A 57,671-nucleotide genomic window follows, 5' to 3' on the forward strand; every position below is an offset into this window, starting at 1 on the left:
GCAAAAAAGCCCAATGTCCCATTATATGCTGCCGTTTCACCATGCCCACGGTGATCGTGCATCGTCACAACATAGCCTGCTGCGTTGAGTGTTTTCGCAAATGTTAAATAGCGACCGCTGTGCTCTGCCATGCCATGCAAAATGTGAATATGTCCAATACATGGCGTTGAAGGCTCCAATGTTCGCGTGAAGACAAATTGTTCATCCGACATTTGAATATAACACTCCATCCCTTACTCCCCTTCTTTCACAAAATTTGTTGCATCGTTAATGGCTTGCTCTAATTCAGCAATATATCTATTTTTTTGCTCCTCTGTATAATTTAAGCGTTGTTGCATCACCTGAATCACTTGCTGTTTATAAAGCTTTACTGCTTCAATATCGAAGTATAATAAACCAGTCCGACGGATAAAGAAGTCGCTTGGTGTATAGACCATTTCGGCTTCAATGCCATACAGTAGCATCGCATGTAAGGCAAGAGGCATTGTACTACCATGTTCATGTAAAAATTTCACCCGATCAAATAAGGCATCTACATTCGTGCCATACTTTTGTACGAGATGCTTGGCTTCATCATAATTTAAGCCATATTGTACGCCTTCACGAGCTTTATAGGCAATATAGTCAGGGAAATTAATAGCGTTAATTCCCTTTGCACCAGAAAGTGCTAGCTCACGTGTTAAACAGGCACTTGCATGCTTGTAGCGACGGGACTTCACAATTTTATCCACAATCGTTTCAGCCATTTGGCGATAGCCCGTAAGCTTACCACCCGCAATCGTCATTAAACCACTTGGCGCTGTCCAAATTTCATCTTTCCTTGAAATTTCTGATGGATCCTTACCTTTTTCATAAATCAGAGGTCGGACGCCAGCCCAAGAGGATTCAATTGTGTCTCTTGTGATAGTAGCAGTTGGAAAGACCTTTTTAGCAGCCTCAATTAGATAATCCACATCTTGCTGTGTTGCCACTGGATGTACAGGATTACCTTCATAGACAGTATCCGTAGTCCCTACATAGGTTTTGCCATCTCGTGGAATGGCAAAGGCCATACGACCATCAGCAATATCAAAATAAACAGCTTGCTTTAGCGGGAAATCCTTTTGTTTGAGGACAATATGAACGCCCTTTGTTAGACGTAATTGCTTGTTATCCGCTACTTTATCTTTTTGTCGTACGTCATCAACCCAAGGACCCGTTGCATTCACAATTTGGGCGGCATGGACATTGAGCATTTTCCCCGTCACATGATCCCTCACTTTAATGCCAACAAGCTTTTTCTTTTCATAAATAAATTCCGTCATTTCAGCATAGTTGAGGCAAAGCGCTCCATATTCTACAGCCTTTTTTAATACTTCAATTGTTAGACGGGCATCATCTGTACGGTATTCTACATAATAGCCACCGCCGACTAAGCCATCTTGATTGAGTAAAGGCTCTAATGCCAGGGTTTCCTGAGCATTTAACATCGTTCTACGTTCATGTTTTTTGACGCCTGCCAAGCGGTCATAGACCTTTAATGCCATAGATGTTGTGAAGGGACCGAGTGAACCCTTTTTATATAAAGGTAATAGCATTTTTTCAGGCGTTGTGACATGTACCGCATTATCATAAACAATTTCACGCTCTCTCCCTACTTCTGCTACAACTCCCACATCAAATTGCTTTAAATAACGTAGACCGCCGTGAATCAGTTTGGTTGAACGACTCGACGTACCAGCTGAAAAATCCTGCATATCAATTAATGCGACAGAAAGGCCTCTTGATGCGGCATCTAATGCAATTCCTGCACCTGTAATACCACCACCAATGACTAATACGTCAAAGCTATAGTGCTCTAGATAATATATAATTTTTGGTCGCTGCTCAAATGAAAACATACCTTTCTCCCCCAATAGCTATGATTTAAAAATTCGTGTTGCCTCAACAGCCTTCTGCCAGCCTGTATACAGAGCCATGGCTTGCACTTCATCCATGTGAGGTTGGTAGGTTTGCCCACTCACCCATAATGAGGATAAAGCCTCTTGGTTTGGCCAAAAGCTTGTCGCCAGTCCTGCTAAATAGGCTGCACCGAGGGCTGTCGACTCATTCAATTTTGCTAGTTCTACTTGTAGCTGTAAAACATCACTTTGGAACTGCATTAAAAATTGATTTTTGACAGCTCCACCATCTACACGGAGTACTTCAATCGGAGTACCTGCTGCTTCTTCCATTGCATCTAGTACATCTTTCGTTTGATAGGCTAATGATTCTAGTGTTGCTCGAATAAAATGTTCTTTTGACGTTCCTCGTGTTAACCCAAAAATGGCGCCACGTGCATCTGTATCCCAGTAAGGTGTACCGAGTCCAACAAAGGCAGGGACAACATAGACGCCATCCGTATTGGCTACTTTTCTAGCATAGGTTTCTGAATCCTCTGCTGTACGAATCATCCGTAGTCCATCGCGTAGCCATTGGATAGCTGATCCTGCTACAAACACACTACCCTCCAATGCATAGGTCACTGTCCCATCTATTCCCCACGCAATGGTCGTTAGTAAACCATTTTCAGATGTCACTGCCTGCTGTCCTGTATTTAAAAGCATAAAGCAGCCAGTGCCATACGTGTTTTTCGCCATTCCTTTGGTAAAACAAGTTTGTCCAAAAAGTGCGGCTTGCTGATCACCCGCAATACCAGCTATCGGAATTTTTTCTCCAAAAAATATACTTGGAGCCGTTTCTGTGTATATTTCTGATGAATTTCTCACTTCTGGAAGCATGGACATCGGAATAGCTAAAAGCTCGCAAAGTTCCTCATCCCACTGCAATTCATGAATATTGTAGAGCATTGTTCGAGCTGCATTTGAGTAATCGGTCACATGGGCCTTTCCCTTTGATAATCGCCAAACAATCCAGGAGTCAATCGTCCCAAATAATAAATCGCCATTGTCTGCCTTTTCACGCGCACCTTCAACATTATCTAAGATCCATTTAATTTTAGTCGCTGAAAAATAGGCATCTAAGCGTAGCCCTGTCTTTTGCTGAAAACGTTCCTCATGTCCTTGTTCTTTTAATGCATTCACAATGTCCTGTGTTTGACGTGATTGCCAGACAATCGCATTGTAAATCGGCTGACCTGTGTGTTTATCCCACACCACTGTTGTTTCGCGCTGATTGGTAATGCCGATCGCATGAACCTCACTTGCTTCATGGCCACTTTCGGTTAATACAGCCGCAATTACGGACAAGATAGATCCCCATATTTCATTTGCATTATGCTCTACCCAGCCAGCCTTTGGAAAAATTTGTTGAAATTCCTTTTGTGCTACATGAACAATTTGACCTTTTTTATTAAATAAAATGGCTCTTGAACTTGTCGTTCCTTGATCAATCGCTAAAATAAATTCGCCCATCCATTTTCCCCCTCTCCCTTACATAACCCGTTTAAACATTTTTTCCACTTCATACGAAGTAAAGTGAATAAGCACTGGACGTCCGTGCGGGCATGTAAATGGATTATCTGCATTGCGTAAATCTCGTAGCAATGTTTCCATTTGCTCTTTTGTTAAATAATGATTGGCTTTAATCGATTTTTTACAGCTCATCATAATCGCTGCTGCCTCACGTAGCTTTTTGATATCAGCCTTTTTAGTTGTCAGCACCTGTTCAATTAAATCCTCAATGATTTCCTGTTCCTCCCCTTGTGGGAACCAACTCGGGTGTTCACGCACAACAAAAGATGACTGTCCAAATTCCTCTAAAAATACGCCTACAGCTTCTAATTCATGCCTATGTTCTCGTAAGATCAATGCCTCATCGGCTGCATAATGGAATGTTAGTGGTAACAATAATGCCTGACGTTCATGAGGATTGACTTGACCGACTTTTTCACGGAAAAATTCGTATTTAATACGTTCCTGTGCAGCATGCTGATCAATTAAATAAAAACCATCCTCCATCTGTGCGACAATGTATGTGCCATGGATTTGCCCTACTACTTCGAGTTCAGGAAAGGGTTCCTTTGTAGGCGCGTCTTCCAATATTTCGGAATGTGCCACTATAGTTACTTCATCTTTTATTTCAGCCTCCATTTGAGGTGTAGGCTGCCAACTTTCCTCTCGAACAGTAGAAATAGGCTTAGGCTCAACTATCTGCTCACAATTATTTTCTTGAATGGTTTGGACATCATATAATTTTTCTACGATGGCATTCATTTTCTCCACATCCATCTTGGGAGCAGGCTTCCAAATGTTTAATTGCTCAGTAGCTGGTTTAACGATTTTTTCTTTCTTTTCCATTTGCGGGACTCGAATAATGTTGCGTATTGTTTCACGAATGGTTTCTTCTATTAGCTTCAAAAGCTCAGGCTCTTTACTTAAACGAATTTGATGTTTTGCAGGATGCACATTCACGTCTGTTAAGTAAGGATCACCTTTTATAAATAGAACAACTATCGGGTAGCGCTCAATAGGTAAATACGTATGGAAGGCATCCACAATAGCCTTTTGTACTAAATAATGCTTGACCCAACGACCATTTACAAATAGGGACATATAATTTTTAGAAGCACGTGTTACCTCTGGCAAGGTTACAAAGCCAGAAATTTGATAATCATGTGACTCGCCTTGGAAAGACACCATTTTCTTGGCATTATGTACACCATAAATAGCAGCAAGTACTTGTTGTACATCTCCACGGCCATTTGTTTGTAGTAATTGTTGACCATTATGCAGTAATCTGAAAGCAATTTGTGGGTTACCAAGTGCGAGGCGATTCATCAGGTCTATTGTATGCCCAAGTTCAGTTTGAATGGTTTTCATATATTTTAAGCGCGCGGGTGTATTAAAGAATAGCTGTGATACAGTTAAATCAGTCCCTTTACGCAACGGACCAGGCTTATGAGTGAGGATATGTCCACCTTCAAGCTCTAAATGTGTGCCAGATTCACCATTTGATGTAATCAATGTCATTTTAGAAACAGAAGCAATGGATGCTAAAGCCTCACCACGGAAGCCAAGTGTCCGGATACGGAATAAATCATGTTCCTGATGAATTTTACTAGTAGCATGACGAGAGAATGACATGAGTGCATCCTCTTCATCCATACCGCTACCATTATCTATTACTTGAATGGAAGTGAGACCCGCTTCTAGTAAAAAAACATCAATGGACGTACTTCCAGCATCAATAGCATTTTCCACAAGCTCTTTGACAACAGAAGCTGGCCTTTCTACTACCTCTCCTGCTGCGATTTTATTGGATAGCCATTCGTCCATAATTTGTATGTTTCCCACTAACGTATCACTCCTTTATTTTTTAGCGTTCACTAGCTCTTGCTGTAGCTCATATAAAATATTCATCGCCTGCATCGGTGAAGTACCTAGAATATTGACCTTTTCTAATTTCTTTAGCACCTTTGCCTCGGATGGAGAAATCGACTCTTCCTCTGCAAATAAAGACATCTGCACTGGTTGTTCAGCTATCACCTGTGTTTCGGCAACTACCTCTTTCCCTGACTCAAAGTTCTCAAGTAATACACGGGCTCTAGCTAAAATTTCCTCAGGTAATTGAGCAAGCTGTGCCACATGAATACCGTAGGATTTATCAGCCGCTCCTTTTTTTACCTTATGCAGGAATACGACCGTACCATTTTTTTCGGTTGCCGAAACATGCACATTTTGTAAGCGTGGCAAATCCTTTTCAAGTGCTGTCAATTCATGATAGTGCGTAGAAAATAACGTATTTGCCCCAATTTTGTCATGAATATATTCAATCATTGATTGTGCCAAACTCATACCATCATATGTCGATGTTCCACGTCCAATTTCATCAAATAGCATCAAGCTATTTTTTGTTGCATGCATAATTGCATGTTGCGATTCAAGCATCTCCACCATAAATGTAGATTGCCCTGCCGCTAAATCATCAGCCGCTCCAATCCGAGTAAAAATTTGGTCGGTAATAGGCAATCTCGCTTTTTCAGCGGGTACATAGCAGCCCATCTGTGCCATAACAACTATTAATGCAACTTGACGCATATAAGTACTTTTACCTGACATATTCGGTCCTGTAATAAGCATCATATTGTTCTGCTCTTCTAGGACACAATCGTTTGGTACATACATTTGCTTATTCAGCATTTTTTCAACTACAGGATGACGTCCTTCTATAATTTCTAGGGCACGTCCACCATGAAATTGCGGTTTCGTAAATCGATATTTTTCTGAGACACTTGCAAAGCTTAGTAAAACATCTAATTCACTAATGCTTGCTGCCAGTGCTTGGACACGTGGAATATAAGCTTTTAATACATCACGAATTTCTACAAATAGGTTGTACTCTAATGTTAAGCTTTCTTCTTCAGCATTTAAAATCAATGCTTCTTTTTCTTTTAGTTCCTGTGTAATATAGCGCTCCGCATTCGCCAGTGTTTGTTTGCGCTCATAGCGTGTTAAATCTGCTAAATGAATATTTGATTTTGTAATTTCAATATAGTAACCAAAAATGCGATTATAGCCTATTTTTAAATTTTTAATACCTGTTTTCATACGCTCTTCTTGTTCAAGTTGGGCAATCCAATCCTTACCATTACGAGCAGCATAGCGAAGTTCATCTAAGCGTTCATTATAGCCATCACGGATAACATCCCCTTCTTTAATGGTAATAGGGGGATTATCGGTAATCGCTTTTGCTAATAATGCCTCGACATCTGAACATGTATCAAGGTCTGCACTTAAATGCTGTAACGTTTCTTTATTTGAACCCATTAACTGTTGCTGGATAGTTGGCACTTGGCGTAAAGAATCACGCAATTGGGCTAAATCTCGTCCACCCACATTACCAAAAGCAACACGACCAGCCAAACGCTCTAAATCATATACCTGTTTTAAGGATGCTTGAAGCTCTGTTCGTACAAAATATTCTTCCAATAAATCCGTCACAATCGCTAGTCTAGCCTCTATTGCTGAACGTGTGGCAAGCGGCTGGTGTAGCCATTGCTTTAATTTTCGCCCACCCATCGCTGTCACAGTGTCATCTAATAGCCATAAGAGTGTCCCTTTTTGATCGCCACCACGAATCGATTGAATCAGCTCTAAATTGCGCTTTGAGCTAGAATCAATGCGCAAATAATTTTTCATTTCATTAAATGTGAATGCCTGAATATGTGATAAAGATCTCATTTGCGTTTGATCAATATATGCTAACAATCGAAGACATGCTATTTGTAACGGTTGTGGTACAGCTTCTAAATAGCCTGCTGCTTTGTGCATAGGCATTTCATTCACTTCAATTGAAAGCACGATACCAGCATTGACGGCATGCTCTGCTAATAATAGCTGCAAACTATCCGTTACAATCAGTTCTCGAATGCCATAAGCCTGCATTTGCATTAATAAAGCTTTCCCATCGCCTTCAATAGAAGACGCTACTGCCTCACCTGTTGATAAATCTAAATAAGCATAGCCAAATGTTGTGTCATCTAATTGCTCTGCCGCGCCAATAAAATGATTAGATTTACCATCAAGGGCCTTCCCTTCCATAATTGTTCCTGGTGTGATAAGCTGAACCACTTCACGTTTGACCACACCTTTTGCTTGCTTTGGATCTTCTGTTTGTTCACAAATAGCCACTTTATAGCCCTTTTGCACAAGTGTTTCAATATAATTTTTAGCCGAATGATGCGGCACACCGCACATTGGTATTCGCTCTTTTGCGCCTGCATCTCGGCTTGTTAATGTAATTTCTAAAATTTGTGAGGCATTGATTGCATCCTCAAAAAACATTTCATAAAAGTCACCTAATCTAAAAAATAAAAAGGCATCTTTGTAATCTTCCTTTACCTGTAGATACTGTTGCATCATTGGTGTATATGTTGTCATATCACTATTTACCTCGCTCTTGCCTTATAGATATATTTATTATAACAAAAGATACATGCGAAACGCTTCAATCACCTTTTTTAAGATGCTAGCATTTCGCATGTATCAAAAAATGATGTTTAGTAGACTTATCTTGGACGTTCATCAGGAAACGATGAAGACTCTAACACATACCTGCCTTCTCCTTCAGAACTAGAAGATGAGCTAGAACTAGAGCTTGATGAGGATGAAGATGAGGATGAACTTTCATCACTAAGGTTCCAATCTTCTTCATAGTCTAGTGGATGCACACTAATACAAATTGTTGTTTCACCCATTACTTCTACAATTACTTCACGTTCTACTACAATTTCAAATTTCGTACCACATGGAGAGATTATCGCTTCAATACAATTTGGTTCTTGTATCACACGTACACGAACATCATCACCAACACTAATTTCACCTTCTCGATAGTGAAGCTTCACTTTGTCTTTATAGTGAACCGTTTCAGAAAACACAGCTGTTTTCGAATGATTACTATAGGCATACCATACATTGACATCAAATTTCCCTGTTACTTCTACAAATTTCCCAACTTTTTTTGCAGAGCAAGTATGATTGATTACCCAGCATCCTAAAATACTTGTCGGTTTATTTGTTGGTGATAATGTCACACGTTCTTCCGTTCTCTTCTTCCCTTTGGCAACTACTGCTTTCGTCACGATTTGTCGTAAACGTTTCAGCGCAATTCCTCCTTCGACTCTTTTCACTCCATCATATGCAGGTAGCGCCCATTGGGTGAACATATATTTTTAGAGAATGAAATGGATCATTTAAAACTTTTCTGTGAGAGGCCTAAGATAGCCGCTGTAAGCTTCAATAGAAGAAGACGTAAAAAAAGCTCGAATGACAGCATTCGAGCTTTGATTTCTATCATCTTTTAAGAGCAGCTACCTGGCTGAGTGTTTTCTACATACGAGCCGGTTTCACCACGAAGTACATCGCCACCAGTGGAACGAATAATTTCATTTGTTACATTATTTGCGATTGTATTCGAAACAAGTTGCAATAAATCATTTACATCGCCTTGTGATTCTTTAAATTGTTGTACGACTGGGATGGCATTAATTTCTTCTTCGATTTTGGCAATTTTATCTTCAATCATTTTTAATGCTTTTTCTTTCCCTAAGTGTTGGAAATTAACAGCTTGTTTTTGTAAGCTTTTTAAACTTGCAATACGTTCACGTACATGTTGATTTTCATTAATTTGCGCTTCTGCTTTTTTGAAAAATTCAACCTCTGGCGTATTCGCAATCATATGTGCAATTTCGTGTGATTTTTTAATTAAATCTTCTTTTGTATATAAGACTTGTGTCATTTACGCTTCCACCTTTTCATTTTTTACGACTTCTACAAATTCACCAGTAAGTGAATAAGATGTAGTCTCTGTTATTTTTACTTTTACTAATTGACCAATTACTTCTGCTGGTGCTTTAAAGTTAACTAAACGATTTTTCCGCGTATAGCCCGCTAGCACATCGTCGCGCCGTTTACTTGTTCCTTCAACTAATACTTCGACAACCTCGCCATTTAAACGCTCTAATGCTTTGCGTGAGTATTCGCCCACCACTTCATTTAAACGTTGAAGACGCTCTTTTTTCACCTCTTCAGGTACATTGTCGATCATTTTCGCAGCTGGTGTGCCTTCACGTGGAGAATAAATATACGTAAACGCTGCCTCAAAGCCGACTTCACGGTACAAGGACAATGTTTCCTCAAACTGCTCCTCTGTTTCATTCGGATAGCCAACGATAATATCTGTTGTTAATGTTACTTCAGGAATTGCCGCTTTAATTCTATCCACTAAACCGAGGAAATGTTCGCGTGTGTATTTACGCGCCATAATTTTTAGCACGTCATTCGAGCCAGATTGTACTGGTAAATGGATGTGCTCCACTAAATTGCCACGTTTTGCAAGAACTTCGATTAAATGATCGTCAAAGTCACGTGGATGACTCGTTGTAAAACGGATCCGTGGAATATCAATCTTTCTTAATTCATCCATTAAATCTCCAAGACGATAATTTATATCCTCAAAATCTTTGCCATATGCGTTGACATTTTGTCCCAGCAACATAATTTCTTTGTAGCCCGCTGCCGCTAGCTCACGAACTTCAGCAATAATCTCCTCTGGTCGGCGACTACGCTCTTTACCACGTGTATACGGAACAATACAGTACGTACAGAACTTATCGCACCCATACATAATATTAACCCAAGCCTTAATGGAACCAAGACGTTTTTTCGGCAGATTTTCAATGACATCGCCTTCTTTAGACCAAACCTCTATGACCATTTCTTTCGACATGTAGGCTTCTTTTAAAATGTTTGGCAGACGGTGAATATTGTGTGTACCAAATACCATATCGACATGTGGATAGCTTCTTAAAATTTTATTAACCACAGATTCCTCTTGCGACATACAGCCACATACCCCTATTAGCATCTCAGGGTTTTTTCGTTTATATTTCAGCAGGAAACCAAGTTCTCCAAATACTTTGTTTTCTGCATTTTCACGAATAGCACATGTATTTAGCAAGACAACGTCAGCCTCTTCAATCACCTCTGTTGGTGTGTAGCCTAGCTGCATAAAAATCCCTGCCATTACTTCTGTGTCATGCTCATTCATTTGGCAGCCATAAGTTCGAATATAGAAAGTGCGATCTTTGCCCATTCCTGTGAACTCTTCTGCAATGCTAAAATCCTTATGATACTTGACATCTTCTTTCCCACGTTTTTTAGCATCTTTTAAGGAAGGAGCTGTAAAGACCCTCTCAAAATATTTACTATAATCCTTTTCAGGCTTGTCTTCTTTTTTGGGTTGATTGACTTGTTGATTTGCTAAGCGTTGTTCCTCATTCATCGCAATCAGGTAACTCCTTTCAAACGAAATCCATGCACTTGAATTCCCATTTTATTATTATACTGAATAGTTGATACTTCCTACAAGGTTTGCGCCTCAAATGTCGTGGTTTCGACTTAATTATATGAAGATAGGCGTAATTATCCATCAGCTCTGGCGTTCTATCCTGAAAGTTTTAAAGCCCTATCCTTCATTTCACCTATGCTAACCATTGCTTTTGTTAAAATACTTGCTGTATTTTATCTGTAAATATGAATGATACAATTTCAGCTTTATCCAACGCTTTATATTCATATCTTCTTTATATAGTAATGCATCCGTGTATTGCCCATCTTTCTTTAATTGCTTTGCTTCTATTTTTAATTTTTCATTCTTCATGTATTTAAATAACGTTTTTGGAGGAAGGAGTGACCATACATGCTTCGTCTGGACATATGTTCGTTCATGATGAACTTGGAATAAATAATCATCCACCACATATTGCATTAAATTATACCCGCTTGCGGTCACATAGTAGCTTGAAGCCCCTGGGCGCAAATTCATTTCAAATAGCTTGTATTTCCCATCCCTGATATCATATTTCATATCAAAATTAGCAAAGCCTGTATAGCCGATGTCCTCTAAAAAATACCGAATGGATTCCATTAGCTGTTCATCATAATCGGTCATGACCGCTAAAGAAATGCCTTTGTTTTGTGGAGAGGGATCTTCAAGTAGCTTGTTGCTTACACACATTAACTTTACTTTTCGATCCCTTCCTACATATACGTCTAGAACACGTATATAGGAATCATCGCCTGGAATAAATTCTTGAACGATTAAGGTGTCTTGATAGCTAGAACGATAAATACAGCGAATGATGTGCTCCATCTCGTCGGCATCATGCACTAGATATATTTTTTTCTTTTCAGGAAAGGAACAGTTCGTATAGGTCACGGCATTGGAAGGTTTAATAATAATGGGATACTGGATAGGGAGGTCTCTATTTGGATGATGTTCCTTTGTTATGATGATGGTTTTGGGGTATTTTAACTGATATTTATCACAAAGCTGGTAAAACTTTTCCTTAGTTTGGACCATTTTTAGTAAAGCCTGATCTATATAAGGTAAAATAAAGTACTTTTCAAGCTTCTTTTTATTTTCAATGATAAGCTCAGCATAGTAGCAGTCACACACTAATAGAATCAATTTCTTTTGCTGGCACTGCATGGCTACTCTGACTAGCGCTTGTACAAATAGGGCTGGGTCATCTAAATGTTCAACATATTGAAAATCCAGAATACCGCTATTTTGCGTTGCAATTCCCTGAGTGCCCCCCAAAAAGATTGAGCGCATCGATCTTCCTTTTTTAGCTGGCTCAATGACAAGACTTTTCACGCGATAGGCTGCATAAAAAGAGCGGGCTACCCCGTAGGCATGTTGACCCGATTGTATAATAATTGGCAAAAAGGGTTGTTCTTTTATGGATGTCAATTGGACTCTCCTCACATTAAAAAAATGAATTTAATCATGTGTATGCGAGCTAAATTGTAGTTATGTAATACGAGTAAAAGGCACTATATCGAAGCTGTAGTGCCCTATACTCAACCTATAATGTAATCATTTTTTTAACTCGCTGTTCAAAGGAGACAACGGCTTGAACGCCATGACTCTTTAGTAGCTCTGTATTAGCAGATGTAAATTTACCTAAATCGTCTGGGAAATGTGCATCAGAGGATACAGTAAAAGCAACTCCATGTTCAAGTAAGGTTTGTAAAAAACGAGGGCTCGGGCACATTTCCTGTACAGGGTAACGATAATACAGCCCGGCATTGATTTCAGTGGCGGTTTGAGTAGATGTTAGTGCCTTTGCAATACGTTTATACCAAGCTTCAAGAAAAGCACGATCCTCCACCTGATAATTAAATACTTTAAAATTATCTAAATGGGCAACAAAATCAAACATATTGGAAAGAATCATTTTCTCAACTACTTTAAAAAATCGCTCATAATTTTGTTGTAAAGAAAGTTGATCCATTTGCTCAAAAAGATATTGTGTTTGCGGATTATCAAAGCCCCACCCATCGACAAAATGGACAGAACCAATTACATAATCCCAAGGATAACCAGCTAGTAAAGCCGTTAATTTCTCCTCTCCACCAACAAAATAATCTGCCTCTATACCAAGTCTCAGCGTAATCCCATGTTGACGCCATTTTTCCTTTGCCTGCTGAATGGACGCCACAAAAGCATCTATGTTTTCTGTCATCACACGATCCAGCCAATAGCGCTGTACCTGCCCAATTTCACTACCATCCAGTCTCATATAGCGCTCAAAATAGGCACGCGTTTCTTGAAAACGATATAAGTGATCGACAATACCAACCTCACGTAAGCCAAGCAGCTTTGCCTGTTCGAGATATAAATCCAACCATTCCTCACTATAACAGCCATTTTTCACGCGCTGTGCTAGCCGCTGTAAATGACAGGTCATTTGTTGCTTAGAGCCTTTTTCCGTTTCATCATCCGAATGAAAAAACTCCAGTGCCTGCGATGTACGCTCTAGCCAGCGAAATGAATAAGGCCCCTCTTCTAAATGTACGTGATAATCAATTGTCATCAGTTCTTCCCTCCATTACATATCGTCCATTTTTCCTCATAAGCCTGCCATTCTAATGGACAAGTGCTTTCGCAAAGAATTTCTGTACATTCATCAAGATGACAGATTTGAAAAAATGATTTGCCATTAATTTTGGATCCATCGGCTAATAAATAACTCACTTTGCTATGCTTGAGCATTTTCTTAGAAATAAGAGATTCATCCAAATCGTAATCATAAACAATGCCCTCACTCATACCACCACACGATAGAAAAGCCTTATCAAAATTCATATTATCTAGCATTTCTAACGTCATAGCACCTGCAACGGAAGATTGTTTTGGATTCGCCGTGCCCCCTAGTAATATGACCTTGCCTGTCATGCGTCGTTCTTCTATGGCTAAATTAAATTGAATAGCTGCTGCAATTGAATTCGTTACAACCGTTATATCTTCAACAGCTAGTAAAAAATCGGCTATATGTACTGTTGTAGTACCTGTGTCTACTGCAATAGTATCGCCGTCGCAAATGCGTTTTGCTGCCATCTGAGCAATTTGTCTCTTTGCGTCCTTGTGCATTTGTAGCTTGCGTAAAAATACCGGTTCATTGCGTACATTCGTATATTTAATAGCCCCACCATGAACCCTTGATAATAAATGCTGTTGCTCTAATTCATCAAAGTCTCGGCGAATTGTTTCTGGTGCCACCTGAAGGGCATCGGCAATATTAGCAACAATAATTTTTCCTTCTGTATCTAATTGTTTTAAAATAAATTCAAATCTTTCCAGTTTAGCGTAAGTCATGATAGCGCAATCACATCTTCTTGTGCGACATAACACTTATAGGATTTTCCCATTTCAATCGAGTACCCTTGTTGATGCAGTTGTTCCATTGTAAACGGCATTTCTCCTTCAAACGTAGTACGAATAATATTGCCGCTCATTAATGATTGTTTGGCAATTCCAGAGAGACACAAGTCTCCATCTCGTTGATCGAGATGCAGTGCTTCAGGTCGTATGGCAAATTTAGTGGATTGACCTATTAAAGATTTGCCAAGCATTTTTTCTAAAGATTGGCGTGGAAAAACATTATAATGACCGATGAAGTTAGCAATAAATTCATTATTTGGTCTCGTATAGATTTCCGTTGGCGTACCTGTTTGGGCAATGTTGCCATTATTCATAACGAATATTCTATCCGAAACAGCCATTGCCTCCTCCTGATCATGTGTAACTAGAATCATAGTCATATTTAATTTTCTTTGAATTGATCGTAAATCTGCTTGAAGTTTTTTACGAATTTGAGCATCGAGCGCGCTAAGTGGTTCATCTAATAGCAATACTTTAGGACGGACAATTAATGCACGAGCCAGAGCAACACGCTGCTGTTGACCTCCAGATAATTCTTTTGGGTAAGCATTAGCTTTCTCACTTAGATGAACAAGCGCAAGCATTTCATGAACACGCTGCTCCATATCTGTCTTATTGACTTTTTGCATACGCAAACCAAAAGCAACATTTTCGTGCACAGTCATATTTGGAAAAAGTGCATAGGATTGAAAGACCATACCTACTTGACGATCCTTCGGTTGTACGCCACTCATATCTTTTCCTTCAATCGAAATCTTACCTGCCGATGCATCTGTTAAGCCCGCAACAATCCGCAAAATGGTACTCTTTCCACAGCCACTAGGACCTAATAGTGTGATAAATTCCCCCTTTTGTATTTCCATATGAATATTGGTTAAAACAGATACTTGTCCATATTTTTTATGAAGCCCTTCAATAATAAGATAACTCATAGATTTGTAGCACCTTTCGATCGTTTCGTTACGATTGCAATGACGAATGTTAAAAGACCCATTAGCACGAGATAGATGAATACAACTGCACTAGCTATATGTCCACTTGTGCTAAGCTTTTTCATTAAATAAATTTGAACGGTTTCAAAGCGAGAACCGACAACAAGATTAATTAAGACAAACTCACCGAATAAGACTGAGAAGGATAACAATGCTCCTGCAAATAAGCCCGGATAAACGGTAGGCAGTAAAATTTTTGTGAATGCCTGCCTTTTCGAGGCACCTAGCAATTGTGCCGCATCAAGTAGCTGTCTCGCATCTATATTTCTTAAACTATTTCGTGTACCTTGATAGATATAAGGAAGAATCCCCACAACATAGGCACCTAAAACAACGAATATCATCGGTATACCTATTTTGCTATAAACGCGTATAAGCCCAACAGCTAAAATAATGCCTGGAAAAGAATACACCATCACCACTGCCATCTGTATCCACTTTTCATATTTAGGAAAGTACAAGACAATGACAAAGATGGCTGGCACAATGACAAGGAGTGCGATACTAACTGCACCACCTGCTAAAAGTACTGAACGACCAAATGCCTGAATAAAATCGGTATCCCGAAACAATGTAGCAAGCCATTTTAGCGTAAGTCCCTCTGGCAATATCGATTTATTCCATTTTGTTGCAAACGCATAGAGCATTGTTGCTAACACAGGTAATAGTAAATACCCCACTAGCAGAAGGAAAAAGAAATCAGCCAAACCACGCTTTTTCATTTTACTTTCCTCCTTGTTTTAGAGATGCTCCATTCACTGATAAGCATGGCAGTCACCATTGTCACTGCTAATATTACTGCAATGGCGCTGGCTAGCTCTGGCTGAGCAAAAATATCACCTTTTATTAAGGAGCCAATACGAATCGCCACTAAATTATAATTACTGCTTGTTAATGCATAAGCAGAGGCATACGCACCCATGGCATTGGCAAACAATACACTAAAGGTTCCCACAATTCCTGGCAGCATAACAGGGATACCAATTTTCATCCAAAATTGCCAGCTGGATGCCCCTAGAAGGGCTGCTGCCTCCTTCCACTGTTGCTGAATCCCATCATAAATGGGGTAGAGCAGCATAAGCGATAATGGCAGCTGAAAATAAATATAAATAAGTAACAATCCGCTCCAACTGTAAAGTGAAAAGGACGTCAACACATCAATATCCCATTTGTCAAATAACAATGTAAATAAACCACTATTGCCAAGTAAAACGATAAAAGCAAATGCTAGCGGAATACCTGAAAAATTGGAGGTTAAGTTCGTAAGTATTAAAATCTTCTCCCGTACTGGCTCTGAAAACTTCATCATGGCATAAACCGCGAACAATGTGATAAGTAACGCAATCATAGCCGAGATAACAGATAATGTAATACTATTTTTAAAACCTTGGAGAATGTAGTCGTTCGTAAAAATCGATTCATACTGCTTCAATGTAAAGCCCTCACTATTTTGAAAGCTTGTAATGAGCATATATAGTAGCGGTACTAAGAAAAACAGTAATAGTAATACAAGAAAAGGCGAAAGCCAAGCAATGGATTGCCGCTTCGATATCAACACACTCACTTCTTTCTATAAATGACTTGCAGCTTTATGGGGATAATAGCCGCTCCTTACAATAAGAGCGACTACTACTATTTAAACCTCTTTTGCTGTAAACACACCGTCTAATAGCAGTGGCACCATATCATCAGCAGGCTTGATATTTAATAAATGACAGCACAGTGGTGCAACTTGTAATTGCGAAATAATGCCTTCTTTTATACCAGCCTTTACAGCATCTGAAATGACAAATAGCGGAACATGACGATCCTCATGCGTTGTGCCGCCATGATTCCCATCTCTTGTCATGCCATGATCAGCCGTAACGATCACCTCATAGCCCTGTGCCATACACTTTGGAATAAATAATGATAATAAGGCATCCATCGCTAAAACACGATTGCGATATTGGGCAGAATCCGCCGTAAATTTGTGACCATCATCATCGACATTCATTGGATGAATATAAAGGAAATCAGGCTGCTTTTGATCCATTAACCATATTGCATCGGCAAACACATGACTATCTGGATAATGATCCTCAAAATAAAATATACCGTTGTCAATTGGTAATTGTGTATCGAGTTGTATTCTGTCCTCCATATGATTGAATGGTGCTCTATTATAAAGCTCACTCACCCAATAATAGGCGGAGGCTGCTGTAGATAAACCGTGCTCCTTTGCGACATGAAAGACACTTTGCCCGTTCGATAAACGCACTGTCATATTGCTGGTAACGCCATGGACAATAGGGGGAGTACCCGTTAAAATCGTCTCATACAATGGTCTCGATAAAGATGGCACCTCTGAGCAAATCTTATAGCGAGCAGCCACCTGACGCTCGACTAGATGGTGTAAGAATCCCATATGTGTACAGGCTGTATCAAAGCGTAATGCATCGATGACAATGAGAACCACTTTGTTATTTTGCATGGATTAACACCTGCTCTTGATAAAGTTGAGGGATTTGCTTTGTTGTTTCTTCCCATTTCTTTTGATCTTTTACTGGCTGTGCATTCGTATACATATCAGCTGGTAATAATAAATCCTTTACATCTTGTGGAAGTTCTACGTTGTCTCGAATCGGACGAGCATAGCCTTTTGCTAAATTTTCTTGACCAGCGTCAGATAAAATGTATTCACGTGCTAGCATGGCAGCATGTGGGTTTTTAGCATATTTATTAATAACTGTTGCATAACCAGAAGTAACAGATCCTTCCTTTGGTATCACTACATCAAAGCGCTCCTCGTCGATTTGGTGACGATAGCCTAATGCATTAAAATCCCATAAAATCGCAACATCGATTTCACCTTTTTCTAGGTTCGCTACTGATGGATCCCCCTGTAAACGACCTTGCTTCGCTAATTCAGCAAAGAAATCTATACCTGGCTGTATGTTCGACTCATCTCCACCAAATGCCATAGCAGCTGCTAATATGGCAAACTGTGCTTGGTTAGCTGTTAATGCATCCCCAATACTGACTGTGTAATCTCCATTTTTCAGATCTTCCCATGATGTTGGAGCATTCTTCACATTATTTTTATCTGTCAAGAAAGAAATGGTGCCTGTATAGCCAACAATCCAGTGTCCTTCATCGTCTTTAGCCCAATCAGGTATTTCATCCCAATATGATGTTTTGTATGGTAATGTTAAGCCCTTGTCCTTAGCGATTGGTCCAAAAGCAATCCCGACATCTCCAATATCTGCTGTAGCATCTTCCTTCTCTGCTTCAAACTTCGCTAACTCCTCGGCACTCGACATATCCGTATCCTTGTGTTTGATGCTATATTCAGTCCCGAGTTCCTCCCAGGTTTCTACCCAATTCGCCCATGTATCTGGCATACCAACAGAATTAACAGTGCCCTCTTCCTTTGCTTTTTCTGTAATGTCCTCAAGCGATAAATCCTTGTTTACCTCATTTGCACTAGATGAACTGTCAGAACAAGCTGCCAACATGGAAATGGCTAATGCTCCAATTAGACTTTTTTTCCACAGTTTATGAATTGCCATGTGTTGGACCCTCCATTTGTTTTGCTTTATTTTTATTTGCTTACAAACGTTATGTTATAAAACAAACATTAAGCAAGTATGGAGATGTTAAGAATGTTTAGTAAAAATTATTGAGGAATTATAAATATCTATGAATTTAATGAATAAATGAAGTAGACTTGTAAAGCTGAAGGGGGAAGATAAGGAAAAACCTAAGTATGTGTACGTTTGCTTTACAGACGTACACATACTTAGGTTATTTGGAGAGACCTAAAAAATCAGCATATGTATGCGGTTCATTTTCCTTGAGAATTGTTAAAAATGTAAATGCCAGTTGCACAACTGACCACCATCTCATATTGTAGGTCATTTCAAAACGAGAGGGCTCTAATGAAAAGACATCTTGAAAAATATCTAGCGGTTCTATTTGCTCATCCTTTAAAATGGATAGAAAACCAAGAAATAACGTATGATCTTTGACTTCAATTAGTTTGTCTTCTACAAGAGCATCAATATTTTCAGGCTGCTGAAAATTACACTGAGTTGCAACATAACGTTCTAAATCCTGCGCACGCTTTCGGTCTTCACGTTCCTTTTTTTTTGCAATAAAATCAATGACGTTATTCACGTCCATCGCCTCTTTTTTTCTTTTATTGTAGCATTTTTTATAGAAACATTGCCTGAAAGAGCCCTTTATCCAATCCACTTAAATGGTTTGTTTTTTATTAAATTCCTCTAAAAAAGTAGCCAATTTGTGAAATTCCACAGAAAAGCTTTCTTCTCCAATTGCGCCTTTATTTCTATAGAAAAAGTCCTTTATAAGGATAATTAGTTGTAAAACCTTACCTCCAATAAAAAGGACTAACTTTATTCTAGGGTAAACATAAAGGCCTTCAATAGAGCAATGACTTTAACCTATACCTGAAGTGAATTGAAAAAATAGGCTATCATTCCATGCTCATAACAGGAATAGTAACTGTCACTTTCCCTCCTCCCGTTATCGAATCATTAGTGAGTGTCAATACCCCATCATGCTTTTTAATAATTGACTCTGCAATATAAAGGCCCATACCATGATGATTTGTTGTGTTTCTACTTTGGTCTCCACGATAAAATTGTTTGGTAGCCTCTATTAAATCTTTTGATGAAAAACCAGTACCACTATCTTTCACAGTAAAATGAATAACATCTTCCTTTCCTTGAACAAATAAAGTAACTTTGCCGTTATTTGGTGTGTGCTCAACTGCATTGACAATCACATTTAATAGAGCCCGATAAAAAAGCTCTTCCTCTATCATAATGGAAGTAGGTAGCCTGACCTTTTCTACACTAACTTCAAGATTTTTTTCTAAAGCAAGAGCTTTCATTTGTTGTTCGACCTGTTGAATAAAAGAATGCATGGCTACATTTGATTTTGATGTGACAATACCTTGCTCCATATTCGAAAGATCCATTAATTGCTTTGTGAACTTTTCAATTTCAACCGTATTTTTTAATATATATTGGTTATATTCTTTTTGTATTTCGTCTAGTGCAGTGTCCGATAAAAGCTCGGCATTTCCCTTAATAATTGTCAATGGTGTTTTCAGGTCATGTGCCAGTGCTGATATTTGTTCTCTGCGCAATCTTTCTGCCCGCCATTGCTGTGTCAAAGAAGTATTTAATGCTTCCTTCATTTGTTCGAAGGAAAGAGCAATATCATCAATTTCTTGAATTCCAGATGGTTGTAAATGAAATGCCAAATTCTGATGTTGTATTTTTTCAATAGCTTCTTGCAAGCCCATCATTTTTTGTTTTAGTCTTCTGCCAAAATGAACAGCAAGTACCGCTGCTTGTACAACAACTCCAATAATAAAAACTAATAAAACCGTTAATTGCGGGTTAGGTAAATAATTTCTTATGATCGCAGATCGATACTCAGGGACTAAACTATAGCGTAAAATACATACTTCCTGTTCGCGCTCAATAAATGCATAAAATCGAGAACTTCCTTGCTTCTCTCCCTTTTGTTTTAAATGCCATGCATAGGAAGCCTCTTCTTTTGTTAAATTGCCTGAAATAAATTCTCCCTGCATAGAAACCACTGCATAATCTACAAGATCAGGGATCATCTCGTCCGTTACCGAGCTGCTTGTCGCAATTCGGTCTTTTGCTAAAGTGATTTGTGTCTCTGCATAATTTGCAGGTAAAATAATATTAGCTGAAAAGGCAAACATAAATAGACCTATTAATAGAGCTACTAAAAGAATGATGCCAATGCAAAGAAAAAATAAATATCTCAGGAAAAATGTATGCAGATGTGTTCCTTTCCTCGGTTTTATGGTTTCCACTTATAGCCAATCCCCCAAACCGTATCAATAAGTTCTATATCAAATGCATGTAACTTTGAACGAATATTTTTAATATGCTCTGTTATCGCTGTACTGTCACTTTTGCCATCAAATCCAAAAATCGTTTCGTATATTTGTTCTTTAGAGAATACTTGCCCGCGATGACGTGCTAAAAATTCACATATTTCATACTCACTTTTGGTTAACAGAACACGCTCATTTTGAACAAATAGTTCTTTACCGGAAAGATTAAAATGAACTTTACCATTAAAAAGGATATTCCGTTTCTCTCTATTTTCACGTCGAATATGAGCATTGACCCTTGCCCTTAGTTCTCCAATACTAAAGGGTTTGATTAAATAGTCATCTGCACCCAAACCAAGACCAAACATAATATCTTCCTCTAAGGATTTAGCGGTAAGAAAAAGAATTGGACAATCTACAGCATGGCGAATTTGCCTACATAACGTAAATCCATCAATAGCAGGCATCATAACATCAAGCAAAATCAAATCATAGGAACCTAGCTCCATCTTCTCTACTTCTGTCGAATTAGACACAATGCTTACTAAATGTTCATCTTCCTGTAGTGCATTTTTAATCAGCATTAAAATATCAACTTCATCATCAACTACTAATATATTTGCCATAATCAACCATCCATTCCCACTATTCAGATGCTCTACCTTCCCATCTCCAAAACCATAAGCAAGACAATGCAAATGCTAATATGATTCCGCCTAAACACCAAACTATGCTAGTCTGGATACTTGCCTCGAGCCATGTTAAATTTGTACCCGCCGATGCTAAAATCCATAAAGTAACAAAGTGACCGCTCCATCCATACGGTAAAAACGGCCAAATAGTATCCCCTAAACCAGTAAGCAACAAAGCAACCAGCAGAGCTTCTACAATACCTAAACCAATCGAAGCACCTTTCCCAAATTGTAAGCTCACAAATAAATGTAAGATATAAAAGATAATATGGCTGCCGAATATAATACAGGCAGCAATACTATAAAATAAATAGTCAAAATCTAGTTCATGTAATAGTTCTCTAAAACCAATACTAAAAATAGCTACAGACATAAAGATGGCTCCAAAGCTATACATCAATAATAATACAAGCTTACTCAGATATGCCTTTATTTTTAATTTTGTTGTGACTAGCATGCTTTGATAATGACCTGCATTTGCCTCCTGCTCGGATGCCATTGCACATACTAATCCTATAATCATAGGTAGTCCACACGCTAAGCCTTGAAAATAGGCAGTTATTTTTCCATGAGAATCCCATGGTGAATAGGAATAGTAAGCTAAAAACAGTCCAGAAATAGCTATGGGGACAAGTAGATGTGTAAGTAACAATTTCGTGCGTTTTGTTTTAAGACATTCTGCTTTCAATAATCGTAACATGTCCATTTGCTATTTTGCCTCCCTTTTTTGAAACCACTTTGTTGTGAGAAAACTTATTATGATAAACCAAGCAATTGTTATCAATAAGCCAGGAAATATAACATCTTTATCGAGTAAAGAACTTCCTTCAGGTACAGGCAGACCATTTGGTAATATGCCGAGGGTTGAGCATAGTAAACGTGCACCAATCGTAAATGGATAGCAATACCATAGCTCTCCATCAGCAAATACTACAATCCCTACGATATTGGCCACTACATTAAGCAAAATAGCCAAATAGGTCCCTAATTTAGCTGACAGAAAAAGACATAAAGGAATTTGCCACAAAAATGTTACGAAAATAACTAGAGAACTTAATAAGCTGCTTGTTATTGGTAATGTATGACCAAATAGCCAGCCCCCTGCTGTAATTCCTCCAAAGAACATACTAGTGATAAGGAAAAGCCATACACCTGATGAAAGTATTTTTCCTAGCCAAACTTTTTTGAGGTCAAGCGGTAGTGCCAGTATACTATGGTATTTCAACTTCTTATCTTTTTCGACCACTAAGGCACAGCAAATCGTCAGTGCACCTGGCAGTAGCATCGTATACCACCAGTTATAAGCACCTGTTTGAAAGTAAGCACCTCCCATAAGTACAGCGCTTAAAAGTAAGGTTATAAGAGGCGTAAGCCAAAGAAGTTTGGGAATAAAAGTTCGCTTCCATTTTAATCGTTCTGCTTTTATGATGGCTAACATGCTAGTGACCAGCCTTTCTGTTGGCAGTGACAACCTGCATAAAGAGTGATTCTAATTCATGACCTTGTGGAGCTGGTCCCTGATAGCCCAGCTTGCCATCAGCAATAATGCCAATATCATCCACGACTTGTTCTACCTCATGCAAAATATGACTTGACAAAATAACAGTGATACCTTGTTCTGGAAAGGAGCGAATGAGCTTACGCAGCTCTTGTATACCAATTGGATCCAAACCATTTGTCGGCTCATCTAAAATTAACAGCTTCGGTTTGTTTAACAGTGCAATGGCTATACCTAATCGTTGCTTCATCCCTAAAGAAAACTGACCTGCTCGTTTTTTCCTCGTGTTCGTTAAATCTACAATTTCCAATACTTCGTCAATCCGACTTTGCGGTAAGCCTAACGCGATCGTTCGAACTTTTAGATTTTCTTTAGCTGTTAAATTATCATACAAGGGTGGTGTTTCAATTAAGGCTCCGATATTCTGCAGATCTTTTCGAGTCCATAAATGTCCATTAAAAATGATATCTCCTTCATTAGGTCGTAGCATGCCCGTTATCATCTTTAAGGTTGTAGATTTCCCCGCTCCGTTCGGTCCAAGTAAGCCATATACCGTATTGCGTTTAATTTCTAACGATAAATTGTCTACGATTTTTTGTCCTTTAAACGTTTTATTAAGATTGTTTGTTTTCAAAATCAAGTCATTCATAATTAGTCATCATCCTTTCAATGACCTTAGTGTAAAAAATAATAAATATAAGGATTTTATAAGGATCATATCAAATACTCAAAGTGGCTATGCATTTACCCACGATCAAACACTTACTAAAGCACAAAAAAAGCATTTGGAATGATGACATTCCAAATGCTTTGATTCTATTTTTTACATAAATTCTTTTATTAAATCATTAAAATCATTTTCGCTCATTTTGATATCGATATCTGTTAATGGTAACTCAGAGTAGCCAGGTACTTTTTCTTGATAAGACCTTGTTTCCGTATCATGATAAATAATGCCTGTTACTAAGCCCTCATGCTCCATCACTGTACGCATCGCCATACCACGATCTGACTGGTCATAACCTTCAACATCCGCTAATTTTGTTAGGTTTTCTTTAAACCAATCATATGTGTTCACTTTGTTATACGTTACACAAGGTGAAAAGACATTGATAAACGAGAAGCCTTTATGGTTAATACCAGCTTCAATTAGAGCTGTTAATTCTTTAATGTCAGTAGAGAAGCCCTGTGCCACAAATGTCGCACCACTTGTTAATGCTACCTCTAATGGTTTCAATGATGGCTCAATCGCTCCACCTGGTGTAGATTTTGTAATAAATCCAGCAGCAGAACGTGGAGATGTTTGACCTTTTGTAAGACCATAGATTTGGTTATCCATCACGATATAAGTAATATCAATATTACGGCGGATTGCATGAATTGTATGCCCCATACCAATTGCAAATCCATCACCATCACCGCCTGAAGCGATGACATGTAAATCACGATTAGCCATTTTCAAGCCCTGTGCAATCGGAAGTGCACGACCATGAATACCATGGAATCCATAAGAATTGATATATCCTGAAATTCGACCTGAACAACCAATTCCTGAAATGACAGCCAGTTCATTTGGTTCAATGCCAACATTTGCAGCAGCACGTTGGATAGCTGCTTGTACGGAGAAGTCTCCACAGCCTGGGCACCAGTTTGGTTTCACTGTATTACGAAAATCCTTAAATGTTGCCATTAGCGAGTCAACTCCTTCACACGATTTTCTAATTCACCTGGCAAGAATGGTGTACCATTATATTTAGTGATTGTCGCGATTTTATCGTGACCACCAACATTCATCTTCATAATATTAGCTAATTGACCTGTATAGTTATTTTCTACAACGATCACTTTTTTCGCTTGTGTAATAAGAGGTGCCATTTCCGCAGATGAGAATGGGTGAATTAAACGAATATGTGCATGATTCACTTTCATTCCTTGCGCATTCAGTCGTTCTTGCACTTCCTCAATAGCTCCTCTTGTTGAGTTAAAGCCTACTAATAAAATATCGGCTTCCTCATGTGGTGCATTGACATAGACTGGGTTATCAAATTTCAAGCTCTCTAATTTGCGGAAGCGTTTATCCATTTGAGTTTGGCGATTACCCGTTGCTTCAGATGGCTTCCCTGTTTCATCATGTTCAACACCTGTAACGTGATGAATACCATGTAATGTTCCTGGTAATACACGAGGTGAAATGCCATCTTCTGTATCTTCATAACGCTTGAAGTAGGCTTTATCTGCCGCTTCCTCAAGATCATCCATCACAATTTTACCGCGACGAATTTCAATTTTATTATAATCAAATGGCTCAACAGATTGTTTACCTAGAGATAATTGTAAATCTGTCATTAAGATTACTGGTAATTGTAATTCCTCTGCAATGTTAAATGCTTGGATCGTATCAAAGAAAGCTTCCTCCATCGTAGAAGGTGCAATGACTACCTTAGGAATTTCTCCATGTGTACCGTAAAGCATAGCCATCAAGTCAGATTGTTCTTGCTTAGTTGGTAACCCAGTTGAAGGGCCACCACGTTGTGTATCCACTACTACTAAAGGTTGCTCAGTCATACCTGAAAGACCAATTGCTTCCATCATTAATGAAAGACCAGGACCAGCAGAAGCGGTAAAGGAACGTACACCGCCAAAGTTAGCTCCAATAGCCATTGTTGCTGCAGCAATCTCATCTTCCGTTTGGATGACAGTGCCACCGAACTTCGGTAATTTTTTAATTAAATATTCCATAATTTCAGAGGCAGGTGTAATTGGGTATGCTGCCATAAAGCGTGTCCCAGCAGCTATTGCGCCAAGTGCTATTGCGTCGTTCCCAATCATAAACATACGACGTTTACCATCCGCAGGTGCAAGCTCCCATTCGCCTATACGATCACCTAAAAGCTCATTCATAATTTGACGACCACGTGTAATGGCTTCCATATTTTTTTGAACGACTTCTTCGCCCTTTTTACCAAAAATATCATCGACAACATTTTGGAAAACTGCATCTTCTAGGTTTAGCAATGACGCAGTTGCTCCGATAGCCACCATGTTTTTCATTAACGAAGTACCAAGCTCTGCTGCTACTTCTGTGAACGGTACTGCAAATAATGGAGCTTTTGAATCCTCTGGTTTAACAGGATCAAATTTTGCATCGGCTAAAATAATACCCTTTTCTGTAAGCTCTTTATAATTGACATCAATTGTTTCTTGATCGAATGCCACTAAAATATCTAAATCATCCGCAATTGAACGTACTTCTGTTGGACGAACTGTAATTTTATTATTCGTATGGCCACCTTTAATTCGAGAAGAGAAGTGACGATAACCGTATAGGAAATAGCCTAGACGATTCATTGCCATTGAGAAAATCTCACCTGTACTCTCAATCCCTTCACCCTGTTGCCCACCGACTTTCCATGAAAGCTGATGTAACATGTCAACAACTCCTTAAATCCAATGTGTACTATTATTTTTCCTTCATAAGTTTAACACGAAGAAACCGTCTGGACTATTGTTTCTCCACGATTTAGGCGAAAATCAGACCTTTGACTGAAAATCCTGTTCATAAAGTTGTAATTTTCAAATCTAAGCAAAATCACGCCCCTATTTCAAGTGACATCTATCATATGTAAATAGGAAAACGAAAAAATGCTCCACCACAATATTATGTGACAGAGCATTTTACTTCATTACTTTTTTATCGAATACGTTTTTCCACTAGCAGCTTTAATGCTGTTCGTTCTTCTCCAGCAATCAAAATATCGGCAAACGCCGGCGCGCAAATTAAATCTGTGCCACTTGGCGCTACAAATCCGCGTGCAATGGCCACTGCTTTCACGGCTTGGTTAAGTGCACCTGCCCCAACTGCTTGCATTTCTGCCTGCCCTTTTTCTCTGATTACCGCGACTAATGCACCTGCAACTGAATTTGGATTAGAGCGTGATGATACTTTTAATGAATCCACAATTATTCCTCCCCGTTTCGCGAATAGTGTTTACGCTCAACAACTCATGTGTCCCCCTTTTTGGACCTCAAGTTATTGTCCGTAGCACATTTTATGCTCCGCAAAACGGAAATAGACTAGTTTGACAAAGAAACCTATATCCCTGAAAAAGAAACGTAAAAAAACATTCTTCGACTTATCTACCCTTGAAATGGATAGTCTTCATTTATATAAATGCGTTCACAGGCAATAGCTTTCCCTGTGCGATCATTTATCTCTACAAAGAAACCACTTAAAACCTCTCGCCCTTTTTTCGGAACTTCAAAACGAGATGGCATGTTTGTTTGGAATTTGTAGATGACACTTTCCTTCGTCATACCTAAAATTTCATCATATGGACCTGTCATACCAACATCCGTGATATAAGCTGTACCTTGCGGGTAAATTCTTGCGTCTGCTGTTTGCACATGTGTATGTGTGCCTACAACGGCTGAAGCCTTCCCATCTAAATGCCAACCAAGAGCAATTTTTTCACTAGTCGCTTCAGCATGAAAATCCACGAAGACAAGTGGAGATATTTGTCGTGCTTCTGCAATCAATTGATCTGCCATTGCAAACGGATCCTCATGTGGAGGTAAAAATACACGACCATGTAAATTAATGACAGATAATGTCACACCGTTTTTAGAAATTTGAACCATACCTTTACCAGGTGCTTCATTTGAAAAGTTTGCTGGTCGAATTAAGTAATCCGCATCATCAATAAAATCAAAAATGTCTTTATTGTCCCATGTATGATTGCCCATTGTAATGACATCTACACCTATTTGTAGCAGGCTGTTATAAATATTACGAGTAATCCCTCGTCCAGCTGCAGCATTTTCTCCATTTGCAATCACAACATCTGGATTATACTTCTTTTTTAAGCGAGGTAAATATTTTTCCACCGCATCTCGACCAATTGAACCAACAATATCACCAATAAATAGAACTTTCATTATGCAAGACCACACTTTCTCTAAATAACATCTTTTAGTTTACCATCTTTGCTTTGGCAATCGCAAAGTAAAAACGTAAGCCATACTCAATTTACGTTTTTGGATACTTTTTGGATAGCACCAATTTATCTAGGATTGCTGGATGGGTAATTGTGCATCTTTTTTATTAGAGGAGTACCCATTGTTGGTGAGTTGCCCTACAAAAAATGCACCGAATTGCCATTTACTCATTACATAGGTTATACAAATAGAGCAACTAATACTGATAATAAATGAAATGGCAATAACAGAGAAGACACTTAATGTTTCGATAACATTCGTTAAAAAAATTTTAAGTAGGCTATTAACTAGGGGATGTAATAAATAGATACCGAAGGAATATCGACTAATAAAAATGATAAATTTCGGCATTTTTCTTCTGTTACTCGCGATGAAAAATAACAGAAAAGCTATACTGAATGTATAAAGGATAACGTCTATTCTCTTAGAATGAACTTCCGTAATGATACCTGATAGCTGGGAGGCTAGCAAAATGCTTACTGTAATTAGCGATACTATTAGCAGCAGATGACGAAAACGCTGTAACAACGATAGAAATTTTTCATAATTTTTTCCACAATAATAAGCTACTACAAAATAAGCAATCCACGCTGGAAATGGCATCTTATTAAAGAAATCCCATTGCAAACTAATATAAGACAAATACGGAAAATACTTATATGGATCCAAAAAATTAAAAAAGGCTAAGTAACCAAAATTAATAATAAACGCAGTTATTATTACTTTATGGGCTGGATATCTCGATACAATAAATTTTACAAAAAATGGATGTATGATATAAAACTGAAAGATAATAACGATAAAATAACCGTGATAATCACCTTCTAAATAATTCAGTAGGAGTTTTTTTGCAAATTCAATAGTAGGTGATTCAATTGATTTAAGAACTGCATCAAGGAACCCAATAAAAAGAAACGGAACTAAAATATATTTATAACGTTTTACATAAAACTTTTTCGGCAAACGATCTGAATAGGAAAAGGCAATGACAAACTCTGAGATAAATATAAAAAGAGGTGTCCCGAACATAAAGATCAGCTGAATTGATGTCAGGATTACGAATTGTGGGCCTTCTTCTATGTTATACATGTTCAACGCCAACGTAACACTATGCATTAACACAATTCCTAAGCAAGCAACGAATCGTAGTAAATATATTTCTTTGACTTCTCTTTTCATCATCATCACCTGCCATTTCAAAGGAATCTATTTGCCTTTCAATTATGCTTCTTACCTTACTAAAATGCAGGGATAAAATTATTAGCTATTGGTAATTGTCCGCTTTAATTGCATCAAAATATCTCGCATTGCTTTAGGCTCAATAATAAAATTACCTATTAATACAATAAACATCGTCCACAGGGAAATACATATAGCTGCTACAAGCCATGAACTGGCACTTGTAATATGGAGCTCAAAAAAGAATATAAATGGTGTCGCTGCAAGAAATGCAAAGATACTATTACGCACAATTTTTTTGACAGTATCTAAAGGGGAACTTTGTAAAATCACTTTTGAAGAATAAATGATTAAATCATAAGTTCGGTAGACGTATGAACAAATTCCTCCTAGTAATATTCCTTCTGCGCCAAAAAACTGTACAAAAACAAGAGAAACTACAAGGTTGATTAATGCTTCCATAATGGCACGATTTTTCGTCTCTCTAAAATGGCCTGCAGCATTCACTAACGTATTGGCAGGAATCCGAATTGTATTCGCTACTCCTACAATGACAAACAATATTGCTAACCAGGGCCTTATGTAATTGGCATCTTCAATCCCTGCTGTATAAATCTTTATAAATGGCAATATTAAAATAGCTGTACATGTGTAGCTAAAAGCAATGATGCCATAAAAAATATATTCAAAGTGATGAAAATATTTCCGAAGAACGTCCTTATCCTCTTTGACAAGAATGTCTCCAAAAGCTGCTAATATCGCCCCTGAAAAAGTGGATATAAACAATGTGACTGCATTAAACACCATACTATAAACTGTAAACACACTGACTTCTGTTAAGCCCAGAAAAATCGTTATTAAAATAAACGGCGTGTTAAACACCACTAACGAGGCAATTTGATGAATTAAAGCATCCCATTTATCTTTAATTGCTAACGTATTCGCTTGTTTTTTACTATTGAAATATGGATATTTCTTTTTAACATACAATCTTAAAAAAAGAACATCCAGTAACAATATGGCACTTGAACTAGCAACAACAATGACGATGGAAAAACCAAATGCTATCAAAGTAACTGACAATAGTGCACTCGCAAAAAGCAACATTGTTTGAATGCGAAAAATAACATAGCTTTTTTGATCTGCCGACAGTAGAACTAAATATTTCCCTATAAAAAAATACTCCCACATGCCACTAATCCCCAAAATAAGTACCATGTAAAGAGCCGTTCGCGGATTCACTTCATCTCCTACTAATAACGGATAACAAATAGCCAAAATGGCGACTAATCCAACAAAGACATAACCCGAACGTCTATAAAAACGATTAGTCGCTGAAAGAATTCCATTTATTTGGTCTTTATCACCCTTGGCTAGTGGCTTATAGAGCGCCACTATGGATGCACTACCAACACCTGCCTCTACTATTTTTAAATAACTTAAAAATTGCTTAATCGACGAAACAAGCCCGTTTGTAGCAGAGCCATATGTTGTCATAAATAGTCGAGGCAAAATGAAATTAATAACCGCTGCAACAACTTGTAGCAATACATTAGACATTAAATTTAAAACTACCCTCTTAGTTCTCATGCTGGTAAGCACCTTTTCTTTTAGTAAAAGTGGGAATTAATCCTTTACAATCAATTAACCACCGATTGATCCTATTCAACATGAAAAGTAATAGAATTTGTTTTTTCCTTAATAACCAAATGTAGGCCTTTGATTTGAGCGGCATATTTGTCATACGAATAGTGTGCAACGATTCATGAAACACTTCATGAATCAACATTTTCTTGATAAAGATACGCTTTTCATGTAAACGCTTATAGTTAAATCTATTCAATTCATTATTCACTGCTGCAATCATTAAATAAGTAAAATAATACTGAAGTTGTTCAGTAAAATTAGGAACCAGGTCTGCTTTTCTGTGCTTTAAAACTTTCAATTGTTCATACAAAATAAGTATTTTGTTAAAAAACAGCTGATCATAACTAGCTGTCATGGAAGAAGTATGCTGACGGTAATGGTAGAGGTATTGATTTTCTAATATATAAATACTTTCTGCATCAAATAAGCTTGGATACGTACAAGCAGCATCGTCCCCCATGCAAATTTTTTCATTCACATCAAATAGATTTTTCTCTAATAGGTCTCTTTTAAATATTTTATTAGACAAAGATGGAAATAATCCAAAACGGTAATACTCGCCCGAATATAGCATAATCGGATACACTTCTTTTTCCAGCCTATCCTTCCTGTACAAACCGGGCGCGACAAGCTGCGCTCTCTTCACTTCTTGGAGTGGATAATTTTCTACAATGTCACAAATGACAATATCTACATCAAAATCACGTGCAGCATTGCATAATGATTTGTACATATCCACTTCAATCCAATCATCACTATCTACATATCCAATATACTGTCCTTTGGCGACGCTTAGCCCTGCTTTACGGGCACTGACAGCACCACTATTTGCTTGATGAATGACAGTAATTCTTGTATCAGCTTCGGCATATTCATCGCAAATTACTGAGCAGTTATCAGTCGAGCCATCATTCACTAATATCAACTCAAAATCCACGAATTCCTGTCTCAAAATGCTATCAAGACACATATTTAAGTAAGGCTCCGTATTATAGATGGGGACAATAATGCTTAAAAATGGCACTCACCTCACCTCTCATTCATCGTAAGTAGTCCGTCTTACTTTTACTCATAGTCAGAGCTAACATAATTAATAAAATATGATATGGAAAATAATCCATGACAAATGAATCAAGTCCTATATTCGCTAGTAACACGATATAGAGAGGAATAGCGTTAATTGAGAGGATTTGAAAGCCTGGTGTATTAATAATACCGACATTCTCTCTAAGTACTTTATAGAGGCTTGAAATGTATAGTACTGACAAGGCTACTCCAAGTAGGCCTATATAATAGGGAGTTGATAAGTACATTGTATGTGCCATCTTCACCTTCGCAAAGCTTGTGCCAAATCCTGCTCCCAAAACAAATACTTTCGTGTTTTGAAGGATTTCATTGATAAATATGCTCCAACTACTCACTCGACCAGTGGTAATAGCATCTGTCGATATTCCTGACCCGAAAAACCGAATCCAATAAATTTCGAATAAAGACTCGTAAAAAAAATAGAGTACAACCCCACATATGATCACTATAAAAGTTGAAAATTTAATGGCTGTCTTCACATTATTTTTAATGAATACGATGAATGTCATCAAAATGAAAACGACGAATGTAATAATAAACATTTTGGAATATGTCAGTATGCCAAAAAACGCTAATATTACGAGTAATACAATTGACTTTTTCTCCTTTTTTCCATCCAGATTAAAAAGCACTAATAAACAAGCCATTGCTATTAATACTTGCAAACTAAAGTAGTTTGGATCTAAATCTAAACCCGTAAATCTTGTACTAATTGAGTTCATTGTCTTCACTGTATTCACAACGGTCATTGACTCTATAAAATGATCAATTTTTGGAACAGAATAACTGATTAATCGAACGATCGAAGCAGCTAGTAAACCCAATGCATAGATATACGTATACCTTCTGAAATATGTCCTCTCATTGATAGTCACTACTGCACAAAAGAGCACACTATAATTCAACACAAAGCCTAAAACTGCTATAAGATTGCCCCCACTAATTAACGTTACGGCCACCGTATAAAACGCAAATAAGAAAAAGGTCAATAAGAGACGTTTTGATATACCTTGCTTTTGTAAAAAGATCGTCAAAATACTTAACAAAATATAGAAAGAACTAAGTACGACAAGCAGTGAATAGCCAGATATATCAAATTTAATGACATAAACCCATGAAATAAAAAACAATAAATAGTCAATTCGATGCTGCTGCTTATCTAGCAGCATCGCCGTACTTGTTAAAAGAAAGAAGATCCAGAGAAATAGATTACTACCTGTATATATTTTTAATACGACAAAGATACTAGAAATAATGCAAATGAGCACACTAAAATTTTTATTTTCCACTATCATATAGCATCAAACTCCAATTCTAGTTGCTCTTGAGCTTTTTCGTTTGTGTAGTGATTTTCTTCTATGTAATTTTTCATATTATTTAGTAATTCTGTATTTTTCATTACATTGGCAATGACTTGAAAGATGTCTTCAACATTAAAGCCTGTTATCAACCCGTTATGACCATTACATATTTGCTCACCTGCTGCTGCAAAATCCGTTGTAATAACAGGCGTTTGTACAATTAATGCCTCCCCTATGACCATTGGATAGCCTTCATAGGCTGATGTTAAAATGAATACATCACTACATTTTATATAGGGATACGGATTTTTTATTTCCCCTACAAATTCAACTACATCCTCTACGCCTAGTTGCAGAGCTAGTTGCTGATTGGCCAAAAGGTCTGGTCCATCCCCTAAAATGCGCCAGCGGAAATTATTTATAGAAGCTTCCTTTAACAACTTACACAGATGTGGAATAAGGTCGAACCTTTTTGTACTATTTTCAATTCGCCCAACAGATATTAAATCCAACTCGCTTTTTAGAAACGGTGTATATTGACATGCCTGCTCTTTAATCTCTTCAATTGGGAAAAAGTTATAAACCACTTGAATTTTATGTTGATATTCAGGAAGAAAATTTATCAAATTTTCCTTACATGCTACCGAAACACAGAACAATCGATCAAAATTTTTATAGGTTTTGACACAAGCTTCATAATTAAAATTCGCTTTAATGGGATCTGTATGGATCCATGCGAACTTACGATCTGCTACCACAAAGTGATCTACAAATAAATTGGTACCTCTATTGAAATATTGATTAGGTACATCATTAAAATAAGAAATGGCGATATCATAATGACCATTAATACGATGTTTTTTTAATAGCATCGAGTAGAAGTTGTGGGAACCTATCAATCGAACGACTATCATACACACAATTCGTAAAATAATATGCCATATGTTACTTCCTTTTTTCACTTCAGCAAAAGGTGTAGCAATTAGTTGCAACAGTAAGTTCCCTGTATTTACCTTCACATTGGAGGGAATATCGTTCATTAATTCCCCACCACTAAATGTAAAAACATCTATCTTATATTGCTCGTAGAGGCTGATTTCTTTTAGCATATTAATCAATGCCTTTTGGATACCACCCATTTGAAAATTTTGTGCAACAAATAATATCTTCATATTAGTCCCCCTAAAAATCCAATACTATTGTAAATTTTCATATTGCTCTTACGATTGTGGATGAACAAATTTCCTCAATTGGGATATCGATTGCCGCTACGAGTCACTCCGTCCTTCGCACACCTTTTATAAATTACTGTATAAATCAGTGATTCGTTTCTCCATTTTCGCCCAGCTATAACTTTCTTCGTACAGTGCCTTCATTTCATGAGAAATATCTGACCATTCTTTTCTACGCTTTACCAAATTCTCAATTCCTTTTTGTAAACTCTCTCTATTATAATCAATAAGTTCTCCAAAATTATTTGCTGCAACTACTTCCGACATTCCCGTATTTTTTACCATAATCAAAGGTTTACCAAGCATTAATGCTTCATAGAATTTATTGGGTGCAGCATAATAGTGGTTAGAAATGTTAGGATCATAAATAGCCGTCATAATGTCACAACTATTTTCTAACTCTATTGTTTTTTCATAGGGTAACTTACCATAAAAGTGAATGTTGTCATGCATTTTTGAAGTTTGCAGCAATGTATCGGCTAATTTACCAAATCCACCAATATGCAGCTCGTAACTTGGCGTATTCTTTACTACTTCAACCAATTCATTAATCAACCGATTTTCAGTAAGTATGCCTACATAAACTATTTTTACTTTTTTCGGATTCAAATCTAAGCGATTATTTGAATCTATATAACGCGGGGTATTATATATGATCTCTATTTTTTTAGGTGAAGCTTTAGCAATCTGTTCTTTACGCTTTTCTGTACATATAATGACTGCATCTACACTATTCAAAAGACGTAAATCTATACTTTCAATGACCTTTCCAATACTCGCTGGTCCATAAAATGGTGAGGTATACGAATCAAACATGTCATAGATTACTTTTTTACGCAGTAATTTCCCACATATTGTACCTATTAGTGCTGTATCAAAATCACAAGCGTGAATCATATCATACGTATTTTTATGGCGAAGTAACCACTGAAAAAGTTTAATCTGAAATTTTATAAATGGAAATAAGTTCCTTTTCAAACCTCCCCCAAATGTTGCAGGAATACCAAACCTTGTAATACGGATTGCATGTTCACCTTCTAGCAGTTGGTCCTTTACTTTATATTTATTATCTCTATCCCAAGCTAAAATGTGGACATTCCAATTATTTTTCACAAGGCAAAGTGCTTCTTTTTCAACCCTTGGGTCTGGTGAAACAGGGTTACTCCTCATAAAAACAACTCGCATCCCATACGGCCCCCTTAAACACTGAATGTCTCCAGCGCTTCAGCTACTTGTTGCTATCTTTTATATCCTTCCAGCTGAAAGATGCTCTCGCATTTTAAAAAAACTTCCACCATTTTTTTGTGAAAGTATCATCTGGTTCATATACAATTAATGGCTGATTGTTTATGATTCGTTCGTTGTTCTCAAGCAAAAAATCTACCATATCTAAGTCTTTTTGCTTTTCTAAATATCGAAGACCTTTTTCAAATAAGAAAGGACGTGTACTTAAGTTATGCACATCCGAACCATATGTATGGACAAGATTCGAGCGCACAAATTTTATTGAAAGCTTTTGGATGGCTTTTCCAAACAATCCTGCTAAACTTCCTGCTGTAATTTGTGCAAGTGCCCCCTCCCGTATAATTTGTTCCAAATGACTTGGATTTTCTGTAATGACTCTATTTCGTTCTGGGTGTGCAATAATGGGTGTTATGCCTGCTGTTAATAACGAGTAGATGATATCCTTTGTATATTTTGGAATATGATTAGAGGGGAGTTCCAACAGCAAATAATTGGAATGTGCTAATGTATGTAATTGTTTTTTTTCATACAATTCTAGAATGTTACCGGCCAAGCGTACCTCTTGTCCCGTGTAAAGTTTTAACGGCATGTTACGTTGGTCAATTGCCAATTGCAACTGTTCAACTTGATCATTCACTACATTAAAAGGAACATTATAAAATGGATGTAAGACATGTGAAGTGGAAACAATCGTTGTAATCCCCTCTAAAACTGCCTGCTCAAATAAACAAAGTGTCTCTTCAATTGTTTTCGGTCCATCATCGACATCAAATAATATATGACTGTGTATATCAATCACTGTACTTCACTTCCCTGTCTAAGTACTTGAATTAATAATAATATTGCTCATAATATTGATGGAGTGGCATTTTATAGTTATTTAATATGACGCCTAAAATATTTGCTTTTGAGGCTTCTAGGTTTGACTTTGCTTTTAACACACTTTCATTTTCTGTAACTCCACTGTTTACAATTAATAATGTACCATCACATTTATTGGACAAAATTTGAGCATCCGTCACAGATAAAATCGGTGGCGCATCAAAAATAATGATGTCAAACTCTTTTTTTAGGTTTTCTATTACACTCTCCATTACATTAGAAGCCAGTAACTCTGCTGGATTGGGTGGAATAGGCCCACTCGTCAAGACAAATAGATTAGCAATATCTGTACTATTGATAACTTGGGACATTGTAAAATGTCGTGTTAGTAAATTTGATAGTCCCCTAGCATTTTGCAATAGAAACGTATAATGCATTGTTGGTTTACGTAAATCTGCATCTACGATGATGACTCGTTTTCCTTCTTGTGCAAAAACAACGCCGATATTCGCTGCATTGGTTGACTTTCCTTCACCTGGTGTTGCAGATGTCACTAATATTGTTTTAATCTCTTTATCTGGCATTGAAAATGTAATATTTGTTCGGATTGTTCGAAATTGTTCAGAAATAAAAGATTGGCCATTTGCAATCGTCACAAGTTTTCGTGCCATTTTCACTAGCTTCTTTTTCTTCTTTTTTTTCCAGAACATTATGATCCCCTCCTCGTTTTACGGGATTTTATCCTAGCACTTTTATTGTGAGAATCACTAATTTGACTAATCAAGCCTATAATCGGTAGCCCTATCAACTCTTCAATATCTTGCTCTGTCTTGATTGTAGTATCTAAGCTCTCTATTATAATTATGAAGGCAGCACTTAAAACAAAACCAATAAACGAGGCTGCTACTACATAAAGAGTTTTATTTGGCGCAATCGGTACAGGCTCCTTATCTAATTTTGCAACGGACAAAATATTAACATTATCAACCGTCATTAAAACTTGGATCTCCTCTTGAAACACATCTGCTATTGTATTGGCAATTTCAACAGCCAATTCTGCTTGCTTGTCTACAACATTAATATTGACGACTTGCGAATTATTGGCACTTGATACAGTAATTTGATCCATTAACACTTCAGGTGTGACATCCAAATCTAGCTTATTTATAACTTTAGATAAAATAGCTGAGCTTGTAATGATAATGTTATACGTATTAATAAGTCGGAGATCTGTTTCAACCTGTTGTACGCCTAAATGTGGTTGCTCTATATTCTTTTGGTTAACTAAAATTTGCGTTTCTGCCTCATAGGTAGGTTTTAAAATAAAGATGCTAATAAAGGCCGTAACCAACGCTACGAAAAGTGTAAAACTTATGATAAAAAGAAGATTTTCTCGGACTATTTTCAATATATCTTGTAATGTGATCGTTTCTTTCAATGCTTCTCACTCCTTGTCAAAACATAAACCAGTTGTAAAAACGGAGTATAACTAGGCTGGTTAATTTTTAAAAGGTATTCATGTTGAGGCTAGTTCACTATGCTTTATTCCATACTATATTGTTGGAATCATCCATTTATTCTTACTGGGTAGATTACATCGAATTTTATTCACATACAAAAAGGCATCCCCTGACCTCGGTCAAGGGATGCCTAATATTTTATTATTTATTTCGCGTATTCCACAGCACGTGTTTCGCGAATAACTGTTACTTTAATATGACCTGGATAATCGAGTTCTTCCTCAATACGTTTGCGAATATCACGTGCAAGACGATGAGAGGCTAAATCATCAATTTTTTCAGGTTGTACAATAATACGAATTTCACGTCCAGCTTGAATCGCAAAAGATTTTTCTACGCCATCATAGCTTTCTGAAATTTCCTCTAACTTTTCAAGTCTGCGGATATAGTTTTCAAGTGTTTCACTACGTGCACCTGGACGAGCTGCTGATAATGCATCAGCTGCAGCGACTAATACCGCAATAACAGATGTTGCTTCAGTATCACCATGATGCGAGGCAATACTATTAATAACAACTGGGTGTTCCTTATATTTTGTTGCTAATTCCACACCAATTTCGACGTGGCTTCCTTCAACTTCATGGTCAATTGCTTTTCCAATATCATGTAATAAGCCTGCACGGCGAGCCAATGCTACATCTTCGCCAAGTTCAGCAGCAAGTAATCCTGCCAAATGTGCGACTTCAATTGAATGTTTTAGGACGTTTTGTCCATAGCTTGTACGATATTTCATGCGGCCTAAAATTTTCATTAAATCTGGATGTAAGTTATGAATACCAATTTCAAATGTAGTTTGCTCACCTGTTTCGCGGATTTGTTCATCCACTTCACGTCGAGCTTTTTCCACCATTTCCTCAATACGAGCTGGGTGAATACGACCATCCTGTACAAGTTTTTCAAGTGCAAGTCGTGCTGTTTCACGGCGAATTGGATCAAAGCCTGATAATATAACCGCTTCTGGCGTATCATCAATAATTAAATCAATTCCTGTTAACGTTTCCAATGTGCGGATATTACGGCCTTCACGACCAATAATACGTCCCTTCATTTCATCATTTGGCAAGTTCACAACAGATACAGTTGTTTCTGCTACGTGATCTGCAGCAAAGCGTTGTAGTGCTAATGATAAAATTTCACGTGCTTTTTTATCTGAGTCTTCTTTCGCACGCGTTTCAGCTTCTTTCGTCATCACAGCAATATCAGTTGATAACTCTTTTTCTACTTCATTGAGGATAATTGATTTAGCTTCATCCCTAGTTAAAGCAGAAATACGTTCTAGCTCTGTTTTTTGTGATGCCATGAGCTCGTCCACTTTGCTCTCCATCTGTTCAATATGCTGTTGTCTTTCAGCTAGAGCTTGTTCTTTGCGCTCTAAGCCAGCTTCTCTCTTATTTAGAGCATCATCTTTGCGATCAAGATTCTCTTCTCTTTGCAATAAACGGTTCTCTTGTTTTTGAAGTTCTAAACGACGTTCACGAATGTCATTTTCAGCTTCAGTACGAAATTTGTGAGTTTCATCTTTGGCTTCAAGTAGTGCTTCTTTCTTCATTGCCTCCGCTTCTCGTTTTCCTTCTTCAACGATTGTTTCAGCGACATGTTTAGCACCAGTGATTTTTGAGTCATTCACTTTTTTCATGTAGATATAGCTAACAGCGGCACCAACGATGAGTCCAAGCAAAGCGGAGATGATAGTAATTCCATCCATATGAACACCTCCTCTTGCTATTTGGGTATTACAGTTTCAGTCGGCGCATACATCTATGTCACCTCAGCTAAAATGCACCAGATTTTGGGAGAATTTATGCAAAACCCGTTTCATTGGCCAAAGGCATTATCTTCATCCAGTAGGCGTTTAGACATCCATTTTAAAGGATATTTCACTATAAAACATTTGCTAAATGAGGATAAAATGTACTGCCTATTTAAAGTCATAATTCAGAAATTATACATATTTAATTGTATAGCTAGCCTCAAGCTCTGTCAAGGATAGTCAGGCGTCTGTTCGCCATCTAAGCCAAAAAAAGTAAGTCCTATCCATTCAGCGAATTTTTTTCCTATTACTATTTCACTAGAAAATTTTCACGTTAAATACAATTAATAAAAAAACAGTACATTAGAAATAAACACCGAAATACAGCTTCTCTCTTATTATGTGTAAAAATTTAAGAATATAGACAAAAAAATGCATTGTCCCCTCAATAAAGTGGGAACAATGCAATCATTAATTATTCTTCTTCAAGAAGTAACATTAATTCTTCATCCATCTCTTCTTCATCATCATGTGCAGCAATTGTATAAGAAGAAGCCGCAATACCATAAGAAGCTCGGATTTTGTTTGCTATGTCTTCCAGGACAGCAGTATTTTCCTTTAAATACTGTTTAGCATTTTCTCGTCCTTGACCTAAGCGCTCATCGCCATATGCATACCAAGAACCGCTTTTTTGTACAATGTCTAATTCCACACCTAAATCGACTGTTTCGCCTTCTTTAGAAATTCCTTCTCCATACATAATATCTACTTCAGCTGTACGGAAAGGTGGTGCTACTTTATTTTTAACAATTTTAATTTTAGTTCGGTTACCAACAATATCATTACCTTGTTTAATAGCTTCTGCACGACGCACTTCTAAACGGACAGAGCTGTAGAATTTAAGTGCACGTCCACCTGGTGTTGTTTCTGGATTACCGAACATAACACCAATTTTTTCACGAACTTGGTTAATGAATATAGCAATCGTTTTTGATTTATTAATCGCACCTGATAGTTTACGTAAAGCTTGAGACATTAAACGGGCTTGTAAGCCGACATGAGAGTCACCCATATCCCCTTCAATTTCAGCTTTTGGTACTAAGGCAGCAACAGAGTCAATTACGATAATATCAATAGCACCACTACGCACTAATGCTTCTGCGATTTCAAGTGCTTGTTCACCTGTGTCAGGCTGTGATAATAATAGCTCATCAATATTAACACCTAATTTTTGTGCATAGATTGGGTCTAATGCATGCTCAGCATCGATAAATGCTGCTTGTCCACCTGTTGCTTGTACTTCAGCAATGGCATGCAGAGCAACAGTTGTTTTACCAGATGATTCTGGACCGTATACTTCAATAATACGTCCACGTGGATATCCACCCACTCCTAATGCAGCATCAAGTGCAAGTGAACCACTTGAAGATGTGGCAATTTCTAAATCGGTTTTTTCCCCGAGTTTCATGATGGAACCTTTACCAAAATTCTTTTCAATTTGTTTTAGAGCCTGTTCTAAGGCTGCTTTACGATCACTCATTCATTTTCCTCCTTCGAAAACTGTTCACTGTTTTTATCTATCTCTACTATACTTGTTTTTGAGAAAACACGCAAGAAAAAAGCGAACATTTATTCGATTTTCCTTCAAAATAAAAATTTGGATAGTTTTCCTCTACCCAAATTCCTATGTTTTAATCTATTTTAATAACGTTTTGTGTAGCCACGTTCTTCTAACAGCTGCATTAAATAGTGGCATGTAAATTTCACCGCACGGAGCCGATTCGTATTCCGCATGCCTGATAAATGAAGTAAATATGTAAGCGGCTCCTCATCATTTATGGCAATACCAATCCAAACAGTACCTACTGGCTGATGATCATGCGCAGTGGGACCTGCTTCTCCTGTAAGGCCAATCCCAATATTTGTAGCAAATTTCTCACGAACAGCACTTGCCATTGCCGCCGCACACTCAGCACTCACAACACCATGTGTATCAATTAATTCTTGTGAAATGCCTAGCTGTTTTACTTTCGCATCTGCTGCATAGGTAACAACGCCTCCTATAAGAGCATTTCCTACCCCTGGAATTTCCGCAAGCTCAGATTGAAATAACCCAGCAGTTAAACTTTCTGCAGCCGCGATTGTTAGCTTATTATCCAATAGCATTTCTACCGTTTTTGAGGCAAGGGAATCATCATCTACACCATATTGATAATCACCAACAAGTGCTTGTATTTCCGCAACCTTTGCCTTAATAAGCTGCCTAGCTTGCTGCTCTGTTGCGGCTTTAGCTGTTACGCGTAACGTTACCTCACCATCAGAAGCAAGTGGAGCAACTGTTGGATTGGTTTGTGCATCTAAAATATTTTGAACTTGTACTTCAAGCTCGGCCTCACCAATTCCATAAAATCGCATAACATGTGATGCAATGATCCCTCCATCATTAAGCATCGCAGCAAGTTTAGGTTTAGCCTCAAATTGAAACATTGGTTCTAACTCTTTTGGAGGTCCTGGTAATAAAATATAAGTGCGATCATTTTTTGTGAAGATCATACCTGGAGCCATTCCATGGTGATTAGCTAATACTTCACTCCCTGCTAAAATTAATGCCTGTTTACGATTATTTTCCGTCATTGGACGTCCTCGTTTAGCAAAAAATTGCTCAATATACGTCAATGCTACTTCATCAAACTCAAGAGAAACACCAAGATGACGTGCAATCGTTTCCTTCGTTAAATCATCTTTTGTTGGACCCAGTCCTCCCGAAAAAATAATGAGATCTGCACGAGACTCTGCCACTTCGATAGCTTGTTCTAAACGCTTTGCATTATCGCCCACTACGGTATGATAAAAAACGTTGATGCCAAGCTCGGATAGCTGGCTTGAGATAAATCTCGCATTTGTATTCGTAATTTGACCTAATAATAGTTCTGAGCCAACCGCAAGAATTTCAGCATTCATGATCCCAAGACCTTTCTTATTTAGACTCAAGTAATACACGTCGATTTAGATAGAAATAATCCCACCCTGACCAAAGTGTAAAGAACAATGCAATATAGAGCATGATTTTATCAAATGGAATACCAACCAATGTAAAGATTGTATTGTGTAAAAGAGCAGCAGCAATCGCTACAATTTGTGCCCAAGTTTTAATTTTACCAAGCTGATTGGCAGCGACCACTTCTCCTCCACCTGCCAAAATCAAACGTAAACCCGTAACAGCAAATTCACGACTAATAATAATGATAATTACCCAAGCAGGTGCCATCTTAAGCTCGACCATTAAAATAAAGGCTGCTGAGACAAGTAACTTGTCAGCTAAGGGATCTAAAAATTTCCCAAATGTGGTCACAAGGTTATACTTACGTGCGTAATAACCATCCACCCAATCGGTTGTTGAAGCAAAGATAAAAATAAGTGCACCTATAAAATGATGGATTGGCATCTCAGCACCAAAAAGCGATAATGTTCCCCAGCCAAAATCAAACATCATAACAATGACAAAGAATGGAATAAGCAAGATTCGAGAGATGGTAATTTTATTTGGAATGTTCATTTTTCTAACACCTTTCATGATGAAAGAAAGTAGTCATCATAGGATGACTACTGTTCTTTATTGAAATTGATGACGATATTTTGCGTTACAATTTGTTGTGCATACGTTAGAAGTTCGTCATTAATATAGATTTTAGCTTGCGTTGAATTACCGAGACGAATACGAACATAGTTTTGTGTTGAGGCGTCAAATTCAACTACTTCCCCGGCATTATAGACACGCGTATCTGTTAAGATTTCTTGTTGCTGTTGATTGCGAATACCAACAAATGTAGGGCCTGATATTTCGATTTTAAGTTTCATTGTATCCGTCCCTGTTAACGTATAAGAAGTTGTCGCTCCATCTGCTTCAACAGTACCCGCGGAAATTGTTTGCTTCATCTCTTCAGTTTGATCAGTGTCATCTTCATCAGTTGGTGTTTCTTCTGTAGCTTTTGTATCATCTTTATCTTTATCATTTTTCTGTGCATCTTTATTTTCTTGTTCTTTTTTATCCTTCTCACTATCAATTGGCTTGACATTTGTGTCATATTCCATCTCAGGAGTTGGATTTACTTCTTCGCTTGTCCCTGGACTGTTTTTTGATTGCCATAGCACCCATATAGCCACAATAATGACTACAATAAATAAAGCAACAATGATTTTTGGCATAGCCTCCATCATTTTATTCGAAGGGCCTTTCGTTACTTTTCTTCTGCTGGGGCTATTCGTCATCGATTGACTTACTTGATCGTTTGGAGTGCTCGGTAGTTCATTTTTATATGTCTCTAAGATTTCTTCCGCATCCAACCCAACAGCTTCTGCATATTGTTTGATAAAAGCTCGTACATAAAACGAACCAGGCATAATGGAATAATTGCCCTCTTCAATTCCTACTAAATAACGTTTTTGAATTTTCGTTATTTCTTGTAAATCGTCTAAGCTGTAGCCTTTAGACAGTCTCGCCTCTTTCAGTCGAGTCCCTAATTCTGCCACTAATAACACCTACTTTAACATCAAATTAAAAATTAAATCCTCCAAAAGAATCCGATTCGGACATATGATTTTTTTCCATTATTTCATAAGTAATTTCTTCATCAGTGTGATGACGTAGTTCAATAATATAATCAAAATCCTCTATTTTATATTCTGAATGCTGAACAAACATATCTGGATGCTCTACAACTTTGATACAAGGCATATTCATCATTTCACGCACTAATTGCAAATGTTTCTCATCAGATGAACGTCGAGTTACAATACCATCTAGAATAAAAATATTGTTACGACTAAATTCATCTCCCACAAGCTTATTACGAACTGTTTGCTTAATCATTGTAGATGATAAAAAGATCCATTTTTTATTGGCACAGACACTGGCGGCTACTATGGATTCAGTTTTTCCAACACGTGGCATGCCACGAATACCAATCAGCTTATGTCCCTCTTTTTTAAAGAGTTCTGCCATAAAGTCGACTAAAATACCTAATTCATCTCTTACGAAATGGAATGTGTTTTTTTCATCTGCATCTCGAGGAATATAACGACCATGCCTAATGGCTAAACGGTCACGAAGTTTTGGTTGTCGAAATTTGGTTACGTTAATATGTTCCATTGTCGAAACAATTGTACGAAAACGCTCAATTGCCTCATCATTGTCTGTATGCACTAACATACCACGTCGATCCTCATCTACACCATTTATTGATATAATATTGACACGAAGCATCCCTAAAAGTGAAGCAATATCTCCTAATAATCCAGGGCGATTCACCTGAATTTCATATTCAAAGTACCAATCGCTCAACACACTCGTTCCCTTCCTATTAGTTAACGTAAAAAATCCTTTATAAGTTCCATCATAGCTGATTTTTTATGTAATGGAAAGTTAGAATACATGGAATTACAGTGTTATTTACTAATTTTTTTTGATGACTGTTAAATAGGCTTACATACGTTCCCGTTTTCACAGATAAAAAGTTTACTGTATAGCAAAAAGAGGAGATTGGCTCTCCTCTTTTATTTACTGCACATGCTTATTTTGTACAAGCTTAATGACACAATTCGCTAATGCATGTTTTTCATCTTCAGAGGCAACGCCCCATAAATCCGACAGCACTCGCTCTTGTTCGTTTTTAGGATCGACATTAGTCGCCAAATATTCCCCAATTTGGACAGCAGCCGTTTGAATCATTTTCTTCGGCATACCGCTTGATTCAGCTTGCATAACGTTTTGTCCTAAAAACGATGTCCATTTTTGCCAGTTTTCTAAAATGGTCATATTCTTCCTCCTCCTTTACACAAGTAGTATGTGCAAAAGAGATTATTATATGTACCAGCCTCCATTTAATCGTACGATTTGTCCTGTCACATAATCAGCTTTACCAGACAAATAAAAACGTACCATTTCAGCCACATCTTTTGTTTGTCCAATGGAGCCTAGTGGGATATCGTCCAAAATGTATTGAAGCTCTTCTTGATTTAGATGGCTGTTCATTGAGGTATTTATAAAGCCAGGAGCAATAGCATTCACTCTAATCCGAGATAATGCCGCTTCTTTTGCATAGGATTTAACAAAAGCATGTTGCGCACCCTTAACAGTTGCATAAAGTGCCTCCCCCGCTGAGCCAGCCTCTCCCCAAATGGAACCTATAAATAGTACATAGCTTACATCATGCTTGCGAAGTTTTCCAGAAAGTAAAGCTGTTAGTCTCATAGGATTTTGAACATGAACACGCCATAAAGCATCCATATCCTCCACTGTTGTATCTTCGAGCAATGAATAATGGGCTTGTCCATTGGCAAAAACAATTGCCTGCACATTGAAAATTTGCGCGGCTACTAATTCTGCTCCATTAACGATTGAAAAATCTCCCTGTACAAGCATAAATTCTTGTGCAGGGAAATTTTCGGAAAGCATTTCACATAATCTCTGTGCCGCATTTTGATTGTTTGAATAATGTACATAGATGGACCAGCCGTCCTCAGCTAAGCTTTGACAAATGGCATGACCGATATCACCTGATGCACCTAAAACAAGGGCAAATTTTTTCACTGTGCATCCTGCTTACTTGGCAGAATTTTAAAGACTGTTTGCTGTGTTTCACCTTGGATAGAAGCAAATGCTTTTTGTAAGTCCTCAACGGTTAAAGTCTCAAGTACTGGTACTACATCAAATAAATTCATGTCATTAAAGGAATACCGTGTGAATTGGTTTGCGATAAACTCGATCGAATTTAGTGCACGTAGGAAGAACCCAATTTTTTTGCGTTTTATACGATCCAAACCAGCAGGATCGAATTGGCTATTTCCTTCATATTTTGCTAATTCGTCCATAATCGTTTTTGCCAATTTATCAGGCTCTGCTGAATCTGATCCAATCATGGCAAATCCAAAGCCATTTTCTAAGGTAAAATCAAAAGCATACGTCTCATCAATTAAACCTTCCTCGTAAACACGTTCATAAAAATCAGAAGTACGTCCAAAAATAAGTTCAAGCGCAATTTGAACGGACAACTCATGCTTTAACATGTCCTGACCTGATAAATTAGTGTCTTTCGCTTTTAAACCAACATAAATTTTTGGTTTTTGAACATCCATATTTAATGTACGTTCCTTAATGGCTACCTCTGTTGGTTCTATATCAAAGAAGCGTTGAATTGGCGTTGGTTCTGGGAACTCTTTTTTACCTTGATTGTCACGAATAAACGTCATCATTTGCTCTGGTTCTACAGCACCAATCACAAATAACAACATATTCGAAGGATGATAAAACGTATTGTAGCATGTATATAAATGCTCTGCTGTAATGCCATCAATCGATTCAATTGTACCAGCGATATCAATCTTTACAGGATGATGATGATACATATTTTCGATTGTGCCAAAGTATAGACGCCAGTCTGGTTGATCATCATACATTGTAATTTCTTGCCCGATAATTCCTTTTTCTTTATTGACAGTAGCTTCTGTAAAGTATGGTTCTTGGACAAAATTCAATAATGTTTCTGTACTTTTATAAATATTGTCAGTAGATGAAAATAAATAAGCTGTACGCGTAAACGATGTAAATGCATTCGCAGAAGCACCATATTCGCTAAATTTTTGGAAAACGTCTCCATCCTCTTTTTCGAACATTTTATGCTCTAAAAAGTGTGCAATACCATCTGGTACAGTAATACTTTCTGTGTCACCAATTGGCACGAACGTACGATCGACAGAGCCGTACTTTGTTGTAAATGTAACAAATGTTTTGGAAAAGCCTTTTTTCGGCAATATATAAACATCTAAGCCATTGTCTAGTTTTTCATAATAAAGTATTTCATCTAATTGTTTAAATTCTATTGTTTTCATTGTGCGGCTTGCTCCTTTCCACATAAGAAATAGACCGCTTCAAGCTGCACTTGCTTTGCCATTGCAACAACATCTTCTTTTGTCACAGCTTTCCACTTATTTGCCCAGGCTTGAACTGAGAATTCCTCAGGTAAATCTTTATATTGATCAAAAATTTCAATTTGACCTCGTGCCGAATCTAAGGATTCTTTTAGCTGATTCGTCAGCATAGCCTTTGTTTGCTCCAGCTCTAAATCGGTAATGTCCCCAGCCTGCATGACGGCAAGTTGTTCTTTAATTAAAGATAGCGCTTTTTCTTCATTTTTAGCTTCAATCCCAGATACAACAAATACAAGTCCATAATGCGAAGCATAGGAACTAGAAGCATAATAAGCAAGACTCTCTTTTTCACGAACATTCATAAACAGCTTAGCATGTGGATATCCACCAAAAATCCCATTAAAAATTTGCATCTTAGAGAAATCTGCATCACCAAATCTAACAGGTGTGCTAAAGCCAATATGAAGTTTACCTTGTTTCATTTCATGCTGTTCTCTTACATAATCATTGTCTGGATGTTGTTGAGGGAGTACTGCTGGAACTTCCTCAGGAGTACGATCCTTAAATGGTAGCGCTTTTTTTAATTTCGCAACAATTTCCTCTTCATTAATGTCTCCAGCTACATAAATATCGATTTTGTCGTTAGCTAGCATCGATTGATAAGCCTCAAATAATGAGGCAGGGGTAATCTTTTGAATTTCTTCGACACTACCATTCGCTGAAATTGATGCTGGCTCATTTGGTCTCAGGATTTGTTGTAGACGGAATTGAGCAAAGCGAGATTTATCATCAAAAATAGATTCAATACGTTGAATAACTGTCTTTTTCTCACGCTCAACAACGGATTCCTTAAAGACACCATTTTCTAGATTAGGCTCAAAAATAGCTGTATGCAATAAACCAAGGACTTCGTTTAAGACACTTGTATTTGCTAGATAATGATCATTAACAGTCTCTACATTCATAAGAACCGTATGCTCATTTCCGCGCTTAGATGTATCAAAATACAAAACTGTACCATACAAGTCATCTAAAAAGCTTCGAAAAGCAGCCGTTGTCTTATATTTAGCATTACTGTGCTGCAGTACATTTGTTAACACTGTACGCTCTGATGCACTTTTAGCTGTTAATGCTCTTCTCCATTTAATTGAAAAATTTACGGTTTTAAATTGGGTCGTTTGTCGGATATGCAAATTGACACCTTTTGCAAAAGGTATTGTTTTAAACATATGAAACCCTCCTATCCTTCTTAATATAACGATGTACTACACATACTATACATGTCTATTGTCTATAATTGCAAAAGGAATCCAAAGTATGTATGGGAAAAATTAAAAATTACGCCAATCCTATATAAAAAGGACTGAGCATAGCTTGCTCAGTCCTTAAAATGCTTTTCTTAACGTTTTCCTTTAATATAAGGCTGTCCACTCGCTTTTGGAGCGTTTGCTTTACCAATAAAGCCTGCTAAAGCAAGGATTGTTAATACATACGGTAAGATTTGCAGATAAACGGCTGGAACATTTTCGATAAATGGAATCTGGTTCCCTGCAATACTTAATGTTTGTGCTAAACCGAAGAATAAAGCTGCACCTAGCGCACCAATCGGATGCCATTTCCCGAAAATCATTGCGGCAATAGCCATGAAACCTTGACCAGCAATTGTTGCGTGTGAGAAGTCGTGCGTAATTGTTTGTGCATAGACAGCACCACCAAGCCCACCTAGAGCTCCAGAGATCATAACAGCAATATAACGCATTTTATTGACGTTAATCCCCATTGTATCTGCCGCCATTGGGTGTTCACCTACAGCGCGAAGGCGTAAGCCAAATGGTGTTTTATAAATAATAAACCAAGCACCAAAAGCTACCACAAACGCCAGAATAGACGTACTGTAAACATCATGGAACAATAAACGTCCAAAGAACGGAATGTCCTCTAAATAAGGAATACCAAAACGGCGAATAGGTTGGTCAATCATATCTGTTTGACCTTTATCATAAATCATTTTTACCAAGAATACAGTAGCAGCTAAGCCTAATAAGTTAATAGCTACCCCTGATACCGTTTGATCGGCACGGAATGAAATAGAAGCAACGGCATGGAAAAGTGAGAAAATCGCACCAATTACAACAGCCGCTAGCATTGCTACCCAAACAGTTGCCGCACCTAATGATGAAGCAAATTCTAAATTGATAAATATACCAACAAAAGCACCAACAATCATTAAGCCCTCTAGCCCGATGTTGACAACACCAGAGCGTTCAGAGAATACCCCACCGATGGCTGTAAAAATCAAAGGTGTTGCATATAGAATCGCTGAAGGGATGATGAAATATAACATTTCTAAAAAGCTCATGTTATTGTCCCTCCTTTTTCTTGCTCAGCTTTTGTAAGCCTACTCGAATAATATAGCCTGATGCAACGAAGAAGATAATCAATGCAATGATAATGGATACGATCTCTTCTGGGATACCCGCAGCATTTGGCATATTTAATGCACCATATTTTAAAGAACCGAAAAGGGATGCCCCAAATACTACGCCAAGTGGTGTATTGGCACCAAGTAAAGCAACGGCGATACCGTCAAAACCAATTCCTGTAAAGCCAGGTTTAATGGATGCGTTTTGGAACGTTCCTAATGCTTCCATCGCGCCGCCAAGACCTGCAAACATACCAGAAATCGTCATAGCTAAAATAATATTTTTATTGACACTCATACCTGCATAATCAGCAGCATTTTTGTTAAAACCTACTGCTTTTAGCTCGTAGCCCCGTGTTGTTTTTTCTAGAATGAACCACATCACGACTACCATTAAAAGTGCAACAATGATCCCATAGTGAAGACTTGAATTGTCTGTAAGCTCTCTTAAAAACGGAGAACGTAAAGAGGCTGACTCATGGATACGTTCTGTTTTAAAGCTGCCATCGGACAATTTTTTAATCACTGCATTTGCAATATAAAGTGCAGTGTAGTTTAGCATAATTGTCGCAATAACTTCATGAACTTTAAATTTCGCTTTTAAGAAACCTGCAATAAAGGCCCAAAATGCACCTGCAGCTGCTGCTGCAAGCAATGCTAATGGTAAGTGAATGATTTTAGGAAGTTCAAACGCATAACCTACCCAAGCTGCGGCTAACCAACCTAAAATTAGCTGACCTTCAACACCGATATTGAAGAGCCCTGTACGGAATGCAAAGGCTACCGCAAGACCTGCTAAAATATATGGTGTAATTTGACGAATTGTGTTCCCGATTGAATATGAATCTCCAAAAATACCTGTCCAAAGAGCGATATAACCTTGCACTGGGTCATAGCCACTGACTACCATGACGATAGCCCCTACAATTAAACCGATAATGATAGAGATGATAGGAACGAGTATATTAATGACACGATTTGACATTAGTCGTTCCCCTCCTTCGCATCACGCTTGATATTTTTTTTACTTTGCCCTGCCATTAGTAAGCCTAGCTCTTGTTCAGTCGTTTCTTTCGGACTTAACTCATCGACAATTTGTCCATCATAGATAACGGCAATTCGATCCGAAACATTCATAACCTCATCTAATTCAAATGAGATTAACAAAACGGCTTTCCCTTTATCACGTTGCTCAATTAGACGAGAGTGAATGAATTCAATAGCTCCTACGTCAAGTCCACGTGTTGGTAGAGCAGCAATTAATAGATCAGGGTTACGGTCAATTTCACGACCAATAATTGCTTTTTGTTGGTTACCACCAGATAATGCACGAGCTGGTGTCATCTCCCCATTACCAGTACGCACATCATACTCTTTAATGATTTGGCGAGCTTTTTCTGACACCTTTTTATAGTCCATGACAAAGCCCTTCGCTATTGGAGATTGGTAATATGTTTGCAATGCAATATTATGACCAATTGGGAAATCTAAAACTAAACCATGCTTATGACGGTCTTGTGGAATATGTCCTACGCCTTCCTCTGTAATTTTACGAGGCTTCATGTTAGTAATATCTTTACCATTCAGCTTGACTTTACCACTTTTAATTTTGCGTAGACCTGTAATGGCTTCAATTAATTCGGATTGACCATTACCATCAATACCCGCAATACCTACGATTTCACCTTTACGAACATTTAAATTAAGACCTTTAACTTTATCAATATTTCGATAATCCGTAACAACCAAGTTCTCAATTGCAAGCACTTCGTCAGTTGGTGTCGCATCCGTTTTTTCCGTTTTGAATTCAACTTGACGGCCAACCATCATTTCAGCAAGCTGATCAGGATTTGTGGCAGCGGTTACAACAGTGCCAATCCCTTCTCCCTTACGGATAATCGTCACACGGTCTGAAACTTCCATAATTTCTTTTAGCTTATGCGTAATTAAAATAATGGATTTACCTTCTTCGATAAGACGACGCATTATTTGAATTAATTCGGTAATTTCTTGCGGTGTTAATGATGCAGTTGGTTCATCAAAAATTAAAATTTCGGCACCGCGATACAATGTTTTTAATATTTCTACACGTTGTTGCATACCAACCGTGATATCCTCGATTTTGGCGTTTGGATCAACATCTAATCCATATTTTTCAGAAAGTGCTTGTACTTTCTTAGCCGCATCTTTTATATTCACAATTCCCATTTTAGTAGGCTCAGTGCCTAAAATGATATTTTCTGTTACTGTAAAGTTTTCTACCAACATAAAATGTTGATGCACCATGCCAATCCCTAAATCATTGGCAATATTCGGGTTTGTAATTTTTACTGCCTTCCCACGTACACGAATTTCGCCACCTTCTGGTTGATACAAACCAAAAAGGACATTCATCAAAGTCGATTTACCTGCACCATTTTCACCTAGCAATGCATGAATCTCGCCTTGTTTCAGTTGGAGGGTGATATTATTATTCGCCACGAAATTACCGAATTCTTTACGGATTCCTAGCATTTCAATCACATAATCCAAATTTGTCACTCCCTTAATAGGCACTATTATTAAGTATTTTTGCCTTAGCGTATAGTATCTGCTGCTACATGATGGATGGTACAGATAAGCCATACGTCCAGTAATGAATTTTCTACCAGAGGCTATATTTTATTGACCGATTTAATATCCCACGTATAGAGGTAGATGTTTTGCTAAATTAATACAGGAAAGGTCATCGTTAGAAACCTTTCTTCTATTAACTTGTTACCATCATTATTCAAATCATAATTACTACCTCTATAAGGTTCCTATAAATCTAGCTAAATAGAGTATTGCGAATAATCTAAATATAACGATAGATTGAAAAATCATCATAAGGTCCTTCTAAAAGTCCCTTATGATGATCAAAAGATGAATTATTTTTCCACTTTTTCTGGAACTTTGATTTCACCCTTAGCAATTTTCTCTTTATATTCGTCGATTACTTTTTGTACATCTTCTGGAATTGCACCGCGAGAGTCCGCAAGTTTAACGCCATCTTCAGCTAAACCGTAAACAAGTGTTTCTCCACCTGGGAAATCACCATTTTTCGCTCTATTTGAAATATCTACTACTGCTGTATTAACACCTTTTAACATAGAAGTTAATGTAACGTTTGTTTTATCGTCTACTTTACCTTCTTCGTATTGGTCAGCATCTACACCGATAACCCATACATCAGCATTTGGATCTTTCGCTTTACGCTCTTTTGCTTCAGAGAATACACCGTTACCAGTTGCACCAGCAGCGTGGAAGATTACATCTACACCTGAAGAATACATGCTGTTCGCTGTAATTTTACCAAGATCCGCTTTATCAAACGCACCAGTATATTTTACTTGAATTTCGATATCTGGATTTACTGCTTTAGCACCTTCAACGAAACCAGCGTGGAAACGGTTAATAACTGGAATATCAACGCCGCCTACGAAGCCGATTTTACCTGTTTTAGATGTTTTCGCTGCAGCAACACCTGCTAAGAAAGCACCTTCTTGCTCTTTGAACAGTACGTTTACTACGTTGTCTGCTTCTACTTCAGCATCGATTAATGCAAAGTGATTATCTGGATTTTCAGAAGCAACTGCATCAATTGCATCAGCCATCATGAACCCGATACCAAATACTAGGTTAAAGTCACGACGAACTAAGTTGTTTAAGTTTGTTTCATAGTCAGCATCTGAAGCTGATTGTAGGTAGTCAAAACCACCATCACCTTTTGATAAACCGTGTTCTTTACCGTAAGCTTGTACACCTTCCCATGCAGATTGGTTGAATGATTTGTCATCCACGCCACCTACGTCAGTAACCATTGCTACTGAGAAAGCTTCTTCTGTGCTTTCGCCGCCTGAAGCTTTGTCATTTTCTTTCGCTGGCTTTTCGTCGTCTTTCGTACCACAAGCACCTAAAATAGCACTTGCCGCTAATACTGATGTTAATACTAAACCAAATTTACGTTTTTTCATTTAATTAACCCCCCAAAGGTATTGTAATTAGCAGGAAAAAATTTAGAAATGTTCTACACCCGTTTACGAACTACATGGAAGCTGAATTTATCAGCTCGGAAATAATTTTTTGAATAGAGCACTACTTGATCATGATCATCATAATGCAATTGCTTTAACACTAAAAGAGCTGTCTCACGTCCACAATTTAAAATCGGTGAGGCTTGTTCATGATACCCAACTGGATCAATATAGGTTACAGCATAAGCTACATGAATTTTGCCAGATTGCTCAAGTGCAGAGAACAGTGAAACTTCTTTTTTTTCGACAAAGTCAGTAGGCAGGAAGCTTGCAGGTAGCCTGTCTATGCAGTATACTACTGGCTCACCATCCGCTGTTCTGACACGTTCAATCGTGAGTATTTTATCGTCGCCATCACTTTGGAAGCGTTTTAAATCTTCCTCAGAAGGCACGTGCTCAGTCGCTTTTAAAAACCGCGAACCTGGCTCCATACCTGCTGCCTCGATCATAGAAGAAATACTAGATAGATGCTCGATGCCTGATGTAAACAACGGCTTCGGGTTGACAAAAGTCCCAACCCCATGTCGGCGCACAATCACATTTTCCTCTTCCAACAGTCGAAGTGCTTCTCTAAGTGTTGCTCGACTGACTCCTAGTGATTTCGATAATTCAAATTCTGAAGGCAGCTTTTCATTTTCTTTAAAAATGCCAGCCTCGATGTCAGATTTTAAACGATCGATAACTTGAAGATAGAGATGACGATGATCTGCTTTAATAGTCACATATATCACCACCAAAATCAGAGATCAGACATCTGATGTACAACATTCCTACTAATCGTTCATAAATATAACATTTTTGCAGAATGAAATAAACAGTTTTGAGTAAAATCTGTTATAGAATTCATTCTTTCTTTATTTTATCTGCAAATTTTTGGACATAAATACAATTACTCTCACCATTTTCAGCTTCATTTTTTGTTTAGTTATCGTATTGGTGAACAAGTACTTGACGAGGTTTACTACCCTCTGGAGGCCCAACAATACCGCGTTGTTCCATCTGATCAACAATACGTGCAGCTCTTGAATAACCAATTCGGAAGCGACGTTGAAGCATAGAGACAGATGCAGTTTGCATATTGACAACTAATTGGACCGCTTCATCATATAAATCATCTGTTTCCTCTAAAATGGTTTCTTCTTCAGTAGGAATCATCTCCTCCTGATACTGCGCTTTTTGCTGTTCTATAACAAAATGAACGACTGCTTCCACTTCTTGATCTGATAAAAAGGCACCTTGCACCCTTTTTGGCTTAGAAGCTCCAGCAGGTAAAAATAACATATCGCCTCTTCCTAGTAAACGTTCGGCTCCACCCATGTCTAAAATTGTTCTCGAATCAATTGCGGAAGAAACTGCAAAAGCAATTCTGGATGGAATATTTGCTTTAATGACACCTGTTAGAACATCTACACTTGGTCGTTGTGTGGCAATTATCAAATGAATGCCAGCAGCCCTTGCCATTTGTGCTAAACGTGTAATTGAATCCTCTACATCACTTGAAGCGACCATCATCAAATCCGCTAACTCATCTACAATAACCACAATATATGGTAGCTTTGGATGTTTCTCTTCTGTTTGTTCATTAACCTTTTGTACATGTGCATTATAACCCTCTATATTTCTTGTACCTGTATGAGAAAACAAATCGTAGCGACGTTCCATTTCAGATACCACTTTTTTCAGTGCTTGCGAAGCTTTACGTGCATCTGTTACGACAGGCGCTAATAAATGAGGAATCCCATTATAAACGTTTAATTCAACCATTTTTGGGTCAATCATCATGAGCTTCACTTCATGCGGTTTTGTACGCATTAGTATGGATACCACAATGCCATTTATACAAACACTTTTCCCACTGCCTGTAGAACCAGCTACAAGTAAATGTGGCATTTTATTGAGTTCTGCTAGTACAGCTTGTCCTGTAATATCACGGCCAAATGCTACCTGTAATAATGCTTCAGGCTTAGCACCATCCTTCGATTCCAATACCTCACGAAGTGTTACAATGGCTACCTCACTGTTTGGTACTTCAATACCAATCGCAGATTTCCCTGGAATTGGCGCTTCCATACGAATATCTTTAGCTGCTAATGCTAATGCAAGATCATCTTGCAAATTGACAATTTTGCTTACTTTCACACCGATATCAGGTAAAATTTCATATTTTGTGACAGCAGGACCTAAATGCACTTGTGTCACCTTTGCCTTTACTCCAAAGCTTTGTAACGTTTGCTCAAGCTTTTTGGCATTCGCTTGAATCACTGAATATTCACCACTTTGATCATGTTGTGGTGGTAATTGTAATAAATTATATGATGGAAGCTGATAGTCTGCATTTTCTACTGCATCTGTGCCCTGAATCTGGACATCATCTGTTGTTTCTTCTAGTTCATTTTCCAACAAGTGAGTTGTATCAAACACTTCTCTTTCCTGTGAAACATTCTGTGTAAAAGCAGAAATAATCGGCTCATGTGGTATTTCTTCTTCCTGTTCAGGCATATCTATAGATTGATTAACGGCTGCTACTTCATCTCCACTCTCTACTCTTGAACGACGATTATTTGGCTTTTTCGGTGTATTTTTTTTCTTATCACGGTGCTTTTTTTTCCATTTGCCAAATATATCTGGTGTTTTTTCTGCTAAATAAGGCACTAATGCTTTTCCAGTGACAAGAATTAATCCAATAAAGAAAATAACCCAAGCAACAACTTTTGCCCCAGAGGCTTCAAATAACACATGAAGCCCACTAAATAGTAGGGCACCAATCATCCCCCCCCCCAAAGCATTACTGCGATGGATGATACCTTCTGTATTAATCAAAATTCGCCATGATTCACGTAGCACAGAATCAGATAGTAGACCACCTGATTTGGATAGTTGTTCAAATAATATGCCATGACTAAAAATCGTTAAGCTCATAACAATGAGAAACATGCCCAGTATTAATCGATCCTTTATCCCAACTTTTTTACGACCAATCATCATTAACAATGCAACAAATATAAGCATAAATGGAACAGCAAAATGTAAATTACCTAAAAGGAACATGGCGATTGTTTGTAGAATCCGCCCGATCATGCCGTATTCAAAAATCATAATGACTGCTAGCGCAATTAAGAGCAACCCTAAAATTTCGTACATAAGCGGATGCATTTCTTTTTTTTCTGTTGTCGCCTTACTTTTAGCAACTTTTTTTCTCTTACTAACTGCCATC

51 protein-coding genes (1 of these 51 only partly in view) are annotated in these 57,671 nt (G+C 37.7%); all 51 read right to left on the bottom strand.

Going from position 1 to position 57,671, the window contains the following annotated elements; genetic code table 11:
- Positions 1 to 230, bottom strand: partial view of an alpha/beta fold hydrolase gene (locus V1L66_RS17010; protein ID WP_333006172.1) — the 5' portion only. It extends 688 nt beyond the left edge of the window; 230 of the gene's 918 nt are visible here — the first part of the coding sequence; it begins with the start codon at positions 228 to 230; its stop codon lies off the left edge, out of view.
- 3 nt (positions 231 to 233) lie between these two features.
- Positions 234 to 1,880 carry a glycerol-3-phosphate dehydrogenase/oxidase gene (locus V1L66_RS17015; RefSeq protein WP_333006173.1) on the bottom strand — a complete coding sequence of 549 codons (1,647 nt, stop codon included), beginning with the start codon at positions 1,878 to 1,880 and terminating at the stop codon, positions 234 to 236.
- A gap of 18 nt (positions 1,881 to 1,898) precedes the next feature.
- Complete coding sequence (glpK, locus tag V1L66_RS17020) at positions 1,899 to 3,392, bottom strand: glycerol kinase GlpK (RefSeq protein WP_333006174.1); 1,494 nt, start codon at positions 3,390 to 3,392, stop codon at positions 1,899 to 1,901.
- A gap of 18 nt (positions 3,393 to 3,410) precedes the next feature.
- Positions 3,411 to 5,273, bottom strand: coding sequence for a DNA mismatch repair endonuclease MutL (gene mutL, locus V1L66_RS17025; RefSeq protein ID WP_333006175.1), 1,863 nt, complete (start codon positions 5,271 to 5,273; stop codon positions 3,411 to 3,413).
- Positions 5,274 to 5,288: 15 nt separating this feature from the next.
- Positions 5,289 to 7,859, bottom strand: a complete 2,571-nt coding sequence (gene mutS / locus V1L66_RS17030) for a DNA mismatch repair protein MutS (protein ID WP_333006176.1) — start codon at positions 7,857 to 7,859, stop codon at positions 5,289 to 5,291.
- A gap of 128 nt (positions 7,860 to 7,987) precedes the next feature.
- Positions 7,988 to 8,647, bottom strand: a complete 660-nt coding sequence (cotE, locus tag V1L66_RS17035; protein ID WP_176408483.1) for an outer spore coat protein CotE — start codon at positions 8,645 to 8,647, stop codon at positions 7,988 to 7,990.
- 134 nt (positions 8,648 to 8,781) lie between these two features.
- Entirely contained in the window at positions 8,782 to 9,219 is a 438-nt protein-coding gene (locus V1L66_RS17040; protein WP_036080276.1) for a RicAFT regulatory complex protein RicA family protein, read from the bottom strand.
- The gene (gene miaB / locus V1L66_RS17045; RefSeq protein WP_312123960.1) at positions 9,220 to 10,764 is read right to left on the bottom strand and encodes a tRNA (N6-isopentenyl adenosine(37)-C2)-methylthiotransferase MiaB; all 1,545 of its coding nucleotides are present in this window, start codon (positions 10,762 to 10,764) and stop codon (positions 9,220 to 9,222) included.
- Positions 10,765 to 10,968: 204 nt separating this feature from the next.
- Entirely contained in the window at positions 10,969 to 12,237 is a 1,269-nt protein-coding gene (locus tag V1L66_RS17050; RefSeq protein ID WP_333006177.1) for an ATP-grasp domain-containing protein, read from the bottom strand.
- Between the two features lie 115 nt (positions 12,238 to 12,352).
- Entirely contained in the window at positions 12,353 to 13,363 is a 1,011-nt protein-coding gene (locus tag V1L66_RS17055) for a histidinol phosphate phosphatase domain-containing protein (RefSeq protein ID WP_333006178.1), read from the bottom strand.
- The gene (locus V1L66_RS17060) at positions 13,363 to 14,145 is read right to left on the bottom strand and encodes a DeoR/GlpR family DNA-binding transcription regulator (RefSeq protein WP_016991950.1); all 783 of its coding nucleotides are present in this window, start codon (positions 14,143 to 14,145) and stop codon (positions 13,363 to 13,365) included. The genes V1L66_RS17055 and V1L66_RS17060 overlap by 1 nt, the downstream gene beginning before the upstream one ends.
- Positions 14,142 to 15,143 carry an ABC transporter ATP-binding protein gene (locus tag V1L66_RS17065; protein WP_333006179.1) on the bottom strand — a complete coding sequence of 334 codons (1,002 nt, stop codon included), beginning with the start codon at positions 15,141 to 15,143 and terminating at the stop codon, positions 14,142 to 14,144. The genes V1L66_RS17060 and V1L66_RS17065 overlap by 4 nt, the downstream gene beginning before the upstream one ends.
- Positions 15,140 to 15,925: an ABC transporter permease gene (locus tag V1L66_RS17070; protein WP_036080291.1), complete on the bottom strand. Its 786-nt coding sequence runs from the start codon at positions 15,923 to 15,925 to the stop codon at positions 15,140 to 15,142. Before V1L66_RS17070 ends, V1L66_RS17065 begins: the two co-directional genes overlap by 4 nt.
- On the bottom strand, positions 15,922 to 16,767 hold the full coding sequence (locus V1L66_RS17075; protein WP_312123965.1) for an ABC transporter permease subunit: 846 nt from the start codon (positions 16,765 to 16,767) through the stop codon (positions 15,922 to 15,924). Before V1L66_RS17075 ends, V1L66_RS17070 begins: the two co-directional genes overlap by 4 nt.
- Positions 16,768 to 16,839: 72 nt before the next feature.
- Entirely contained in the window at positions 16,840 to 17,676 is an 837-nt protein-coding gene (locus tag V1L66_RS17080) for an alkaline phosphatase family protein (protein ID WP_333006180.1), read from the bottom strand.
- Complete coding sequence (locus V1L66_RS17085) at positions 17,666 to 18,754, bottom strand: ABC transporter substrate-binding protein (RefSeq protein ID WP_333006181.1); 1,089 nt, start codon at positions 18,752 to 18,754, stop codon at positions 17,666 to 17,668. The genes V1L66_RS17080 and V1L66_RS17085 overlap by 11 nt, the downstream gene beginning before the upstream one ends.
- A 235-nt stretch (positions 18,755 to 18,989) precedes the next feature.
- On the bottom strand, positions 18,990 to 19,367 hold the full coding sequence (locus V1L66_RS17090) for a 2-oxoglutarate ferredoxin oxidoreductase subunit beta (protein ID WP_333006182.1): 378 nt from the start codon (positions 19,365 to 19,367) through the stop codon (positions 18,990 to 18,992).
- 313 nt (positions 19,368 to 19,680) lie between these two features.
- Positions 19,681 to 21,063 (bottom strand): HAMP domain-containing sensor histidine kinase, encoded by a 1,383-nt coding sequence (locus tag V1L66_RS17095; protein ID WP_333006183.1) that lies wholly within the window; start codon positions 21,061 to 21,063, stop codon positions 19,681 to 19,683.
- Complete coding sequence (locus tag V1L66_RS17100; RefSeq protein ID WP_333006184.1) at positions 21,051 to 21,713, bottom strand: response regulator transcription factor; 663 nt, start codon at positions 21,711 to 21,713, stop codon at positions 21,051 to 21,053. The genes V1L66_RS17095 and V1L66_RS17100 overlap by 13 nt, the downstream gene beginning before the upstream one ends.
- A 19-nt stretch (positions 21,714 to 21,732) precedes the next feature.
- Positions 21,733 to 22,485 (bottom strand): lantibiotic immunity ABC transporter MutG family permease subunit, encoded by a 753-nt coding sequence (locus V1L66_RS17105; RefSeq protein WP_333006185.1) that lies wholly within the window; start codon positions 22,483 to 22,485, stop codon positions 21,733 to 21,735.
- 3 nt (positions 22,486 to 22,488) lie between these two features.
- Entirely contained in the window at positions 22,489 to 23,217 is a 729-nt protein-coding gene (locus V1L66_RS17110) for a lantibiotic immunity ABC transporter MutE/EpiE family permease subunit (protein ID WP_333006186.1), read from the bottom strand.
- Position 23,218: 1 nt separating this feature from the next.
- The gene (locus tag V1L66_RS17115) at positions 23,219 to 23,926 is read right to left on the bottom strand and encodes a lantibiotic protection ABC transporter ATP-binding protein (protein WP_333006187.1); all 708 of its coding nucleotides are present in this window, start codon (positions 23,924 to 23,926) and stop codon (positions 23,219 to 23,221) included.
- Between the two features lie 174 nt (positions 23,927 to 24,100).
- On the bottom strand, positions 24,101 to 24,967 hold the full coding sequence (locus V1L66_RS17120) for a 2-oxoacid:ferredoxin oxidoreductase subunit beta (protein WP_036080315.1): 867 nt from the start codon (positions 24,965 to 24,967) through the stop codon (positions 24,101 to 24,103).
- Positions 24,967 to 26,706, bottom strand: coding sequence for a 2-oxoacid:acceptor oxidoreductase subunit alpha (locus V1L66_RS17125; protein ID WP_333006481.1), 1,740 nt, complete (start codon positions 26,704 to 26,706; stop codon positions 24,967 to 24,969). Before V1L66_RS17125 ends, V1L66_RS17120 begins: the two co-directional genes overlap by 1 nt.
- Positions 26,707 to 26,968: 262 nt before the next feature.
- Positions 26,969 to 27,235 (bottom strand): stage V sporulation protein S, encoded by a 267-nt coding sequence (locus V1L66_RS17130; protein WP_004224903.1) that lies wholly within the window; start codon positions 27,233 to 27,235, stop codon positions 26,969 to 26,971.
- A 179-nt stretch (positions 27,236 to 27,414) separates the two neighbouring features.
- Positions 27,415 to 28,212 carry a TIGR00282 family metallophosphoesterase gene (locus tag V1L66_RS17135; protein ID WP_258859527.1) on the bottom strand — a complete coding sequence of 266 codons (798 nt, stop codon included), beginning with the start codon at positions 28,210 to 28,212 and terminating at the stop codon, positions 27,415 to 27,417.
- Between the two features lie 129 nt (positions 28,213 to 28,341).
- Complete coding sequence (locus V1L66_RS17140; protein WP_333006479.1) at positions 28,342 to 29,451, bottom strand: acyltransferase family protein; 1,110 nt, start codon at positions 29,449 to 29,451, stop codon at positions 28,342 to 28,344.
- 81 nt (positions 29,452 to 29,532) lie between these two features.
- Positions 29,533 to 31,041: a polysaccharide transport protein gene (locus tag V1L66_RS17145; protein WP_333006478.1), complete on the bottom strand. Its 1,509-nt coding sequence runs from the start codon at positions 31,039 to 31,041 to the stop codon at positions 29,533 to 29,535.
- Positions 31,031 to 32,122 (bottom strand): glycosyltransferase, encoded by a 1,092-nt coding sequence (locus tag V1L66_RS17150; protein ID WP_333006477.1) that lies wholly within the window; start codon positions 32,120 to 32,122, stop codon positions 31,031 to 31,033. Before V1L66_RS17150 ends, V1L66_RS17145 begins: the two co-directional genes overlap by 11 nt.
- Before the next feature lie 16 nt (positions 32,123 to 32,138).
- Positions 32,139 to 33,479, bottom strand: coding sequence for a hypothetical protein (locus V1L66_RS17155; RefSeq protein WP_333006476.1), 1,341 nt, complete (start codon positions 33,477 to 33,479; stop codon positions 32,139 to 32,141).
- On the bottom strand, positions 33,476 to 34,657 hold the full coding sequence (locus V1L66_RS17160) for a glycosyltransferase (protein WP_333006474.1): 1,182 nt from the start codon (positions 34,655 to 34,657) through the stop codon (positions 33,476 to 33,478). Before V1L66_RS17160 ends, V1L66_RS17155 begins: the two co-directional genes overlap by 4 nt.
- Before the next feature lie 126 nt (positions 34,658 to 34,783).
- Positions 34,784 to 35,902: a glycosyltransferase family 4 protein gene (locus tag V1L66_RS17165; RefSeq protein ID WP_333006473.1), complete on the bottom strand. Its 1,119-nt coding sequence runs from the start codon at positions 35,900 to 35,902 to the stop codon at positions 34,784 to 34,786.
- Positions 35,903 to 35,996: 94 nt separating this feature from the next.
- Positions 35,997 to 36,761, bottom strand: a complete 765-nt coding sequence (locus V1L66_RS17170) for a CpsB/CapC family capsule biosynthesis tyrosine phosphatase (protein WP_333006472.1) — start codon at positions 36,759 to 36,761, stop codon at positions 35,997 to 35,999.
- Between the two features lie 31 nt (positions 36,762 to 36,792).
- Positions 36,793 to 37,494 carry a CpsD/CapB family tyrosine-protein kinase gene (locus tag V1L66_RS17175; protein WP_333006471.1) on the bottom strand — a complete coding sequence of 234 codons (702 nt, stop codon included), beginning with the start codon at positions 37,492 to 37,494 and terminating at the stop codon, positions 36,793 to 36,795.
- Positions 37,494 to 38,222, bottom strand: coding sequence for a Wzz/FepE/Etk N-terminal domain-containing protein (locus V1L66_RS17180; protein ID WP_333006470.1), 729 nt, complete (start codon positions 38,220 to 38,222; stop codon positions 37,494 to 37,496). The genes V1L66_RS17175 and V1L66_RS17180 overlap by 1 nt, the downstream gene beginning before the upstream one ends.
- 227 nt (positions 38,223 to 38,449) lie before the next feature.
- Complete coding sequence (gene rny / locus V1L66_RS17185) at positions 38,450 to 40,009, bottom strand: ribonuclease Y (protein WP_036080352.1); 1,560 nt, start codon at positions 40,007 to 40,009, stop codon at positions 38,450 to 38,452.
- Positions 40,010 to 40,529: 520 nt separating this feature from the next.
- Positions 40,530 to 41,594 carry a recombinase RecA gene (gene recA, locus V1L66_RS17190; RefSeq protein ID WP_016992835.1) on the bottom strand — a complete coding sequence of 355 codons (1,065 nt, stop codon included), beginning with the start codon at positions 41,592 to 41,594 and terminating at the stop codon, positions 40,530 to 40,532.
- Positions 41,595 to 41,755: 161 nt separating this feature from the next.
- Positions 41,756 to 43,015, bottom strand: coding sequence for a competence/damage-inducible protein A (locus V1L66_RS17195; RefSeq protein ID WP_026023399.1), 1,260 nt, complete (start codon positions 43,013 to 43,015; stop codon positions 41,756 to 41,758).
- A gap of 16 nt (positions 43,016 to 43,031) precedes the next feature.
- On the bottom strand, positions 43,032 to 43,610 hold the full coding sequence (pgsA, locus tag V1L66_RS17200; protein WP_016992833.1) for a CDP-diacylglycerol--glycerol-3-phosphate 3-phosphatidyltransferase: 579 nt from the start codon (positions 43,608 to 43,610) through the stop codon (positions 43,032 to 43,034).
- A 47-nt stretch (positions 43,611 to 43,657) separates the two neighbouring features.
- Entirely contained in the window at positions 43,658 to 44,593 is a 936-nt protein-coding gene (locus tag V1L66_RS17205) for a helix-turn-helix domain-containing protein (RefSeq protein WP_333006467.1), read from the bottom strand.
- Positions 44,594 to 44,609: 16 nt separating this feature from the next.
- Positions 44,610 to 45,395 (bottom strand): DUF3388 domain-containing protein, encoded by a 786-nt coding sequence (locus V1L66_RS17210; protein WP_026023397.1) that lies wholly within the window; start codon positions 45,393 to 45,395, stop codon positions 44,610 to 44,612.
- Between the two features lie 216 nt (positions 45,396 to 45,611).
- Positions 45,612 to 45,869, bottom strand: coding sequence for a DUF3243 domain-containing protein (locus V1L66_RS17215; RefSeq protein WP_004224939.1), 258 nt, complete (start codon positions 45,867 to 45,869; stop codon positions 45,612 to 45,614).
- A 45-nt stretch (positions 45,870 to 45,914) separates the two neighbouring features.
- On the bottom strand, positions 45,915 to 46,643 hold the full coding sequence (gene ymfI / locus V1L66_RS17220; protein ID WP_333006466.1) for an elongation factor P 5-aminopentanone reductase: 729 nt from the start codon (positions 46,641 to 46,643) through the stop codon (positions 45,915 to 45,917).
- Entirely contained in the window at positions 46,640 to 47,941 is a 1,302-nt protein-coding gene (gene yfmH / locus V1L66_RS17225) for an EF-P 5-aminopentanol modification-associated protein YfmH (protein ID WP_333006465.1), read from the bottom strand. The genes ymfI and yfmH overlap by 4 nt, the downstream gene beginning before the upstream one ends.
- Positions 47,938 to 49,209, bottom strand: coding sequence for an EF-P 5-aminopentanol modification-associated protein YfmF (yfmF, locus tag V1L66_RS17230; RefSeq protein WP_054550536.1), 1,272 nt, complete (start codon positions 49,207 to 49,209; stop codon positions 47,938 to 47,940). The genes yfmH and yfmF overlap by 4 nt, the downstream gene beginning before the upstream one ends.
- 170 nt (positions 49,210 to 49,379) lie before the next feature.
- The gene (locus tag V1L66_RS17235) at positions 49,380 to 50,339 is read right to left on the bottom strand and encodes an ABC transporter permease (protein ID WP_008178940.1); all 960 of its coding nucleotides are present in this window, start codon (positions 50,337 to 50,339) and stop codon (positions 49,380 to 49,382) included.
- 1 nt (position 50,340) lies between these two features.
- Positions 50,341 to 51,387, bottom strand: coding sequence for an ABC transporter permease (locus tag V1L66_RS17240; RefSeq protein WP_004224945.1), 1,047 nt, complete (start codon positions 51,385 to 51,387; stop codon positions 50,341 to 50,343).
- Positions 51,387 to 52,934: an ABC transporter ATP-binding protein gene (locus tag V1L66_RS17245; RefSeq protein WP_333006461.1), complete on the bottom strand. Its 1,548-nt coding sequence runs from the start codon at positions 52,932 to 52,934 to the stop codon at positions 51,387 to 51,389. The genes V1L66_RS17240 and V1L66_RS17245 overlap by 1 nt, the downstream gene beginning before the upstream one ends.
- 377 nt (positions 52,935 to 53,311) lie before the next feature.
- Complete coding sequence (locus V1L66_RS17250; protein ID WP_036080376.1) at positions 53,312 to 54,397, bottom strand: BMP family protein; 1,086 nt, start codon at positions 54,395 to 54,397, stop codon at positions 53,312 to 53,314.
- 53 nt (positions 54,398 to 54,450) lie between these two features.
- The gene (locus V1L66_RS17255; RefSeq protein ID WP_036080379.1) at positions 54,451 to 55,179 is read right to left on the bottom strand and encodes a GntR family transcriptional regulator; all 729 of its coding nucleotides are present in this window, start codon (positions 55,177 to 55,179) and stop codon (positions 54,451 to 54,453) included.
- A 199-nt stretch (positions 55,180 to 55,378) separates the two neighbouring features.
- Complete coding sequence (locus V1L66_RS17260) at positions 55,379 to 57,670, bottom strand: DNA translocase FtsK (protein ID WP_036080382.1); 2,292 nt, start codon at positions 57,668 to 57,670, stop codon at positions 55,379 to 55,381.
- Position 57,671 lies beyond the last annotated feature (1 nt).

Origin of the sequence: Lysinibacillus sp. IITD104, assembly GCF_036698265.2 — a bacterium.
Taxonomy (GTDB): Bacteria; Bacillota; Bacilli; order Bacillales_A; family Planococcaceae; genus Lysinibacillus; species Lysinibacillus boronitolerans.

Excerpts from the sequence above, each read along its gene's own strand:
- V1L66_RS17015 (WP_333006173.1), bottom strand. The coding sequence starts at position 1,880 with ATGTTTTCATTTGAGCAGCGACCAAAAATTATATATTATCTAGAGCAC.
- glpK (WP_333006174.1), bottom strand. The coding sequence starts at position 3,392 with ATGGGCGAATTTATTTTAGCGATTGATCAAGGAACGACAAGTTCAAGA.
- mutS (WP_333006176.1), bottom strand. The coding sequence starts at position 7,859 with ATGACAACATATACACCAATGATGCAACAGTATCTACAGGTAAAGGAA.
- cotE (WP_176408483.1), bottom strand. The coding sequence starts at position 8,647 with ATGTTCACCCAATGGGCGCTACCTGCATATGATGGAGTGAAAAGAGTC.
- V1L66_RS17040 (WP_036080276.1), bottom strand. The coding sequence starts at position 9,219 with ATGACACAAGTCTTATATACAAAAGAAGATTTAATTAAAAAATCACAC.
- miaB (WP_312123960.1), bottom strand. The coding sequence starts at position 10,764 with ATGAATGAGGAACAACGCTTAGCAAATCAACAAGTCAATCAACCCAAA.
- V1L66_RS17055 (WP_333006178.1), bottom strand. The coding sequence starts at position 13,363 with ATGACAATTGATTATCACGTACATTTAGAAGAGGGGCCTTATTCATTT.
- V1L66_RS17060 (WP_016991950.1), bottom strand. The coding sequence starts at position 14,145 with ATGACTTACGCTAAACTGGAAAGATTTGAATTTATTTTAAAACAATTA.
- V1L66_RS17065 (WP_333006179.1), bottom strand. The coding sequence starts at position 15,143 with ATGAGTTATCTTATTATTGAAGGGCTTCATAAAAAATATGGACAAGTA.
- V1L66_RS17070 (WP_036080291.1), bottom strand. The coding sequence starts at position 15,925 with ATGAAAAAGCGTGGTTTGGCTGATTTCTTTTTCCTTCTGCTAGTGGGG.
- V1L66_RS17080 (WP_333006180.1), bottom strand. The coding sequence starts at position 17,676 with ATGCAAAATAACAAAGTGGTTCTCATTGTCATCGATGCATTACGCTTT.
- V1L66_RS17085 (WP_333006181.1), bottom strand. The coding sequence starts at position 18,754 with ATGGCAATTCATAAACTGTGGAAAAAAAGTCTAATTGGAGCATTAGCC.
- V1L66_RS17090 (WP_333006182.1), bottom strand. The coding sequence starts at position 19,367 with ATGGACGTGAATAACGTCATTGATTTTATTGCAAAAAAAAAGGAACGT.
- V1L66_RS17100 (WP_333006184.1), bottom strand. The coding sequence starts at position 21,713 with ATGGCAAATATATTAGTAGTTGATGATGAAGTTGATATTTTAATGCTG.
- V1L66_RS17105 (WP_333006185.1), bottom strand. The coding sequence starts at position 22,485 with ATGGACATGTTACGATTATTGAAAGCAGAATGTCTTAAAACAAAACGC.
- V1L66_RS17110 (WP_333006186.1), bottom strand. The coding sequence starts at position 23,217 with ATGTTAGCCATCATAAAAGCAGAACGATTAAAATGGAAGCGAACTTTT.
- V1L66_RS17115 (WP_333006187.1), bottom strand. The coding sequence starts at position 23,926 with ATGAATGACTTGATTTTGAAAACAAACAATCTTAATAAAACGTTTAAA.
- V1L66_RS17120 (WP_036080315.1), bottom strand. The coding sequence starts at position 24,967 with ATGGCAACATTTAAGGATTTTCGTAATACAGTGAAACCAAACTGGTGC.
- V1L66_RS17125 (WP_333006481.1), bottom strand. The coding sequence starts at position 26,706 with ATGTTACATCAGCTTTCATGGAAAGTCGGTGGGCAACAGGGTGAAGGG.
- V1L66_RS17135 (WP_258859527.1), bottom strand. The coding sequence starts at position 28,212 with ATGAAAGTTCTATTTATTGGTGATATTGTTGGTTCAATTGGTCGAGAT.
- V1L66_RS17140 (WP_333006479.1), bottom strand. The coding sequence starts at position 29,451 with ATGAAAAGAGAAGTCAAAGAAATATATTTACTACGATTCGTTGCTTGC.
- V1L66_RS17145 (WP_333006478.1), bottom strand. The coding sequence starts at position 31,041 with ATGAGAACTAAGAGGGTAGTTTTAAATTTAATGTCTAATGTATTGCTA.
- V1L66_RS17155 (WP_333006476.1), bottom strand. The coding sequence starts at position 33,479 with ATGATAGTGGAAAATAAAAATTTTAGTGTGCTCATTTGCATTATTTCT.
- V1L66_RS17160 (WP_333006474.1), bottom strand. The coding sequence starts at position 34,657 with ATGAAGATATTATTTGTTGCACAAAATTTTCAAATGGGTGGTATCCAA.
- V1L66_RS17165 (WP_333006473.1), bottom strand. The coding sequence starts at position 35,902 with ATGCGAGTTGTTTTTATGAGGAGTAACCCTGTTTCACCAGACCCAAGG.
- V1L66_RS17175 (WP_333006471.1), bottom strand. The coding sequence starts at position 37,494 with ATGTTCTGGAAAAAAAAGAAGAAAAAGAAGCTAGTGAAAATGGCACGA.
- rny (WP_036080352.1), bottom strand. The coding sequence starts at position 40,009 with ATGGATGGAATTACTATCATCTCCGCTTTGCTTGGACTCATCGTTGGT.
- recA (WP_016992835.1), bottom strand. The coding sequence starts at position 41,594 with ATGAGTGATCGTAAAGCAGCCTTAGAACAGGCTCTAAAACAAATTGAA.
- V1L66_RS17195 (WP_026023399.1), bottom strand. The coding sequence starts at position 43,015 with ATGAATGCTGAAATTCTTGCGGTTGGCTCAGAACTATTATTAGGTCAA.
- pgsA (WP_016992833.1), bottom strand. The coding sequence starts at position 43,610 with ATGAACATTCCAAATAAAATTACCATCTCTCGAATCTTGCTTATTCCA.
- V1L66_RS17215 (WP_004224939.1), bottom strand. The coding sequence starts at position 45,869 with ATGACCATTTTAGAAAACTGGCAAAAATGGACATCGTTTTTAGGACAA.
- yfmH (WP_333006465.1), bottom strand. The coding sequence starts at position 47,941 with ATGAAAACAATAGAATTTAAACAATTAGATGAAATACTTTATTATGAA.
- yfmF (WP_054550536.1), bottom strand. The coding sequence starts at position 49,209 with ATGTTTAAAACAATACCTTTTGCAAAAGGTGTCAATTTGCATATCCGA.
- V1L66_RS17235 (WP_008178940.1), bottom strand. The coding sequence starts at position 50,339 with ATGAGCTTTTTAGAAATGTTATATTTCATCATCCCTTCAGCGATTCTA.
- V1L66_RS17240 (WP_004224945.1), bottom strand. The coding sequence starts at position 51,387 with ATGTCAAATCGTGTCATTAATATACTCGTTCCTATCATCTCTATCATT.
- V1L66_RS17250 (WP_036080376.1), bottom strand. The coding sequence starts at position 54,397 with ATGAAAAAACGTAAATTTGGTTTAGTATTAACATCAGTATTAGCGGCA.
- V1L66_RS17260 (WP_036080382.1), bottom strand. The coding sequence starts at position 57,670 with ATGGCAGTTAGTAAGAGAAAAAAAGTTGCTAAAAGTAAGGCGACAACA.